This is a genomic window from bacterium (assembly GCA_026708015.1).
GTDB lineage: Bacteria > Actinomycetota > Acidimicrobiia > Acidimicrobiales > Bin134 > Poriferisocius.
Genome location: JAPOVT010000003.1, coordinates 169,111 through 221,227 on the forward strand (window position 1 = coordinate 169,111; position 52,117 = coordinate 221,227).

The following is a 52,117-nucleotide window of genomic DNA, read 5'->3' on the forward strand; positions in this document are numbered from 1 at the left end:
TTGCCGGCCTGATTGAAGACAAGGGTTGGACCGGCAGGGTCCAGCAGGTTGAGGTGGGCGGCTACGACGCCACTTTCGCCGACGCAGTCGACCGCGCTGGCAGCGGCACCCCGTTCATCGCGTACACGTGGAGCCCGAGCTTCTATACGAACCACATCGGGCCTGGTGACCAGGCCATGTGGCTGTCGATAGACGGGGGTGCGCCCACCCTGCTCGGCACCGATGTCTGCACAGATGATCCGTGCAACCTCCTCATCACCGCTGACATCCAGGTGACGGCCAACAACGACTTCCTTGTCGAGAACCCGGCGGCGGCGACGCTGCTGGAGCAGGTGAAGATCAGCGTGGTTGACATCGCACTGCAGAACGCGCGCTACGACACCGGCGGCGAGAACACCACCGCTGATGTCAACCGCCACGCCGCCGAGTGGATCGCCGACAACCGCGACACCGTCGACGCCTGGCTCGCCGCAGCCCGAACCGCTACCGAGTACACACCGCCGCCCCCGCCGCCGCCTCCGGCACCCTTCCGTGTCGCGGTGGTGGCACCTAGCGCTAGCAATGACTTGGCGTTCACTCAGAGCATGTTCGATGCGGTGACCGCCCTTGTTGATTCCGGGGAGATCTCGGAGTTTGCCATCACCGACGGCACCTTCATCGTGGAAGATGCCGCCGCAGCCATTCGGGGCTATGCCGAGGATGGCTACGACCTGGTCATCGCTCACGGTTCCCAGTACGGCGGCCCGCTCCAGGAGATCGCCCCGGACTTCCCGGATGTATCGTTTGCTTGGGGGACCGCGGTCGACACCTTCGGACTTCCCAACGTGAACTCCTACTCGGTGCGCTCCGATCTCGGCGGCTATGTCAACGGCGTAGTGGCCGCTCAACTCACGGAGAGCAACGTGATCGGCGTGGTCGGCCCGATCGAGGTGGGCGACGCCAAGCTCTATGTCGACGGGTTCGCCGCCGGAGCCACGGCGCAGAATCCCGACGTCGAGGTCAACATCGTCTACACCGGTTCGTTCGCCGATGTGGCATTGGCCGCAGAAGCCGCCCAGTCGCACATCTCCGCCGGTGCCGACGTGCTGACTGGTTCGGCCCAGATGGTGGTGGGCGCCACCGGCGTTGCCCAGGAGAACGACGTGTTGTGGTTCGGCACCCAAGCCAACCAGACCGCCCTCGGTGAAGACATCGTGGTTGCCTCACAGGTATATCGCTGGGAGGTCATCCTCTCTGAGGTGGTCGATCAGGTCAAGGGCGGCACCTTGGGTGGCACGACCTTCATCATGACCTTCGATGGTGGAGGACTGGACATTCAGTTCAACGACGCCATGGACATCCCCGCCGATGTGCTTGCCTCAGCCGAGGCGACCATCGCTGGCCTGTCCGACGGGTCAATCTCCACTGGGCAGTAACGCTCAGCCGAATAGCAAAGTATGAATACTGACTCGGCGGCGCCGAGGCCAGCACCGATGCTGGAGATGCGCGGTATTACCAAGCGCTTCCCCGGCGTGGTGGCCAACGAAGACGTTGACTTCACGGTGCTGCCGGGTCAGGTTCATACTCTCTTGGGAGAGAACGGGGCCGGCAAGAGCACCCTGGTGAAGATCCTCTACGGGCTCTACCAGCCCGACGAGGGGTCGATCACCTTCGACGGCACACCGGTGAGCATCGACTCGCCCTCGGTGGCGATTGAGACCGGCATCGGAATGATCCACCAGCACTTCATGCTGGTGGACACCCTGACCGTGGCCGAGAACGTGGCCCTGGGGCTGGGCACACCGCTCAGTCTGACCAACCTCCAGCCGATTCGTGGGCGAATCCGGGAGGTGTCTGAGGAGTTCGGCCTGCACGTCGATCCCGATGCCTATATCTGGCAAATGGCGGTCGGAGAGCGGCAGCGGGCCGAGATCGTCAAGGCGCTGTACCGAAACGTGAGGCTGTTGGTGCTGGACGAGCCCACCGCGGTGCTCACCCCTCCCGAGGTTTCCGACTTGTTCGTCACCCTCCGCCAGCTCAGCTCTGATGGAAGAGGACTGGTGTTCATCTCCCACAAGCTGAACGAGGTGATGGAGATCTCCGACGAGATCACGGTTCTGCGCGACGGCAAAGTCTCGGGGCGCACCACCCCTGCGGAGTCCAGCAGGGAGTCGCTGGCCATGATGATGGTGGGTCGCCCGGTGGAGTTCACCCGCACCCTTGCCGAACAGGAGCCGGGCGATCCCAAACTGGAGGTAAAAAACCTCCGGGTCCGGGGCGACCGGGAGGAACTTGCGGTGCGCGATGTGAACATCGACGTGCGAGCCGGCGAGATCGTCGGGATCGTGGGGGTGTCGGGCAACGGGCAGCGAGAATTGGCCGAGGCTATCGTCGGGTTGCGGGAGATTGAGTCGGGCGAGGTGTTCATCAACGGCCAACCGGTGAAGACCCCGACCCCCAAGCAGGTGCGGTCGATGGGCTTGGCTTACGTGCCCGAGGAGCGCATGAAGTACGGCAGTATCGGCGACTTCACCGTGGCCGAGAACCTTGTTCTGGTGAACTACGACCAGTCGCCCTACGCGCGGAGCGGGTTGCTGAGCCTTCGCACTATCGAGAGCCACAGCGAGCAGCTCGTCAGCGACTACTCCATACGCACGCCGAGCACTGAAACCCTCACCCGCAAGCTGTCGGGAGGCAACATCCAGAAAGTTGTGATTGCCCGTGAGTTCAGCGGCAATGCTGAGATGCTGCTGGTGGCCCAGCCCACCCGGGGAATCGACATCGGCGCAGCCGAGTACATCCACGAGCAGCTGCTCACCCAGCGTACGCAGGGCAGGGCCATCTTGTTGATCAGCGAGGATTTGGACGAGGTAATGGCGTTGTCCGACCGGCTGGTGGTGATGTACGAGGGGTCGGTGATGGGTCGGGTAAGCCGAGAAGAGGCCACCGTCGAGCAGGTGGGCCTATTGATGAGCGGCGTAGGCGAGCCGGAGGGTGCTGCGGTAACGGGGTAGGCAAGCCTGGGCCGCTCAAGTCGAACGGCAGTAGGCTGACCACTTCCTGGGAGGTGTCTGAGTACCTGGTGGGCTCCCCCGCCTTCAAAGCGGGTGGGACGGGCGATCCCCGTCCGGCGGGTTCGATTCCCGTCCACCTCCGCGCGATCAACCGGTGTGCGGCGGGTCTTAGACAGCTAGGAGGTCGCGGGCGCCGGTGTCGCTGCTGGGGTGGCGGAGTTTTGACATGGCCCTAGCTTCGATCTGGCGGATGCGCTCGCGGGTGAGGTTGAAGTGCTCGCCGACTTCTTCGAGGGTGCGGGGCTCGCCGCGGTCAAGGCCGAAGCGGAGCTTGAGGATCTCGCGCTCGCGCTCGTCGAGAGGGCCAAGCAGGCGGGTGATTTCCTCGGGTAAAAGCGCAGTGGCGGCCACTTCGAAAGGCGACTCGGCGGAGCGGTCCTCCACCACATCGCCCAACTCGGCGTCGCCGTCCTCACGCAGTGGCTCGCTCAGCGACAAGGGCTCGGCCGCAAAGCGCAAGGCCTCTGTGACCTTCTCTTCGGAGAGGTCCACCTCGACGGCCAACTCGGCCAAGGTGGCCGGGCGGCCCAGCTTTTTCTCCAGGTTGGCCCGGGCCTTCTGGAGACGGGCCAGGGTGTCGCCGGCGTGAACCGGCAGGCGGATGGTGCGCCCGGTGTTGGCGATGCCCCGGGTAATGGCTTGGCGGATCCACCAGGTGGCATAGGTGGAGAACTTGAATCCCTTTCGCCAATCGAACTTCTCCACCGCGTGCATCAGGCCCAGGTTGCCTTCCTGGATCAGGTCGAGCAGAGGAAGACCGGATGCCTGGTATTTCTTGGCGATGGATACCACCAGGCGGAGGTTGGACTGGACGAAGCGGCGTTCGGCCTGCTCGCCAACTTTTACCTGACGGCGCAGCAGCCTTCGACGGGCAGGCGAGAGCCGCTCTGTGCTGCCGGGATCGCTCTCTTTGTCCTGATCAAGGAGGGCTTGCGCTTCGTTGCCCTCCTCGATTTTCTGGGCTAGCTCAACCTCGTCGTCTTTGGTGAGCAGCGGGTATTGGCCGATATCGGTCAGATAGAGGCGAACGAGATCCTCGTCGTCTCGCTCAACACGCTCTTTCGGCACAGCCACCCCTTCCCGATAGTCCTTGGGCCCGATAATCCGTGGAGACACCGGTGCCGCTGTCGAACCGGTCGACGCTGACCGAGCAGAGACACGGACAATGCTTAGCCGATAAGGATACCCGCTTCATCGCGGAAGCGTCACCAGCGGAGGCCATCTTTTTTCGCGATAGTCGTTGGCAAAGGCGGTCGCCAGCTCCTCTAGACCTTCATCAGAGGGGCTACTGGGGGGATTCCACACTTCCTTCGAGTCATACCGCTCCTCGGCCAAATCAGCGGCCACTATGCGGGCTGTGCGGATGACTGCTCCATCGCTCACCGGCGACAGTTCTTGGCCCAAGTGCTCGATCACCAAGGCCAACTGGGGCAGAGCCACCTCGTAGATCGCGGCAACGGCCGCGGTGGGCGCCGCCCCCTCCATATGGGCCAGCAGGCTCTCCCAGGCGTCAGTGGGGGGACGAATCCGCTCGGCCCCGCCCAAGGCTGGTGAATCGGGCAGTGCGGCTCGCCACCACTGGGCGTGTTGTCCATGGCGGCGGCTGGATCGGGCCAATAGAAGCCGCGCTCGGTCGTCGAGCGGTTCTCCGTGGTCCAGATCGGTCGCCAAGCGACCCTTGACTTCGAAGAGCCGCTCAGAGATCCAGGCCAGGCCGCCACAAGCGTCCGCCGACTGCTCGATGTCCATGCTCAGTCGCCGCCTCGATAGCGAATAGCGATGTCCATGCTCAGTCGCCGCCTCGATAGCGGTTGGTTATGGGCAGGCGGCGGTCTCGACCGAAGGCCTTGGCGGTGATGCGCACGCCGGGTGGGTTCTGGCGCCGCTTGTACTCGGCACGGTCCACCAGACCGGTGATTCGGCTGACCAACTCGGGATCGTAACCCTGCCCGCACAGGTCGGCGGGGGTGAGGTCGCCCTCCACATAGGCTTCCAGCAGGGGATCGAGTTCGTCGTAGGGGGGCAGGCTCTGGTCGTCCCGCTGGTCGGGGCGAAGCTCGGCCGAAGGAGGTTTGACCAGCACGTTTTCGGGGATCAGGTCGCAGCCGGCGCGCTGGTTGCGGTGGGAGGCGAAGGCGTACACCTGAAGTTTCCAGAGATCTTTGATCACCGCGTAGGCCCCGGCGGTATCTCCGTACAAGGTGGAGTAGCCCACCGCGCTCTCACTCTTGTTGCCGGTGGTCAGGATCAGCCATCCGAACTTGTTGGACAATGCCATCAGCAGCGTTCCCCGAATGCGGGACTGCACATTCTCCTCGGCCAAATCTGGGCTCATCCCATCGAATGACGGGGCCAGCATGTCGAGAAAGGCCTGATGGCCGGGCTCCACCGGGATGACCCGGTGGCCGATACCCAGGTTCTGGCAGAGGGCCTCGGCGTCGGCCAGCGAATGATCACTGGAATACCGAGAAGGCATCAACACGCCGTGGACATGATCGGCGCCCAGAGCATCGGCGGCAATAACCGCCACCAGCGAGGAATCGATCCCCCCAGATAACCCGATGCCCACATCGGTGAAGCCGTTCTTGTGTACATAGTCCCGGGTGGCCAACACAAGGGCTTCGTATTGCTCATCCACCTCGTTCATCCCCGGATCAACTCGGTTGATCCCTTGAGGGATGGGCGGCGGGTTCGGAAATTCGGGTCGATCGGCCACCTCGATCTCGGCAATGAGCAGATGCTCTTGGAACGCAGGGGCTTGGGCAATGACGCGGCCGTCGGGATCGAGCACCAGCGAAGCGCCGTCGAACACCAACTCGTCTTGACCTCCCACCAGATTGACATAGACGATGGAGCACCCGGTCTCAGAGACCCGTTGGCGGAGCACACCCAACCGCTGGTCCAGCTTGCCGACGTGATAGGGCGAGGCGTTCAGGTTGAAGATGACCTCGGCTCCGGCCGCGGCCATCTGGTTCATCGGGCCGCCCGGAATCCAGGCGTCCTCGCAGACGGAGACGCCAAAGGCCACTCCGGCTACGTGGTGTAGAACCGTTTTGCTCGTACCGGGTTGGAAGTAGCGGCGCTCATCGAACACTCCATAATTGGGCAATTCCCGCTTGTGGTAGACCCCCGCCAGCCGGCCATGGGCCGCGACCCCCGCGGCGTTCCAGCAGCCCTCAGCATCGTCCACAAACCCCACTACCGCAGTACACGATCCCGACCGGGCGGCGATCTCCTCCATCGCTTGGCGGCTGTCCTGCACAAATCTCCGCTTGAGCACCAGATCCTCCGGGGGATACCCGGTGACGGCCAGCTCAGGGAAAACTGCGGCATGGCACCCGGCCTCTTCCGCGGCCGCCAGAGCGGTGAGAATCCGCTTGGTGTTGGCGCCGATGTCGCCCACCACCGAGTTGATCTGGCCCAGGGCTACCCGAAGCTTGGCCACGAATACAGGCTAGAGGGGTTGTGTGCCCCCGACACTGCCGGGGGTTTCTAGGGCGCCGTCTTAGACGGAGTAGTACATCTCGTACTCGAGGGGATGGGGCCGCAAGTTGACCGCGTCCACCTCCTCTTGCTTGACCTCGAGATACGACTCGATCAGCGAGGTGTTGAACACATCGCCGGCCAACAGGAAGTCGTGATCGGCCTCGAGGGCACTCAGTGCCTCGGCCAGAGAGCCGGGCACCGTCTCGATGCCGGCGGCCTCTTCGGGCGGCAGGTCGTAGATATTCTTGTCCAGCGGCTCGCCCGGATCCATCTGGTTCTGAATGCCGTCGATGCCGGCCATCAGCATGGCGGCGAACGCCAAGTAGGGATTGGCGCTGGGGTCGGGGCAGCGGAACTCCAGGCGCTTTGCCTTGGGGTTGTCGGAGATCAGCGGGATGCGGATGGCAGCCGAGCGGTTCCGCTGGGAGTAGGCCAGGTTCACCGGAGCCTCGTAGCCGGGCACCAGACGCTTGTAGGAGTTGGTGGTGGGGGCGGCAAAGGCCAGGATCGCCGGGGCGTGGGTCAGCAGGCCGCCGATGTACCAACGGGAGATGTCGGACAGGCTGGCATAGCCACGCTCGTCGTACATAAGCGTGTCGCCGTCCTTCCACAGCGACTGGTGGGTGTGCATCCCCGAGCCGTTGTCGCCGTAGATCGGCTTGGGCATGAACGTGACGGTGCGACCGTGCTCGCGGGCCACGTTCTTCACCACGTACTTGTAGAGCTGGACCTTGTCGGCCATGGCCAGCATCTCGTCGAACACCATGTCGATCTCGGCCTGGCCGGCAGTGCCCACCTCGTGGTGCTGGACCTCGATGGGAATCCCCACCGACTCCAGTGCCACCACCATCTCCGAGCGCAAGTCTTGGAATGTGTCCAAGGGCGACAGCGGGAAGTATCCCCCCTTGTAGGGGATGCGGTGGCCGGGGCTGGGAGCGCCGTTCACCGATGGTCGGCCACTCTCGAAGATGCCTTCGGCCGAGCGGACCTGGTAGCCGGCCACATCGGGCTGATTCTGGTAGGCCACGCTGTCGAAAATGAAGAACTCGGCTTCCGGGCCGAAGTAAGCGGAATCGGCAATGCCGGTGCTGGCCAGATAGGAGAGGGAGCGGCGCACCACGCCACGGGGATCTTTGCCGTACATCTCGCCAGTGACGGGATCCTTGACATCGCACAGCAGCACCAGGGTCTTGCGCTTCATGAACGGATCGAAGATCGCGGTGTCGGGATCGGGGATGAGGAGCATGTCCGAAGCGTCGATGGTCTGAAAGCCGCTCACCGACGAGCCGTCGAATCCGAGGCCCTCCTCGAATACCGCTTCGGTCAGCTCGCGGATAGGAAGTGAGAAGTGGTGCTGCACACCGGGGACATCGGTGAAGCGCATATCCACGAATTCGGCACCCTCGGATGCCGCCAGCGCAATGACTTCTTGGGGAGTTGACACAGTGAGTTCCTCCTTTTTCGGCCCTTACTCTCCCACAGGGGGAGCGGGCGCGGCGCATTGTGCCTCTGTGGATTTGCCGCCTGCTGGCAAGCGGAATGCTCATCCTTGCATGGGTGCGTTTCCAGAGATTTTCCCGATTGCGAAGGCTCTGTGAACGCTGCCAATGGGCTGGCGTAGGCGACTCCTGGCAGGGCACTCTGGTGGTCTCCTATGGAACCGCAAAAGGACTACGTGCTTCGCACTGTGGAGGAGCGGGGGGTGCGCCTCATCCGGCTCTGGTTCACCGATGTGCTGGGCCAGCTCAAGTCGGTGGCCATCTCTCCGGCGGAGTTAGCCGACGCCTTCGATGAGGGACTGCAGTTCGACGGCTCGGCCATCGATGGCTTCTCCCGTGTGCAGGAGAGCGATGTGCTGGCCGTACCCGACGCGTCCACATTCGAGTTGCTGCCGTGGGCCGACCCCGAAGAGCCCTCCGGACGTGTGTTCTGCGACATCCGCAATCCCGACGGCACCCCGTTCGAGGGCGATCCCCGCTGGGTGATGCGCCGCAGCCTGGCCAAGGCGGCCGAGATGGGCTACACGTTCTACACCGCTCCCGAAGTGGAGTTCTTCTATTTCCGGCACGGCGATCCCGACCAGCCGCTGACGCCGCTGGACAACGCCTCCTACTTCGATTTGACCACCGCGGATGTGGCCAGCCCGTTGCGCAAACGCACCATCACCATGTTGGAGGCCATGGGCATCCCGGTGGAGTACTCCTTCCACGAGGACAGCCCCAGCCAGCATGAGATCGACCTGCGCTACACCGAAGCGCTGAGCATGGCCGACAACGTGATGACGTTGAGACTGGTGGTGCGCAAGCTGGCCCTCGACCGGGATCTGCACGCCACGTTCATGCCCAAGCCGCTCAACGGCGTACAGGGATCGGGCATGCACACCCACATGTCGCTGTTCGAGAACGACGTCAACGCCTTCCACGACGCCGGAGACGACTACGGCCTGTCGAAAACGGCCAAGGCCTTTATCGCCGGCCTGCTGCACCACGCCCGGGAGATCACCGCGGTCACCAACCAGCTGGTGAACAGCTACAAGCGGCTGGTGGCCGGCGATGAGGCGCCCACCTTCGTGTCGTGGGCCCGCAACAACCGCTCGGCGCTGGTGCGGGTGCCGGTGGTGAAGCCGGGCAAGGAATCGTCCACTCGAATCGAATACCGGGCGCTCGACTCGGCGGCTAACCCCTATTTGGCGTTCTCCGCGGTGTTGGCCGCCGGCTTGAAGGGAGTGCAGGAGGGCTATGAGCTGCCGCCTGAGGCAGCCGCCGACCTCTACACCATGACCAGGGGCCAAGCTCGGTCCAAGGGTTTCGAGGAGCTGCCCATGTCGCTGTCAGAGGCCCTGGACGTGCTGGAGGAATCGCCGCTGATGGTTGACGTGTTGGGCGAGCACATCCACGAGTGGTTCTTGCGCAACAAGCGGGCCGAGTTCGCCGAGTACCGCCGGGAGGTCACGCCCTTCGAGCTCCGCCGTTACTTGAACACCTGGTAGTTGCTGTGACTGAGCCGCTGCTCGTTTTTCCCGATCCGCCGCCGCCGGAACTGGTGCGCACGCTGGACTTGGGGGGCTACAGCTGGAAGGCGGTGGGCAGCGCCCAAGAGCCGGAGGGCCGGTGGCTGGGCGCGGTGGTGGCGGTGGATGAGAACCCCGAAGACGCGTTCGGATTCTGTCGTTCACTGAACCGAAGGGGCTTGGACATCCCGGTGCTGCTGCTTATCTCCGGTGCTCGTCTAGACGAACTGGAGATGCGCGACGACCTCTATACCGACTTCTGCCTCACCCCATTCCACCAGCGGGAATTGGAAGCCCGGCTGGCCCACCTGGTGTGGCGATCGGGCACCGCGCTGCGCCCGGAGCTCATCGAATACGGACCGCTGGTGCTGAACGTGGAGACCTATCAGGCCACCATCACCGGCCGGCCGCTCGACCTCACCTACATGGAGTACGAATTGCTGAAGTTCTTGGCCAGTTCGCCCGGCAAAGTGTTCACCCGAGAGACGCTGCTCAGCCGGGTGTGGGGCTACGACTACTTCGGCGGCGCCCGCACCGTGGACGTCCACGTCCGCCGTCTGCGGGCCAAGCTGGGCGAAGAGCACGCCAGCCTCATCACCACCGTCCGCTCCGTTGGCTACCGCTTCGGCCTCTCCCGCTGGGAGCGGTAACCGCTCAGCCGGAGTAGGCCCAGAGTTCGATTTCTACCGCTGGGGGGACCACCAAGTTGCCCCAGGGCATTATCTGGGTTACCTAACGGGAAATGGTGCGGTAGTCGCCGTTCAGGTCGGTCAGGGCAGACCGAATGTTCGGACCGTCGTCTCCCGTCCAAACACAGAGGGGTCCATCAAGATGTTCAGCGGCAGCTACCGCCTCAGCACCGAGGACGGAGAGCCGAAATGCGTCTGCTAATTCGGCGATCCGAAAGGCGAGGGTGCGAAGGGGTACGACCTCAATGTCATCGGGAAGAGAGACAAGCTGTCGTCCCAGTGCTTGGCGTGCCTTAGTCGGCCATGATCCGGTTAGCTTTCCCCCAGCAGATGACACCACACTTCGGCAAAGTCGCAATAGATACAGATTGGTGGTGGCTGGTTCGTAATCAGTGAGGACCTGAGCGAGCCCATTGCCTGCTTCGCCAGACAACAGATCGCGAAGCAGGTGGTCATCTAGAACCGCTCTGGTCATGTGGTGGCGAGATCGGGGTCACCTGCCAGTGAATCCACAAATGCTGCATGTTCGTCGCGGCTGAGAAGGTCGCTAAGCAGACTTCGCCCTTCTCCCCGGGGCACCGTAAGCACCCCGAACCCCAGGTCGAGAACGTCGACTGGGCCGCCATCGCCAAGGTTCCAGCGATGCCTAGCCTGAGCAGGCAGCGACATCTGCCCCGATGACGACACGAGAAACTCCAGCACTGTAGCCATGGTGGACATCTTATTTGGTAAAAGAGTGCTTATCACCAAGTGATTGTCGGCCTCATCACCACCGTAAGAACCGTCGGCTACCGCTTCGGCCTCTCCCACTGGGACCGGTAACCGCTCAGCCGGAGTAGGCCCAGAGTTCGATTTCTACTAGGGCGCCCAGGGGTAGGGCGGCGACGCCGACGGCGGAGCGGGCAGGGCGATTGTCGCCGAAACACTCGATGTAGGCCTGGTTCATGGTGCCGAAATCATCCATGTGCAACAGGAAGACGGTGGCCTTCACCACGTCGTCCAGAGTGGCCCCCTCGGTGGCCAGCGCCGACTCGGCGTTGGCCACTGCTCGGCGGAACTGGGCGATGAGCCCGCCGGGCACCAGCGAGCCGTCGACGATCCCGATTTGACCCGAGCAGATGAGGAGGTTTCCCGCCCGGACGATGGGAGAATAGGGTCCAACCGGAGTACTCATATTTGAGGATCATATGGAAGCCAGCAGCCAGGGTCACCAAAACCAGGACATCGAGTCTCTGATTGCCACCAGTCCATGGCCGGAGGACGCCCGTTCCCTCATCGACGCTCTCGGTATCACCGACGAGCGCCGGGCCCGGGCGGCGGCCATGCTGGCCGGAGCTTCTCGCAGCATGAGCAAGGCGGTGCGGCGCGATCCCAGTCTGCTCGGAGTGCTCGACCCGCCCGCCGACTTTGCCACCGAGAAAATCTCGCTGACCGCCCCCGACGACGATGATGCCCTCGACGGCCTGCGGCGGTGGAAGCGGCGCCAGCTTCTGCGTATCGCGCTGCGCGATCTGCTGGGCGAGGCCGACCTGGCCACCGTGGGCCGGGAACTGTCGCTGTTGGCCGACGCTTGTTTCGTCCGCGCCTTGGAGATCGCCGACGAAGGACCGCCGTTGGCCATCATCGGGATGGGCAAGCTGGGCGGCAACGAGCTGAACTACGCCAGCGATGTCGACATCGTCTTCGCCCACGAGGGCGACTCCACCGCAGCCGCCCGTCGAGCCCGGAAAGTGCTGGACATCCTCACCGCGTTCACCCCCGAGGGGCAGGTGTACCGGGTGGACATCGAGTTGCGGCCCGAAGGAGGCGCTGGAGCGCTGAGCCGCACTCCGGAAGCGTTCGGAACCTACTTCGATCGCTGGGCGGTGTCCTGGGAGCGCCAAGCCTACATAAAAACCCGGTTGTCAGCCGGTGACCCCGAGTTGGGCAACGCCTTCTTTGATGCCATCAAGCCCGGGGTTTGGGGTGAGAACTTGGAAGCCGACACCGTGCCCCACCTTCGCGCCCTGAAGCTGCGGGTGGAGGAGTCGGCCAAGCTGAAGGGCGACCGGGAGCTCAAGAAGGGCCCCGGTGGGCTCCGGGACATCGAGTTCACCGTGCAGCTCTTGCAGCTGGTCCACGGCCGCACCGACCCCACCATCCGCTCCCCCAACACCCTCACTGCTCTCCGCCAGCTCAGCTGGGGGGAGTACATCGACCATGCCGATGCGGTTCATTTCACCACCGCCTACATTCACCTGCGCACCGTGGAGCACCGGGTGCAGCTCCGCGACGAGCGCCAGACCCACGAGCTGCCCACCGCCGACGCCGACCGGGAGTGGGCGGCCCGAGCATCCGGCTTCGAAAGCCTGGACGCATTCCAGGAATCCCACACCCGCCATCAGACCTCGGTCCGGGAGATCCACCAGCGGATCTTCTACCGTCAAACCCTCGACCGGATGCACGAGACCGGACTGGTGAGCGAGCTGCTTCCCGATCACCTCGGACAATTGGGCTTCGCCGATCCCGATCGGGCCGCCGCCACCATCGAGCGCCTCACCGAGAACCTCGGCCGTCGGGCCAACGTGATGCAGCAGGTTCTGGTCATCATGGTGGAGGCCCTGGCCACCACCCCCGATCCCGACCTGGGGTTGGTCCGCCTGGCATGGCTTTTGGACGGCTCCTTCCGGGTCGGCACCATCCTCCCGGTGCTGCGCGACTCCCCCATTGCCATCAGCGACATCGCCCGGCTGTTGGGATCGAGCCGAGTGGCCGCGGGATGGATGCGCAACCACCCGGAGTTCGCCCGCTCGCTGATGAACCCCGAGGAGCTGGCCCATGCCCGCACTGCGGAAGCCCTGGTTGCCGAGGCCACCGAGGCCATGCAGTCAGCCGCTGGCGATCACGACCTCCAGATGGCCGAGCTGCGGCGGTTCGTGCGGCGCGAGCAGCTTCGGGTGGCGGCCCGAGACATCCTGGGGCTGGCCTCGATCATCGAGATTCCCCAGGAGCTGACCCTTATCGCCGACGCCGCGGTGGCGGCCGCCGTCGACTCGCTGGCCCCAGAGGTGCCCTTCGCCGTGATCGGAATGGGGCGCTATGGGGGCCTCGACCTTTCCTATGCCTCTGATCTGGATGTGATCTTCGTGTACGAGGGGGCAGGCTCTGATGACGCCAGGGCGGCAAACCGCGCCGCCCGGGGCCTGCTCAAAGAGATCGGGGCTCAAACCGCCGAAGGCCGAGCCTGGGAGATTGACGCGCGGTTGCGCCCTGAAGGCGAGAACGGACAGCTCGCCCGATCGCTGGAGGGGTACCAACGGTATTACGAGGAACGGGGTCAGCTATGGGAGCGCCAGTCTCTGCTCAAACGCCGCTTCGTGGCGGGAGACGACGATCTGGGAAACCGATTTCTCCAGTTGGCCGACAAGTGGTGCTACCAGCCCGACTTCAGCGATACCGAGGCTGATGAGATCCGCGCCATGAAGCGCCGCATCGAAGCTGAGCGGCTGGGCACCGGCAGCAAGGCCCGGGACGTGAAGCTCGGCGCGGGCGGGCTCAGCGACATCGAGTTCACCGTGCAGCTCATGCAGCTTCAGCACGGATTCGGAAGGACTTCGATCCGCGACAACCGCACGCTGCCCGCGCTGGCCGGTCTGTCGGAGCACAACCTGCTGGACATCGGCGACCGGGCCACCCTGGATGTGGGCTATCGCTTCTGCCAGCGGTTCCGCAACGCCCGCTACCACCTCTCAGGACTCTCTTCAGACGTGTTCCCCGATGACGACCATGAAGAACTGTTGCTGGCCCGACGACTCGGCTATCCCAGCAACCGGGACTTAGAAGCCGACTACCAGGAGATCACCGACGCCGTTCGAGAAGTAACCGACCGGCTGCTCTACGGAGAGTCTGACTGAGCATCCAGCCGACCTGTTGGCCAGTCGGGGGGATGGCCGGCGGCCTGCCAGGTGGCTGCGGCCACGGCGGCGAACACGGCGTCGGAGCAGTTGACGGGCGGGCCGTCGGACGGCTCGATCTCCACCTCGACCGGGGGCATCCGAGATGCGGGCACGACGCCGAAAGAGCGGATAGTGAGGTCGTGGACCTCGCCGTCGGGGCCGACGGTGAGCGCCTCGGAGGCCACCCAGCTATAGGCCATATGCGCGGCGCCGATGCAATAGGAGCGCAACACGATCTCATCCAGCGGTTCGCCGCCGTACGCCTGAATCCGCAGGCTGCCTCCATTCCACTCGGCTCGGGCCGAGCCCCCGCCCGGAGAGGTGATCGGCTGAAAGCCATCGCCCAACGCGCTCAGCGCTACGGCGGCCTCAACCCATCCTGCACCCCGAATGGCGACCGAGGTGGGAGGTCCGGCGATGTCTGCTTCTTCTACCGTCAGGGCAGAGGAAACCGACGCGACGGCATCGGCCACCCCCGGCGTGCGCACTACCCGAACCACCCCTTGGCCATCGGCGTTGATCCCAATGGCCACCGGCGGGCGTTTGGGACCGTGCCGAACACAGTCCTCACGCGACCACAGCACCCGAACCGGACGGCCGTGCTCATCGGCCAGCTGGCGGGCGATTGCCGGAAGCGGTGACACCACCTTGGCCCCGAACGCACCGCCGTTGGCCAGGGGACTGGCTGGCTCACCGCCGGGTGCGCACCACGAGGCGTCGGTCTCCAGATAGGCGGGCTCCACCCAGGAGGTGCGAAGTCGAACCGCCCAGTCACCGTCGGGGAATTCCAGGGGCATGGGCCGATCATCGGGGGTGCGGCGGCCTTGCACTTTGCCGGCCACCGCTCGGGCCTCGGCCACCGTCTCCCCCAGTGCCCAACCACCCTTGCCGTCGGACAACGCCACCAGCGCCCCCTCGGGCACGGTGTCGTCGGCAAAGCCGCCTTCCCCCAACGACACAGCAGTCCCAACCTCCTGAGGCACTCCGCCCTCCAATTCGGCTCGTTGGGCAGCGGCGGCCCAATCCCGATCGGAAACGGCCATGCCAAAGCCTTCCCAGGCTTCCAGGATGGTCTGCCAACCGGTGCAGCGGCACAGATGGGCGGCCAACGCCGTGGCCGCGGATGAGCGGAGGCGTTCCGGGTCGGCGCGGGCATCCAGGCCGGCCAGACGCATGACGATGCCGGGGGTGCAAAAGCCGCACTGGCTGGCCCCGGCGGCGCAGAAGGCCTCGCCCCAGCAGGCCCGAGTCTCTTCCGGCAGGCCGGCCAAGGTGGTGATCGCCCGTCCCGCCACCCGGCGAGCGGGCGTAACACACGACACCCGGGGCTTCCCGTTCACCCAGACCGTGCAGCAGCCGCATTGCCCTTGGGGGCTGCATCCGTCTTTCACCGAGCTGATGCCGAGTCGATCGCGCAACACCTCCATGAGCGAGGCGCCATCGTCGGGAACCTCCACAGGGTGGCCGTCTACGGTGAACTCCAATGCGGCCGCCATTCGCGGCGTTGAATTAGCTGAAGCTCTGGCCGCAGCCGCAGGTGCGCTGAGCGTTGGGGTTGGTGATGGAAAACCCCGCGTCGGTCAGACCGTCTTTGTAGTCGAGAACCGCGCCTTCCAGCAGGGCCGCGCTGGAGGAGTCGACCACTACCTTGACATCGCCGAACAGAACTTCGTTGTCTTCGGCGCCGATATCAGCGTCGAAGTACATCTCGTAGTTGAAGCCTGAGCAACCGCCAGGGCGAACCGCCACCCGCAGGGCCAGCTCTTCATCGTCGGTCTGCTCCTGGCGGACCAGGTCTCCGACTTTGCTGGTTGCTGCGTTTGTGAGTGTGATCACACGCTTCTCCCTATCCGGTTCTGCGAACGAGTGTAAGTCTACCCGCAGGCTTGGCCCGTATACATACCCGATAGCATGACCACCGTGAGCGTTGGAACCGCCGCGGACTTGCCGACGGTTGACGATGTGATGGCCGTGCTACGCGGGGTGATCGACCCCGAGCTGGGCACCGACATCGTTGATTTGGGCATGGCCCGGCGCGCGGTGGTCAATCCCGACGGCTTGGTCGAGGTAACGGTGGCCCTCACCACCTCGGGATGTCCGCTGCGGGCCCAGATCCAGCGAGACGTTCGCAGCCGGGTGGGCGGGCTACCCGGTGTGGAGAAGGTAAAGATCCACTGGAGAGAGTTGACCCAAGATGAGAAGGCGGCGGCCATGGCCAAGGCCCGGTTCAACGTCTCCCAGAACGCTCCTGTCACCGCAGTGCCCCCGACTGCCAAGGTCGTGATGGTGGCGTCGGGCAAAGGCGGGGTGGGCAAGTCGACCATCACGGTGAACCTGGCCGCCGAATTGGCCCGCCGGGGCATGCGGGTCGGGGTGATGGACGCCGACATCTGGGGCTATTCGGTACCCCGGATGCTGGGGGTTGAAGGCCGTCTGTCCGGCGCCGAAGACGAGAAGAAGATCGTCCCCAACGAGAAGCAGGTGGGCGAGGGTGTACTCGAAGTGGTGTCGATGGGGTTCCTGGTCGATCGGGAGGAGACCGCGCTGATGTGGCGAGGGCTCATTTTGAACCGGGCCGTCCAGCACTTTCTTGAAGATGTGCGCTGGGGACCGGTGGATTACCTGCTGATCGACATGCCCCCGGGCACCGGCGACGTGCAGATGGGCATCGCCAAGATGCTCCCCCAAGCTGAGATGATGGTGGTGACCACTCCGGCTCGCAGTGCCCAGAAAGTGGCCACTCGTGTGGCCTCGATGGGGCGGTCCAACTATCTCCGGATCGTCGGGGTGATTGAGAACATGAGCGCGTTCGTGGCCCCCGACGGGGAGTGTTACGAGATATTCGGCCAGGGAGGCGGTCAAGAGTTGGCTGATGAGCTGGGTGTGCCGCTGCTGGGCCAGGTGCCCATCGACGGCTCGGTGGCCTCCGGTGGCGACGACGGGGCCCCCGTTGTGCTGGAGGAAATCCCCGGTGCGGCCGGTAATGCATTGCGAGCGGTGGCCGACCGCCTGCTGGAAGAGGTCCCTCCGGTGGACATGGCCAGCTGCACGGCGCGGATTTTTGAAGCCGCCGAGCAGGCTCTAGCCAATCTCGACATCGTCTCTTCATAGGATTCCACCGTGCTGGTATGGCTGGTCCTACTGTTCATCGCGGTGCCGCTGGTCGAGCTGTACGTGATTGTGGAGACGGCCAGAAGCATCGGGACGCTGGAAACCATCGGCTTGTTAATCTTGGTCAGCGTTGTCGGCGCGTGGATGGTGAAGGCTCAGGGGCTGGCGGTGCTCTGGCGGGTCCGGAGCAAGCTGGCTGAGGGCCTGATGCCGGGCCGGGAATTGGTGGATGGGGCCTTGGTGCTGCTGGCCGGGGCGCTCATGCTCACGCCCGGGTTCGTGACCGACGCCATCGGATTGTTGCTGTTGTTCCCGCCCACTCGGATGGCAATCCGCCCGTTCATCATTCGCCGCTTCCGCCACCGCGTCACCTACTACGGTCCCGGAGACAGCGGTCCGGGCACCATTCACGACACCGATCTGGCCGACGGCGATTAATCGGCTACAGATGACGGCCGATTAGCAGAGCCATACGCTGAGGGCCGTGAAACCTCCCCCGGTGGATGTGGGGGCCTTGCCCTCGCTCACGATCCAGGAGACCATACGCTGAAGCCCGTGAGACCTCCCTCGGTGGACGCTTTGGCCCGGTCGTTGGCAGACACCGGGCTGCCCCACCCCCTGTTGGTGGACGCTGCCCGGGCGGCAATCGCCGACGGCGACCCTGAAGGGGTGGAGGAGCGAGCCCGGCGCCACGCCCAGGCCGCGGCACGGGCATTGCTTCAGCCGGTGGTGAACGCCACCGGGGTTTTGCTGCACACCAACCTGGGGAGGGCGCCGCTGGCGGTGGCGGTCGAAGCGGCGTATGCCAATCTCGAATTGGATCTGTCCTCGGGGCGGCGAGGTTCTCGTCACGCCCATGCCGCCGCCTTGCTGGCCCGACTGTGCGAAGCAGAGGACGCCATCGTCGTGAACAACGGGGCGTCGGCCGTGCTGTTGGTATTGGCTGCCTTGTCCACTGGCCGGGGCGCGGCAGTGTCTCGGGGCGAGCTGGTGGAGATCGGCGGAGGATTCCGAGTGCCGGACGTCATGGAGCAGTCCGGAGCCCGGCTGGTTGAGGTGGGCACCACCAACCGCACTCGACTGGCTGATTTTGCATCGGCAGTGGAAAACCCGGCCAACGACACCGCCCTCGCCCTGAAGGTACACCAATCCAACTACCGCATCGTGGGGTTCACCGAACACGTAACCGTGGCCGAGATGTCCACCCTCAACGTCCCGGTGGTGGCCGATATCGGGTCGGGGCTGGTGGATGCCGCTTGCCCTTGGTTAGACGACGGCCCGCCGTCGTGGCTAGCGGGCGAGCCCGCGGCCCGGCAGACTTTGGGCGACGGGGCGGCGCTGGTCACGTTCTCGGGCGACAAGCTGTTCGGAGGTCCCCAGGCCGGGATCATCGCCGGGCGAGCCGACTTGGTGAGGCGATGCGCCCAGCACCCCCTGGCTCGGGCGCTGAGACCGGGCAGCCTGGTGTTGAGTGCCCTCCAACAGGTGGCCTTGGCCTATTTGCGGCGAGATGGGCAGGCCATCGACTTCTGGCGGATGGCGTCGCTAGCCACCGCCGACCTGAAAATCCGGGTTCAAGCGGTGGTGTCGGAGTCAGGCGCCGGGGAGGCAGCACAGATGGCGTCGGTGCCCGGTGGCGGCACGCTTCCCGGGACAGAGATCGACTCGTGCGGCGTGGTGCTGGACGGCGATTGCACGGCTCCCTTGCGCGCCGGATCGCCCCCGATCATCGCCCGAGTGAGCGACGACCGAACGTGGCTCGACCTGCGGACGGTGGCCCCCGATGATGACCGCTACGTGATCGCCGCCCTGAAGGCTCTTGGGTGAGCATCACCATTTCCACCGCCGGCCATGTGGATCACGGAAAGTCCACGCTGGTGGAGGCGCTCACCGGAGTTGATCCCGACCGGTTTGCCGAGGAGAAGGCCCGAGGCCTGACCATCGACTTGGGCTTCGGTTCTGCGCCATTGCCCTCGGGGCGGTCGGTGTCGATCATCGATGTGCCCGGGCACGAGCGGTTCATTCGCAACATGCTGGCCGGGGTCGGCGCGGTAGATGCCTGCCTATTCGTGGTGGCGGCCAACGAGGGGTGGATGCCCCAATCCGAGGAGCACCTTCGCATACTGGAATTGCTGGGGGTGTCCCACGGGCTGATCGCGTTGACCAAAGTGGGACTGTGCGACGCCGACATCTCGGAGTTGGCCCGCCTGGAGGTGGAGGAGCGAGTAGAGGACACGTTCTTGGCCGGTGCGCCGGTGGTGGAGACCGACGTAGTGGACGACCTGGGCATTGACGATTTGCGAGCCGGGTTGGACGATTTGGTGGACCGGACTCCCGCGGCCGCCGACCTGCGAAGGCCAAGGCTGTGGGTTGACCGGGCATTCGCGGCCCGGGGCGCGGGCACGGTGGTGACTGGCACGCTCACCGGAGGGCAAATCCGAGTAGACGACGAGCTGGTGCTCAGGCCCCGGGGTGCTGCGGTGAGAGTGAGGGCCTTGCAGAGTCACCACAGCCAGCGAACCAAGATCGGACCGGGCAACCGGGTGGCGGTCAACCTGTCAGGAGTCGGCCATCAAGAGGTGGTCCGCGGCGATGTTCTGGTGAGAGCCGGGCAGTGGCATCTGACCAACCGGTTCGACGCCTCCCTAACCGTACTGAGCACGCTGGATCACGAGGTTTCCCGCCGGGGGGCACATGCCATCTACGTCGGGGCGTGTGAATTGCCGGCCCGCATGCGCATCCTCGGGTTGGAGGCGCTGTCACCGGGCGAGGCCGGGCTTGTTCGGCTTCATCTCCCCCAGCGGCTGCCACTGCTGCCCGGAGACCGATTCGTATTGCGGGAAAGCGGCCGGGCCGAGACCATTGGGGGTGGAACCGTTCTCGATATCGACCCGGTGCTGGCGGCTTCAAGGGCCAGGCCCGACCTGTCGGTCGACCGGGTAGTGGCCGAGCGGGGTTGGGTGGAAGCCGAGCGGTTGGCCCTGTTGACCGGACAGCGGCGCGAACCCGATGTCGGTCGCTGGGTGGTGAGTCTGACCGTGCTTGATGAGGCCAAGGCTCGGCTTCGCGCCGCGGTGGATGATGCCGGTCCCCTGGGCCTGGACATCGCCGGCTTGGACGAGAAAGACCGGGCAGTGCTGAGCCTCATGGAGGAAATGGCCACCGAAGGCGGTCGAGTTCGCCCTATCGGTCAATCGGATCCGTTTGAAAACCACCGGTACACCGCTGCGCTGGAGGCAGCTCCCTTCACCCCGCCCGATCCCGAAGCTGTGGGCGTGGACCGGAGTGAAGTGCGGGAGCTGGTGAAGCGGGGAGTGATTGTAGAGCAGGATGGGGTGTTCTTCGCGGCCTCAACGCTGGTGGCAGCCCGATCAGCGGTGGCCGAGATGCTGGCCGATCAGCCCGACGGGGTAACGGTGGCAGAAGTGCGGGAGCGCTTGGCGACCACGCGCAAGTACGCCTTGCCGTTGCTGGCTTGGCTCGACGGGCAGGGAGCAACTCGCCGAAGAGGTGATGTGAGAATCGCCGGGCCTCGCCTTTGACGAGGCAGAGATCAATTCCGACGTCGGCTGAGGATCTCCCGGCGCTCCAACTCGTTGAGCCCACCCCAGATACCGTGCTGTTCCCGGATTTTCAGGGCATATTCACGGCACTCTTCAATCACACTGCATTCCTCGCAAATGGCCTTGGCCCGGCCTTCCCGCTCGAGCTTCTCTTCCTTGCGCTCAAACGACGGAGGCGGGAAGAACACAGCCGCGTGCGGCCCACGACAGGCTGCCTTTACTTGCCAGGCCCTTTCGTTGGTGACGGCGCTCACTCTTGACTACCCCCTTTTGGCGGACCTTATAGGCGAAGTTCGCCGCGCACAAGATGAGGGCAATGCAAGTGAGAACCGATCTTGACGATTTTTCTCGACTCTGAGACGACCGTGGCTCTAACGACGGCGCTCTCGGTAGTCGCGAGCTGCCCCTTCAAGGGGCTCCACTTCTAGCCACAAGCCGTCGATTTCAATCACCCTGACCTGGTCGCCAGCAGTGACCGGCGTGGCCCGATTGCATCGAGCCCGCCACAGCGCACCCCGAATTCGCACCACTCCGTCGGGAGAGACGTCCTCGACCACTTCACCCAACTCGCCGACCATCCAGTCCCGGCCAATGGTGGGCGTGGAGAAGCGAGTGCGCACCATCGACGGCATCCCTGAAAACATGGCCACCGCCACCGCCCCGGTCATCACCACCATGGGAATCCACGACATGGACACGCCGTCGTAGAGCCACCAGGTTCCCGCGGCGAACATGACCATTCCGGCACTGGTCCAAAAGCGGGGCACCGACGTTTGGATGTCGATGCCGAACGCCACCATCGAGGCGACCAGGAGCGCCAACGCCCAGGTGTTGTGGGGCAGCACCGACAGCCCGTAGCCGGCCAAGATGAACAACACCGCGCCCAAGACCCCGGCCACCCCGATACCCGCGGTGAAAAACTCGAACAGCATGAGTCCCATGCCGATGGTCAGCAGCAGATAGGCGACCGGCGGGCTGGCCACGGTGTGGAACAGTTGGTGGGCCAGCGACAAGCCTCGGAATTGAACCTGGGTGACTGGTTCCAGACGAGGCTGGCCGTCCACGTTGACCAAGTTGGAGGCAAAGCCGAGGTGGTCGAGGTCGACCAAGAAGTCGCCAATGAGCGGGGCCACGCACTGCTCAACTTCGGGGGGGACTCGCACGGTTTGGGGGTCGAAGGGGATGCCAGCCTCGTTGTACCGGTCGCGAAGATCGTCGATGGTACGCGGTTCGCAGGCGATCACCCCTTCGGAGATGAGTTCTCTCCAGCCGAGCCTGTGGTCTCTGATCAGATCTTGTTTGGCCCAGGCCACGGGATATTCGGCCAGCATCGGGAGCGGAATGCCGAGATCGCCCACGTTGGTGCCGGGGGCGATGCCCACTTCATCGGCAATGGCAAAGAGCTGAGCCACCTTGCCTTCCAAAGAAGAGCCGTTCGGACCGACCCAAACCGCGATGGGCACCGGTGAGGCGGCGATGGATTCGGCCAGCTCGCCCAAGCGCTGGTCGGACACCACAGAGCGATTGCTGTCAACCCTGAAGACAAGGAGGGTGGCGTCCGCGTCGGCCACATCATTTACCGAGTCCTCGATGAGTTCGGCCATCACCGGATCCAGCAAGCCGGTGACCTCCACCACCACGGCCAAACCGGCATCGGTTGCTCCGTTGGACTGCGCGGCCGCCGATCCCACTCCGGCCAGGCCGACAGCAGTCAGGATGCCGCCTCCCACGAGGCAGGCAGCAGCCAACTTCAATCGCGGTGATCGCACTGTTGTCTTACAACGCCTCGGGGGAGTCGGTGTCCAGCAGCGATGTCAGCGCTTCCTCTGGGGTTTCGGCCACCGGAACGATTCGGTCGAACCCGGTGGTATGCAGCAGTCGAGCCAGTGCACCCTCTCCACAGGCCACGACGACCTCGCCGTCAGAATCTCGGATCCGCCGAATGCCACCGATCAGTGCACCCAAGCCAGCCGAATCCATAAACGGAACCGATCCCAGGTCGATGAGTAGTCGGGGCTCAAGGGCTAGGTCGCCGATCCGTTCCCGGAATTGGGCCACGGTGTAGGCGTCGATCTCGCCTTGGGGACGAAGCACCGTGTGGGTGTCCAGATTTTCGACTTCGATCTCGAGCACAGTGCCTCCCCTTGACCGCCCCCGATGCTAACGCGGGACAGCCCAAATGCCATCGGCCAGCCACATATCCAAGGAGGTCCGTCAGCACGCTGTGTTGACATCGATTTGGATACCATCGGAGCGTGACGCATGTGCTCTTGGCCACCGACAGCGATTCTGTGTTCAACACGGTAGATGCTGCTTTGGGCAGCGATACATCCGAAATCAGCAGGGTTCGAGCTGGTGTGGAGGTGCTGGACGCGGTGCGGGAGCAAGAACCTGATGTGGTGATATGCGATCTTCAGATCGGCAACATGGGGGGGATGGCCACTTGCCTGGATCTTCGCATGGAGGCGGAGATGGGGCGGGTGCCGGAGACTCGGGTCTTGATGCTGTTGGATCGGGAGGCTGATGTGTATCTGGCGAAGCAGGCTCGGTCTGATGGGTGGATTGTGAAGCCTTTGGATGCGGTGAGTGTGCAGCGGGCGGTTGCTGCGGTTTTGGACTGAACCGATATATTTGAGCGGACGGGCAGTGGCGCAGCTTGGTAGCGCGCTTCGTTCGGGACGAAGAGGTCGTGGGTTCAAATCCCGCCTGCCCGACCCAGCTTTTGGCCTTTTTGGCTAGTGTTCGCTTAGGGAGGCCGACATGAGCGAGCGCTATTTGGTGATTTCTTCGGACTGCCATGCGGGGCTGCCGAATCTGGAGTACCGGGACTACTTGGAATCGAAGTACCACGATGCTTTCGATGACTTCATGGTTCAGCGGGCCGCGATCCGCACCCAGGGCAACATCATGGGGAATACCGAGTTCGAAGAGGAGTGGTTTGGCGAGAATGAGGAGGGGCTGCGAGGGGCTTGGAACGCGGCTCGGCGGGATGCGGAACTGGACGGCGACGGCGTCGCCGGCGAGGTGATCTTCCCCGATGCCGATGCGGTCACCGGGGGTGCTTCGGCGCCGTTCGGCGCCGGGCTGGGCATGTCGTTCGCCGAAGACCCCGAGTTGCTGTTGGCCGGGGCTCGGGCCCACAACCGTTGGTTAGCCGACCTGTGCAACGACAGTCCCGAGCGGCGGGCCGGAGTGGCGGTGGTGCCGATCATCGCCGACGTGGACGCCGCGGTGGCCGAGATTGCCCGAGCCCGGGAATCGGGGCTGCGGGGCGGAATCCTTATCGCCTCGATGTGGAACGAGGGCCCTGGCTATCACGAGCGCCGCTACGACCCGATCTGGGCCGCCTGTCAAGACCTGGAGATGCCGGTTCACACCCACTCGGGAGCGGCTCCTCGCAGCGATTACGGCACCGGCCCCGGATTCATCGGCATGTACGTGGCCGAAGTGCGGTGGTGGACCACCCGTCCGCTGTGGTTCTTGCTGTATTCCGGGGTGTTCGAGCGGTACCCGGGGCTGCGCTATGCGATTACGGAGTGCGGCTGTTTTTGGGCCGCCGACCTGCTGTGGACCATGGACGCCACTTATTCCCGGGAGCAAGGCGGGGCGCAAAAGTTGGCCGCCGACGCCTATAGCCATCTGAGTTTGCGGCCCAGCGATTATTTCGACCGCAACTGTGCCATCGGTGCGGCGAGCACCAAGCGCCGGGAACTGGCCCGGCGATTCGAGATCGGCGTGGGCAACATCATGTGGGGCAATGACTTTCCCCATCCCGAGGGAACGTGGCCCCACACCCGCAAGGCCCTGGCCGAGGCATTCTGGGACATTCCCGCTGACGACACTGCGGCCATCCTGGGTCTGAACGCCGCCGAGTTCTACGGCTTCGACACTGAGGCACTGGCTCCGCTGGTCGACAGAATCGGTCCGACCCCCGAGGAGTTGGGGCAAACCGACCCGGCAGAGACCTCCCAAAAGTGGGAAGCGCTCGCCGCGGCGGGACGGCCGTGGATCACTGGGGTTGAGGCGGTTCCTTTGGCGATGGATTAGGGGACTCGAATGCCGGCATCACCGTTTCGCGCATGTGGTGGTTGGTTGATGTGGGGACGGTGTAGTTGGTTAGATCCATGACCTGACCCCAGTGGTCGCGGTAGGACTCAGGGGTGGGATCGAGATCGGTGTGGCCTTGGGTGGCGACCCAAGCGAGGCGGGCCATTCGAGGACCATCCACGGTGAAGCTCTCGCCGTTAGCGGGGCAGTCTTCGTGGGCCAGCCAGATCACGGCGGGGGCGACGTTTTCGGGGTGCATGTGGGTGTCGATAACGGGGCCGAACTCGTCGCCTGAGCGATCGGGACTTGGAGCGGTCACGGCCCAGGGCAGCACGCAATTGACCTGCACACCGTGGTATCCACCTTCCCGGCCCAATGTGCGGGTCAACCTCATGATTCCGGCCTTGCAGGCAGCATAAGCGGACTGGCCCCGCAGGCCCCACACCGCCCCGGACGCAACGTTCACCACCCGGCCATAACCCTGCTCCACCATTGCGGGCCACAGCGGCCACAGCACATGGCAGGACCCGAGCAGGTGGATGGCGATCATCTCATCGAACAGCTCTGGGCCGCTCTCCGGGGTCATGTCCACAAATTCGGCGGCTCGATTGACTCCGGCGTTGTTGATCACGATGTGTACCGGGCCGAACGCATCTCGAGCCCGTTCGGCGAGGCCAACCCCACCGTCAGGGTTGGTCACGCTGTGGTGGTCGGCGATGGCAGCGCCCCCGAATGCGCTGATCTCGTCAACCACCTGGTCGGCGGCTTCGGGAACAATGTCGTTCACCACCACTTGCGCTCCCCGCTCGGCCAGCAGCTTGGCGTAGGCCCGGCCCAATCCCTGTCCCGCGCCGGTGACTATTGCGGTGCGCCCGTCGAAGCGAAGCGGGGGCTGAGCCATCAGCCGATGACGCCGTCGGCTCTGAGCTCAGCCAGCGCTGCCTCGTCCAAGCCGAGTTCGGCAGCCAGCACCTCGTCGGTGTGCTCGCCCAACCACGGTGGGCGAAAGTCGGGACCCTCGCTGACTGCCGACATCTTGACCGGATTCCCCGGGGTGAGCACCGGCGCGTCGGAATCGGGGCGGGGGATCTCCACCATCATGTGGCGGGCTGCGACATGGGGATCGTCGATCACGTCGGGAGCCTCGAACACCGGAGCGGCGGCCAGTCCGGCCGCAGCTAAGTCGTTGGCCGCTTCGACGGTCGTGCGGTCACCGGCCCAGGTCCGAACCGCGGCCCGGATCTCATCTAGATTCTCCCGCCATCCGTCGCGCGTTGAAAACCGCTCGTCTTCCAGCCATTCGGGTCGGCCGATGAGATGGCAGAGGCGCTCAAACTGATGCTCCCGGCCAATCTGCATCACCAGTTCCCCAGAGTCGATGGGGAAGCCGTCGTTGATGATTGGAGTGGGAACCCGGGGATCGGCCCCTAGCGACCAGTAGTTGGGCACCATGTCGCCAAAGGCCACCATGGCATCGAACATGGCAATGTCCACATGCTGGCCATGACCGTGCCGCTCCCGCTGCCGTAGGGCCATGAGAACTCCGATGACGCCATAGAGACCCGTGCCGGTGTCGCCCAGCGCTCCTACCGGGGACACCTTCACGTTCTCGCCGTCGGCCCGGTTGATGGCGTAGAGGCCGCCCATGGCCTCGGCAATGGGAGCGTAGGCCGGCCAGTGCCCGTAGGGAGACTCGCCCAGGTTCCCGAACCCCGACACTGACAGATAGATCAGGCCGGGATGCACCTGAGATAGGTCGTTGTAGCCCAAGCCGCTCTTGTCCAGCGTTCCGGGCTTGAGGTTCTCGGCTAGCACATCGAAGTTGGGGATCATTTGGCGGATGAGGTCGATGGCCTTGGAGTTCTTCAAATCCATGCCCACCGAGCGCTTGCTGAGGTTGTTGCGCAGATAGGTTCCGCCCACCGGCCGACCCTCGGGATCGGCGATGGTCGGGGTCGAGCCCCGGCCCAGGTCGCCTCGCACCGGGTGCTCGATCTTGACCACCTCCGCACCCATGCGAGCCATGAGCTGGGTGGCGTAGGGGAGCGACTGCATCTGCTCGATGGCGAGGATGCGGATGCCGTCGAGCGGCTTTCCGTTGCTGTCGAGCTGGGGAGCGGTGATGTCGCCGACTCTCACGGGCTCAGTTCCTGCCCATAGATGCGCAAGGCATTGCCGGCCAAGATGGCGTGGCGTTCGTCGTCAGGAACCCCATCGAAGTGCTTGTCGATGGTGGTGAGAGAGTCGGGCCAGTCGGAACCGCCGTGAGGGAAGTCGCTGGACCACATCATCTGGGTCACCCCGATGTGGTGGCGATTGAGAATGCCGTAATGGTCGGTGATGAATGTTGAGGCGATGTTGGTATCGAAGTAATCGCCGGGCGATCGCTGGATGGGCGCTCGGGTGGCCGGGTTGGCCCGGCGGAAGCGGTCGTCCATCTGTTCCCGCAGGTAGGGGAACCAAGAACTGTCGGTTTCCACCGCCAAGAACTGGAGTTCGGGATAGCGGTCGAACACGCCGCCCTCGATGAGCTGGGTGATGCGCACTGGCATGTCGAAGAAGCGCATCGACCCGGTGAGCTTCATCTTGGCCACATCGCCTTGGGCGTGGGTGGCAAAGCCCACATGTATAGAAAGAGGCAATCCGGCTTCGGTGGCCGCCGCGAACACCGCGTCGTCATCGGCCGTGAGCACCTCGTCGCCATTGGGCCAGCGCCCGAGCATCACCCCCCTGATGCCCGGAAAAGCAGCCACTCGATGCATCTCAGAAACCGCGGTTTCTGCTCCAACATTGGGAAGAATGGCCACCCCCCACAGGCGGTCCGGGTTGTAGGCGCAGAATTCAGCCAGCCAATCGTTGTAGGCCCGGATGCAGGCAATATGGAAGTCGGCGTCGTCGCGGTGCCACACCAGCTGGTTTCCGATCCGGGGGGTGGGGTAGAGGACTTCCAGGTCTACGCCGTCCTGGTCTTGCTCCCCGATTCGGGCAGCCGGGTCATGGCCACCGACTCTCACGTCTTCCCAGCGGACCCATCCCGAGCGCTGGTCGGCGGGCAGGCCGGCGGAGCAGTTGCCACCGAAGTTGATGGGATCGTGGGCCCCTTCCAGAACCCAGGCATCGCCCTGGTCGAAGTTCTCCATTCGAGGGGCCCGGTCCTTGTAGCGGGCCGGCACCCGGTCGGCCCACAGTCCGGGCGGCTCGTTCACATGGGAGTCGGCTGACACCAGCTGGTACTCCATCACGCCGACACCGTACCGCCGGGGATGTTGCGGATCACTTTGGTGAGGCAACCGTGAGCGAGCGGCGGGGTAGGGACAGGGCGACGAAAACACCCAGAGCCGACAGCACCACCAGCACGGCTCAACCGTACGCGCCCTGGATTGTCAGCTAGCGACGAAACGCTGAGTCAGCCGTCCCGTGTGAACGGCCGGGTGAGGGCTGCTGGTTGGCCGATGCGCCGACTCACCACCACCAGCACGATCACCGTCAAGACCGCCGGTGCCATGTTGGCGATGGATGCCACCGATCCGGAGATGACGTCTTGGACCTGGAGTTGGAGCACGGTGGAAGACACGATGCCGAACAGCAGGGAACCGGCCATCACTCCGACTGGCCGCCACGCCCCGAAGTACACCAAAGCGATGGCGATGAATCCGCGGCCAGCAGTGAGGTTCTGCTGGAAGATCCCGATCTCCAAGGCCAGAGCCGCCCCGGCCAGCCCGGCCATGGTGTTGCCGATGACGATGGCCGCGGTGCGAATGCCGTTCACGCTCACGCCCAAGGTGTCGGCCGCTTGCGGGTTTTCCCCCACGGCTCGCACGTTGAGGCCGAAGGTGGTCTTGGTGATGAGCCAATAGAAAACCGGCACCAGCAAGAAGGCCACATAGGTGAGCACTGTGTGGCTGAACAGCAGCTCGCCGGCGCGCCCGGTGTCATCGGCCAGCCAGTCGAAGGGCTTGGTTTGCAGTCCGCTGATGGGCTTCGGGGTGCCAACCTGTTTTTGGAACAGCAGATCGGTGAAGCCCAAGCCGAAGAGATATATCCCGATTCCGCTGATGCCTTGTTCGGCGTGCATCACCACGGTGATGAATGCGTAGATGAGGCCCATCACCATTCCCGTCACGAGTCCCATCAGCAGCCCGAAGGCGGCGCTGCCCGTCTCCAGTGCGGTGTAGTAGGCGGCGAACGCGCCGATGAGCATGACGCCTTCCACACCCAGGTTGAGCACTCCAGCCCGTTGGCCGACGGCCTCGCCCAGCGCGGCGAGCAGGAAGGGCACTGCCAGCCGGATGCCCGATGCCAGGGTGGCGGTGATGATGGCGACGGTGAAGAAATCGTTCATGCCCGATCCTCCATCTGGATGTCGCCTTCAGCCCATCGCTGTACTCGGGTACGCAATTTGAGGCTACCCACCACGAATACCACCACCACGCCGTTGAGTGCGATCACCAGGGCTTGGGGAACCTGCACCGCTCGTTGCAGGGAGATGCCTCCGGCCAGCATTCCGCCGAACAGATAGGACGACAGCACCGTGAACAGCGGGTGAAGCCCTCCGAACAACGCGGTCACGATGCCGTTGAACCCCGCACTCTGGGTGAATGCCAACGGGCCGCCCTCGCCGATCAGCCGGTGCGATTCGCTTCCGAATACCAACACTGCACCGGCGATGCCAGCGCAGGCCCCGCTGAAGGCCAATGCCTGGGTGATACTCATCTCGACTTTCATGCCTGAAGCGCGCGAGGCGTGGGGGTTGTGGCCAACCGCCCGCAGGCGCATGCCCAGGCTGCTGCGGAACAACAGCAGGTACGCGAGAATGGCCACGACCAGGGCCACCACAATGCCCAGGTGCAGTCGCGTCCCCCCCGGCAATATGGGCAGATCGGCATTCTGAGTCAAGCGCTTGGTTTGCTGGATCCTGATGGCGCCAGGCTCGATGAGCCAATCCTCTAGCAAAAAGCTCATGAAGAACCCGGCGATGATGTTCATCATGATGGTGCTGAGAATCTCGTTGACCCCGCTGTAGGCCTTCAGGGCACCGGGGATCGCCCCCCAGACTCCTCCGCCGACTCCTCCAGCGATCATGACCAGCGGCACCAGGATCGGACGGGGGACATCGGGCAGGGCCAGTGCCACCAGCGTGGCCAGAATGGCGCCCATGATGATCTGGCCTTCGCCACCGATGTTGATGACACCGGTGCGGAAGGCGATACAAATGCCAACGCCGACCAGCATGAGGGGGATGGACTTCAGGGCGGTGGCAGCCAGTTCATCAGGACCCCCAAACGCTCCGGTGAACAGCTCCCGATAGCCGGTGAGCGGGTTGGCGCCGAACACCCCGAGGAGGATGGCGCCCACCACTAGGGCTGCAATCACCGCCCCCGCAGGCACCGCTAGTCCGGCAAAGGGACGCAAGAGGCGGCCAATGTCGAACCCAGAGATAAATCTCTGTTGATTGTCAGTCATTTTCAACATAGATTGCTCTGAGTTCCCCTCTGTTCACCGAAGCGATCAACTCGTGGAGGTTTCCATGCTGGTGACCTGTTGGTCAACCAAGGGGGGTTCTGGCACAACGGTGATTGCGGCCCTCGTCAGCCTACACGCCACCCAAGATCGAGACCGGCCTGTTCTGCTTGTCGACCTCAGCGGCGACCTGCCGGCGGTGTTCGGCTGTGCCGAGACGTCATCTGGATTGGCCGGGTGGCTCCGCAGCGACCTCGCCCCCTGTTCGCTTGAGAGGGTGCTCGAGGAGCTGACTCCCAACCTGTCGCTGCTTCCTCGAGGTCGAGGCCCATTGAGTGCCCGGCGGGCCGATGAGCTTGTGGATTGGCTGGCCTCTGACGGCATCGTGGTGGTGGACGCAGGGGTGCTGAGGGCCAAGGACGAATCCTCCGACCCCGGCTCGGATGACGAGCTTCGCTGGCGGCTGGTCGCCGAAGCCGACCGTTCGATGCTGGTAACCCGGGCGTGCTATTTAGCGCTGCGTCGAACGGTTTCGCTTCCGGTACGGCCCAGCGGGGTGGTGTTAGTTGCCGAGTCCGGCCGGGCCCTGACCCGGTCAGACTGCGAACGGGCCATCGGCGCACAGGTGTTGGCCACCGTCGCGGTTGATCCCGAAATCGCCCGAGCGGTGGATGCCGGGATGCTGCGCACCCGGGTGCCCAAGGGTGCGATCAAGGCTCTCAGTCGGCTGACCGAGGAGCTTTGAGCGGTGGCTTGGAGTCGTATCGGGGGAGGCAAGGAGGCCCTCAACCCATTCCTCTGTGATCCGTCAGTGTCGGAAATCATGGTGAACGGTCCCGGACCGGTGTGGGTAGAGCGCCGCGGGCGCTTGGAGGCCACCAACACCATCTTGGATACCGAAACAATCGAGCTGCTCATCGAGCAGACAGTGGCCCCTTTGGGCCGTCGCATCGACCGCAGCTCCCCGATGGTGGATGCCCGACTAAATGACGGATCCCGCCTCAATGCGGTTGTGCCGCCGGTGGCGGTGGACGGCCCCTACGTGACCATCCGCCGTTTCTCTGTTCACCCCGTTCCTCTTGAGGAATTCGCTTCTCCCGGCGTTGTGTCTGCCCTGCGATGGGCAGTGTCCGCCCGCTGCAACCTGGTGGTGTCGGGGGGCACTGGAGCGGGCAAGACAACCCTTCTGAATGCCCTGGCTGGCTCCATTGACCCCGGCGAACGGGTGGTGACAGTGGAGGACGCCGCCGAGCTGGCCCTCGCCAGCGACCACGTTGTGCGCCTTGAAGCCCGGCCGGTGGACGCCGATGGAGTATCCCCGGTCACCATCCGGCAGCTTGTGCGTAACGCCCTGCGCATGAGGCCCGACCGGATCATCGTGGGCGAAGTCCGAGGAGCGGAGACCCTCGACATGCTCCAGGCGATGAACACCGGCCATGAGGGTTCGCTGTCCACCTGCCATGCCAACAGCCCGGCCGACGCCCTCAGCCGACTAGAGACCATGGTGCTCCTCGATGGCGGTGCCGTTCCTCTGGCCGCAGTGAGGGATCAGATCGCCGCCGCATTGGATTTGGTGGTCCATGTCGCCCGCCGTCCACAGGGACAGCGGCGCATCGTCTCGCTGGCGGTGATCGACCGCTCAGATGAACGCGACGACGGAAGTCGGCCTCGGCTCCGCCAGATAGCCGACGAGCTTCGATTGCACAGCCTGCCGTCGGTCAAACCTCGGAAATCGAACGCCGGCGATCCCGATCCACGATGGCTTCGCCAATGACGGTGATCAAAGAGGCGCTTGGGGCGGCTGCCGAGCGGGTCCAGGCCATGGCCGCCCGGGCCGGGTTGAATGCGACGATAGCCCAAGTCCACAAAGGACTGGGAGCGGTGGCATTGTTCGGCGGGAGCTTCGGCGCTCTCCAAGCGGGAGTGATCGGTGCAATCGTCGGCACGGTGGTGTCAGTTGTCGGTGCCCTGATGTTGCTGAGAGCCAATCGTCATCGCCGCGACCAAGTTATGGAGGCGCAACTCCCCGGCTTCTTGGAGGCCATCGCCCGCGGCTTGCGAACCGGCCTGCAACTCGGTCCTGCGACGGTGGAGGCTGCTTCCAGCACACCACCTCCGCTGCACCATGAGGTATTGCCGTTGGCCGAGGAGCTTCGTCGAGGGCTGCGCAGCGCCGATGTGTTCGACCGCTGGGCCCGTCGCCGTCCCGGCAGCGGTTCCGGTCTGGCCGCGGCCGCAATGGCCTTTGCCGCTTCCGCCGGCGGCGCCCAGGCGCGGGCCATCGACGGGGTGGCGGCCACCTTGAGGGATCGGGCGGCCCTCGAACTGGAGGTGCGCTCGCTCACCTCTCAGGCCCGGGTCTCGGCGATGATGATCGCGGCCCTGCCCGTGGGCTTCATGCTCCTGTCAGCTGGCGTGGGCGACCATGCGGTCAGCTTCATGTTCACCACTCGACTCGGCTTGGCCTTTCTCGCCTGCGGCCTGGGCCTCGATGCGATCGGCGCGTGGTGGATGCGTCGGATTGTCAACTCCCGAGACTGACATGGTCCTTCCCATCGTCTTGGGTTTGCTGTGGGCAGCCGTGGTGCTCCTCTGGGGGTGGCAGGCACGTCCCCGCCAGATCCGATCTCCCTCACCGAGCCCGACACGGTCCCGCTCGTCGAAGACCGCTCCCGTTGTCGGTATGGCATTGGCAGCGGTGATTGCATTGGCAATTCATCCTGTGCTCGGAGTGGGGGTGGGTTTGTTCATGTGGATCGTTCCCCACCGCCGCCGGGCGCAGTTGCAGCACCGCAAGCAAGCTGAAGTCATCGAAGAACTGCCTGAAGTGGTCGATCTGCTCCGGTTGGCTGTTTCGTCGGGGCTCAATGTTCATCTAGCGGTGGCCGCAGTAGGGGAGCGTCTCGGCGGTCCCGTGGGCCTTGGCTTGGCGGGTGCCGTTCAGCGGGCTCAGGACGGGATGCGCCTGGCCGATGCGCTAGAACCGCTGCCCGATTCCGTCGGCGAGCCGGTGCGTCCCCTCGTCAGAGTGTTGATCGATGGCGATCGCTACGGCACCGAATTGGAGCCCGCTCTGGCTCAGCTGGCCGCCGACAGCCGACTGTTGCGCCGCCACCGTGCTGAAGAGCAGGCTCGCCGTCTGCCGTTGCGCCTATTGCTGCCCTTGGTGGTTTGCATTCTGCCCGCTTTCATCCTCCTCACCCTGGCCCCGGTCTTGGCCGAAACGCTTACCATTCTGCGCCAATGACCAAATCCGCATCTTCCCCCGCCACTTCATTTCCACACAGGTACACAGCATGTTCTTGCTTCGATGGCTCATTGCTCTTCACTCATGGACGGCCCGAATTCGATCCGACCGGGGTCAGGCGACCGCCGAATATGCCCTCATTCTCTTGGGGGCTGCCGCGATAGCCATGCTCCTCGTGACCTGGGTCACCAGGACCAACCGAATCTCCAACCTTCTCGACGCTGTATTCCGCCACATCACCGGCCTTGTCGGCTAGCGGCCCGGCTGCGGGCCCCGCAGCCCGAGACCGAGGACAGGCTGCGGTAGAGACTGCTCTGGTGCTTCCGCTGATCATGGCGGTGGCGTTGGCGCTGGTTCAGGTGGGGCTGTTGGTGCGCGACCACGTTTTGGTCGTACATGCGGCCCGAGAGGCAGCCCGCGCCGCGGCGGTCGACCCCACCACCGAGGCGGCTACCGTCGCCGCGCTTGCTGCCACCAGTCTGGACCCGGACAGATTGCTGGTGGAAACGCAGGGAAGCCGGACGACCGGCGGCCTCCTCCGAGTCACCGTGCGCTTTCGGCCCGAGCCCGCGGTGCCCTTGGTGGGCGGCCTGTTCCCCTCCGTGACCATCCAAGAGGCGTTGACCGTTCGCGTAGAATAGCTGCTCTGGACCGAAACGAATTGGAACCACCACTAGTCTGATATGTCGTGGAATTCAGCGTCACCGTTGCCTCCCATAAGGGATGGGAGGTTCTGACGGTTACCGGTGAGATCGACATGGCCACCGCGCCCCGATTCCGCCAGCGGCTGCTCGCCTTGATCAGTGGCGGGGTTCAAAACGTGGTCATCGATCTATCCGGGGTGGATTACATAGACTCCACCGGACTCGGCGTGCTCATGGGCGGGGCCAAGCGAGTGCGAAGCGCCGGAGGAGACATCCGGCTCGTCACGACGGGATCCCGCCTCGCTGATCTGATCGAGCTCACTCGACTCGACCGTGTCCTTGATGTGTTCGACTCGGTTTCGGCGGCCACCGAAGGTTCTGGCTCGTGACAACCGACCCCACCCAATTCGACTTTGAGATTCCCGCTCGCCCCGAATACCTCTCGCTGGTTCGCTCCTTGGTGGTCGAAGCCGCCGAAATGGATGAATCCCTGAGTCGAGAGCGAATCGAGGACTTCAAGGTGGCTGTCTCCGAGGCCACCACCAATGCCATTGAGGCCCATGCCCGAGCCTGTCGCGACGATTCCATCCGGATACGCTGCACCCTCTTCGACGACCGCCTTGAATTCCACATCACCGATCGGGGCTACGGCTTCTATCCCGATCAGATTCAAGTACTCCCCGAGCCCGATGATCCCAGCCGGTTGAATTTCGAGCGGGGTTTGGGCATCTATCTAATGCGAGTCCTCTCCGACAAGGTTGAGATCCAAAGCGGGCCCGATGGAACCGAGGTCTCATTGGCCATCGACCTTCCTGCCAACAACTCGAATTCCTGAGCTGATAGCAAGGGAATAGCCGAATGCCCGCTGTGACTGAGTAAGCCATGCCAAAAGCGGCTACTTTCAGCGCCGGTGGCTGACAAAAATCTCCTCAGCGATCTGACGTTCCTGGGTGGTCCCAGCCGCTTGGCCCGATTCATCGGCCGCCCGATTCACCATTTCGCAGCCATCGAGGCCGCAGGCGGTGTTCTCATGCTGGTCGCCACAGTGGCCGCCCTGGTCTGGGTCAACTCTCCATGGCAGAGCTCTTATGAGGACTTTTGGCACACCTACGTATCGTTCTCAGTGGGCGACTATCGCTTCAAGCACGATCTCGCTCACATCGTTCAAGACGGCCTCATGGCCGTGTTCTTCTTCGTGGTCGGCCTGGAGATCAAACGGGAATTGGTGACCGGCCAGCTCCGGGATCCCCGCTTTGCCGCGCTACCCGCGGTGGCCGCCCTCGGCGGCATGGTGGTGCCCGCCCTCGTCTACTTCGCATTCAATGCCGGCGGGCCTGGTCAAGACGGCTGGGGTATCCCCATGGCCACCGACATCGCCTTCGCCATAGGGGTCCTTTCGCTTCTCGGCAATCGCATTTCTTCTCAGATGAAGGTGTTCCTGCTGACCCTGGCCATCGTCGATGACATCGGCGCCATCCTGGTGATCGCAATCTTCTACACCAGCGATCTCTCCGGCAATTGGCTGCTCACCGCCGCCATTCTGCTGGCTGGCATTCTGGTGCTCCGCCGGCTCAACGTTTGGTATCTGCCTATATACCTTGTCATTGGGGTGGCCTTCTGGCTGGCCGTGCTGGAATCCGGAGTCCACGCCACAATTGCCGGGGTGATCCTCGGTCTGATCACCCCGGCCAAGCCCCTCCAGTCAGAAGAGGAAGCCCGCCGCTGGGCCAGTTGGCTCCAGATGCAAGACGTTGTCCACCTCGACGACGTGCGCCGAGTTGGATTCCACCTTCGAGAGTCCCAGCCCGTCAGTCTGCGGATTGAAGAGATGCTCCACCCCATAGCCGGCTACGTCATCATCCCCCTCTTCGCCCTGTCGGCCGCGGGGGTTGAGCTCTCCGGCGATGTTCTGTCCGATGCGGTCACCTCGCCGGTGACGCTGGGGGTAGCGGTCGGATTGGTAGTGGGCAAGACCGCGGGTATCTCGCTGTTCTCTTGGATCGCCCACCGATTGGGCTGGGTCACCATTCCAAAATCACTGGCCGGCCTCCACATGGTGGGGTTGGCCATGGTGGCCGGAATCGGCTTCACCGTGTCGCTCTTCATCTCCCGACTGGCCTTCGGTGACCCATCCGTGGCCGATGAGTCCAAGATCGGAATCCTGGTGGGATCGCTGATCGCCGCGGTCGTTGGTCTGGCGATTTTGTCCCGTACCGAGCCTCGTCCAAAGTACGCAGACAAGGCCTAATCCACGAGTCTTGCGCTCAGCGCGTTTAGGTTCTGCTTGACAGCCCCTCTACCTCAACCCCTAGCTTCTCCCCGTGCCCAACGCCCTCGTTATCGTCGAGTCTCCGGCCAAGGCCAAGACAATCGCGGGCTATTTGGGAAGCGGGTACGTGGTGGAATCCTCCATCGGGCACATCCGAGACCTGCCCAGCAACGCCAGCGAGGTACCCGAGGCGTTTCGAGGCGAGTCGTGGTCTCGGTTGGGAATCGACGTCGACAACGACTTCAAACCGCTGTATGTGGTGCCCTCCGACAAGAAGGCCCAGATTCGCAAGCTGAAGCAACTGCTCAAAGAGTCCGACGAGCTGTACCTCGCCACTGACGAAGACCGCGAGGGAGAGGCCATCGCCTGGCACCTGCTCGAAGTCCTGTCCCCGAAGGCCGATGTCAACGTAAAGCGGATGGTGTTCCACGAGATCACCCCGTCGGCCATTCGGTCTGCTATTGAATCGCCCCGGGATCTGGACCGCCGCTTGGTAGACGCCCAAGAGGCCCGCCGGCTGCTGGACCGGCTGTATGGCTATGAGGTGTCACCCGTGCTTTGGAAGAAGGTGCTGCCCCGTCTTTCGGCCGGACGGGTGCAGAGCGTGGCCACCCGCATCGTGGTCGAGCGCGAGCGCGAGCGCATGGCCTTCACCGCGGCCGGCTATTGGAGTTTGAGCGCGGTGTTCCGGGTATTGGGCGACCTCAGTCCCGGCGACCCCTCCACCTTCACTGCCTCGCTAACCGCAGTGGACGGGGCCAAAGTGGCGGTGGGCAAGGACTTCGCCAGCAATGGACAACTCCGCAGCCCCGACGCGGTTCACCTCGACGAGGAAGCGGCCCAAACTCTGGCCCGCGGGTTGACCGAGGCCGAGATCAGCGTCCGAGGGGTCGAGGTGAAGCCCTACCGCCGTCGGCCCGCGGCCCCCTTCATGACTTCAACTCTCCAGCAAGAGGCCGGTCGCAAGCTGCGCCTGTCGGCCGCCATGGCCATGAGAGCGGCCCAGTCCCTGTACGAGAAGGGCTACATCACCTACATGCGCACCGACAGCACCACCTTGTCGGACGCAGCCTTGCGGGCGGCTCGCGCCGCGGTCTCCGAGCGCTTCGGGGCCTCCTACCTGCCCGACGAGCCCCGCCGATACGCCAAGAAGGTAAAGAACGCCCAAGAAGCCCACGAAGCCATCCGACCTTCGGGCGACCAATTCCGCACCCCGGAGGAGGTAAGGGCCGAAGTGCCCCAGATGGAGGCTCAGGTCTACGAGCTGATCTGGCAGCGAACAGTGGCTTCGCAGATGACCGACACAGTGGGTGAGACCGTCCATGTCGATCTCGGCGGGACAACCGCCGATGGGCGCGACGCCGCGTTCTCGGCGGCGGGAACGGTGATCACCCATGAGGGCTTCCGCCGGGTGTACACCGAGGGTACCGACGAGGAGTCCGACCAGGAGGAGGCCGAGCGGCGCATGCCATCGCTGGCGGCCGGCGACCCGCTGGCCATCGACGAGCTGTCTCCCTCGGGGCACACCACCCAGCCTCCGGCCCGCTATACCGAGGCATCGCTGGTGCGGAGGCTGGAGGAACTCGGCGTCGGCCGCCCGTCAACCTATGCCGCCATCATGAACACCATTGTCGATCGGGGCTATGTGTGGAAGAAGGGGGCGGCGTTGGTCCCATCGTTCACGGCATTTTCGGTGGTCACCCTGTTGGAGCAGCACTTCCCCAACTTGGTGGACTATGCCTTCACCGCTCGCATGGAGGACGACCTCGACGGCATTGCCTCAGGCGACCGAGAGGCCATCCCGTGGTTGAGCCGCTTCTATTTCGGCCCGGCCGACAACGAGCCCGACGACGACTCCGCTCACGGCGTTGCCAAGTACGGGCTTCGCACCGCGGTGTCTGATCGCTTGGGCGACATCGACGCCCGGGCGGTGAACTCCATTCCCATCGGCGCCGACGAGAACGGAGAACCGGTGGTGGTCAGGGTCGGGCGCTATGGGCCCTATGTGCAGCGCGGCGAAGACCGGGCCAGCCTTCCCGACGACCTGCCCCCCGATGAGCTGACCCTGGATCGGGCACTGTCGTTCATCTCGGCCCCCTCCGACGACCGCACCTTGGGCGATGACCCCGAGACCGGTTTGGCGGTGGTGGTGCGCTCTGGCCGGTTCGGCCCCTATGTCCAGATCGGAGAGGAGGCCGACGACGGCGGGGAGAAGCCCAAGCGGGCATCTCTGCTAGCTGGCATGCAGCCGGAGACGATCACGCTCGACGACGCCCTCAAAGTGCTGTCGTTGCCCCGGGTGGTGGGCACCGATCCGTCCGACGGCACCGAGGTCGTGGTTCAAAATGGGCGCTATGGCCCCTACGTCACCAAGGGCAAGGAGAACCGGAGCCTCGACTCCGAAGATCAGCTTTTCACCATAACCCTGGAGCAATGCCTGGAGCTGTTGGCCCAACCCCGGCGCCGTCGGGGTCAAACGGCCAAGCCACCCCTTCGGGATCTGGGCTTGGATCCGGCCACCGAGAAGCCAATGCTGGTCAAGGACGGCCGCTACGGCCCCTACGTGACCGACGGCGAGGTGAACGCCTCACTGGGCAAAGCCGACTCGGTGGAGACCCTGACTGTGGAACGGGCATCGGAGCTGCTCCAGAGGCGGCGCGACAGAATCGCCGCCGGCGGTGGCAAACCCCCGGCCCGCCGCAAGTCCACGGCCAAGAAGAAGGCTTCGGCGAAACCAGGGGCGGCAAAGAAAAAGCCGCCGCCTCGGTCGGGATCGTAAGCCAGTAGCTACCCTGAGCGGGTGGAGGCGGCCCGGCATGGCTTTTGACGAGTCCTCTGCGGTGCCCGGGCCCGCTCCTGTCCCTAATTCCTCTGCGGTGGCTTCTGCTCGGATTGACCGGATTTTCGGAAGCGCCCAGTACTTTCGGCTGTGGATTGCCCAGATCTTCTCCTCCGGGGGCGACTGGTTGGCCCTGTTCGCCATCCTCATCACCGCCGACCGCGTGGGCGGCGGCACCCCGGAGGCGTCGGTGGCCTACGTGATGATCGCCCGCTTCCTTCCCGGACTCATTTTCGGATCGGCCGCCGGGGTGCTGGTGGACCGCTGGGACCGAAAGCGGACGATGGTGGTATGCGATATCGGGCGGGCCGCCACCATTCTGTGGCTGCCGTTCGTGGACTTCGTCTGGCAGCTTGTGCTGGCCTCGCTCATTCTGGAGGGCTTTGCCCTGCTGTGGGCCCCGGCTAAGGAATCCTCGGTGCCCAATCTGGTTCCCCGGGAGAAGCTGACCGCGGTCAACTCGCTTTCCTTGGTAGCCGCCTACGGCACATTCCCACTGGCTGCGGCCGTGTCCATCGGTCTGGCCAGTTTGGCCACGGTGATCCAGCGCGTCAGTGCCGTCGACTTTCTGCGCATCGACGCCGAGTCGATGGCGTTCTATATAGATGCGGCAACCTTCATTGCCTCCGCGGCGATCATTTCCCGGCTTGCCCTGCCCCGGGGACCGCAGACCACCAGTGAGCAGGACGAGGGCTCGACCCGGGTATGGGCGCCGGAGCAGGTATTTCGGGACTTGCGCGACGGGTGGAGCTACATCTTCTTGAACCCCACCGTGCGGACGGTGAATGTTGCCCTGGCCGTCGGGCTGATCGGCGGGGGGATGATCGTTCCGCTGGGACCGGTGTTTGCCGAAGATGTGCTGCACGTTGATGGCGGTGACGGATTCCGCGCTTTCATGGTGGCTCTGGGTATCGGCGTGGCCATCGGCATCGCCGGGCTGACCCTTCGGCAAAACCGCCTGCACAAGGAGCAGGTCTTTCTGGCTGCCGTTTTCGGGGCCGGTGCGTGCCTGTTTGTGGCCACTTCTATGTGGACCCTGGTGGGGTCGGCGTTGCTCGTCGGCGGGCTCGGAGTGTGCGCGGGTACGGTCTACGTGTTGGGGATCACCTTGCTCCAGGAGAGTGCCACCGAAGAGCTGCGAGCCCGGGTATTCGCCGGTCTCTTCACGCTGGTGCGGTCGTCGGTGATGCTCGCTCTGTTGCTCGGACCGGCGTTGGCCCTGTTCCTCAACGGGCTGTCGGACAAGTTCTTCGACAAGGAGGTGAATATTCTTGGATTTGACGTGATCATCCCCGGAGTTCGCCTCACGCTGTGGCTGGCCGCTCTCATCATGGTGGCCGCTGGTTTCTTGACCCTGGCCACCCGAAGCAGGGCCGGGGGACGGACTGCCAGCCCATGACCGGTCGCCTAATTGCGTTCGAGGGCGGCGAGGCTGCTGGCAAGAGCACGCAAGCCAAGCTCCTTGCTGAGCGATTGGGGGCGGTGCTGACCTTCGAGCCGGGCGCCACCGATTCGGGGGCCCGGATTCGCTCGCTGGTGTTGGATTCGCCCGATCTGGCGCTGTCTCCCCACGCCGAGGCCCTGTTGATGGCCGCCGACCGGGCCCAGCACGTTGCCGAGGTGATCCGACCCGCCTTGGAGTCGGGGATTCACGTGGTCACCGATCGGTTTATCGGGTCGTCCCTGGCCTATCAGGGCTTCGGACGCCACTTGGGGGTTGACGATGTTCTGGCCCTGTCGCTGTTTGCCACCGGTGGTCTACAAAGCGACCTGAATGTTTTGTTGGAGGTGTCCGAGGAGGTGGCCCGGTCTCGCCAGTCATCGCCCGGCGACCGAATCGAAGCTGAGAACGCCGACTTCCATCAGCGGGTGCTCAACGGATTCCGAACCCTGGCCCAGCAGGACCCTGAGCGGTGGGTGGTGCTTGACGGAGGCCGATCGGTTGGAGAAGTGGCCGAGGCGGTGTACGCCGCGGTTCGGGATCGACTCGGTGTCTGACTCGTTGAACCTGGATGTGCGGCCACCCGATTCGCTGGGCGACTCGCTGCCCGGCATCGACGATGCCGTCGACGATGTCTGGGCTCGGTTGGAGGGTCAGCCCCGGGCAGCCGAGATCCTGGCCTCGGCGGCGGCCCAGCCGGTTCACGCCTATCTGTTCTGCGGCCCGAGGGGCACCGGCAAGCGCACCGCCGCTTTGGCTTTTGCCGCATCGCTGATCGGAACCGACTCTCGCAGTCGCCGCTTGGCATTGTCGGGTCGCCATCCTGATCTGTCCGTCCACGAACCCGAGGGTCGGACGCTTCGGGTGGCCGAGGCCGACGAGATCATCTTTGAAGCGTCTCGCAGCCCGGTGGAAGGGCGACACAAGGTGATCGTCTGCGACCGGTTCCACACCGCTGAGCCCGAGGCAGTGGCCAGCCTGCTCAAGACCATCGAAGAGCCGCCTCCCACCGTGGTCATCGTGCTGTTGAGCGAAGAGATCCCTCCCGACCACACCACCGTGGCCTCCCGCTGCGTCATCGTCGAGTTCGACCCGGTGCCCGACGAGGATGTGCGCCGCATCCTCGAGCGCGAGGGGGTGAGCTCTGAGGGGCTAGGCGACATCGTGGCCGCCGCCGCGGGAGACGTGAGCCGGGCTCGCCTGCTGGCCACCGACGCCAGCCTCAGCGCTCGGCGTCAAGCGTGGGCTGGCGCGCCGGCCCGACTGGACGGCACCGGGAACACGGTGTCGGCGCTGGTCGACGAGCTGCGGGCGCTAATCGACGAGGCTCAGGAGCCGCTGACGGCTCGCCAGCGGACCGAGTCCGACGAGTTGGCCCGCGTAGAGGCCGACGTGGGCCCCCAAGGCCGTCTCCGCCGAGAGATGGACGCCCGCCACCGCCGCGAGCAGCGCCTTCTGCGGGTTGACGAGCTGCGATTCGGACTGGCCACCCTGGCCGCCTTCTACCGCCAGCAAATTGCTGACGACCACCACCCCCAGGAAGCGGTGGTCGCTATCACCCGCATCCGCGACGCCCACGCCGGCCTGGTCCGAAACCCCAACGAGCCCCTCCTGCTCCAAGCCCTTTTCCTGTCTTTACCCCGGGTGCATCACTGGTAGCCTGACGCCCGCGCCCGAGTAGCTCAGTCGGCAGAGCAATTCATTCGTAATGAATAGGTCAGGAGTTCGATTCTCCTCTCGGGCTCTGCGGGGAGCTTCGCAATAGCCGCACAGGACATAGAACCACGCCGTCTCCGCATACCCGGCCCGCTCCCAACAAGTTTCAACTGGAGTCAATGATCCGTCGCCCGAATCCCCAATGAACGCTGGGTTTTTGGTTCTGCTCTAAACTACTCTAAATATTTTAGAGTAAGGTGGGCATGCGGAACACGATGTCAGGAGCTCGCCGATGACAGCCAAAACCTCGGACCTTGCCTTGGCCGCCGACGTGCAGGAACGCGGAGCGCTCCTGCACGGGCTGTCGGAGGATCAATGGTTCGACCGGAAGGGTCCACGGCTGGGGGCGCGACAGCTCGGGGAGGTGCTCGTGGGGTTCGCCAATGCCGACGGCGGCACCATCGTCATCGGACTCAGCGATGGGCGAGTGGAGGGAATCAACGCCGCCGGCGCTGAATCGCTGTCGGGCTGGCAACAAGCCGCCATGGACTTCACCATGCCGACCGTGCCGTGCGAGACCCGGCTCGTGGAATGCATCAATCACCGCGGCGACGCCGACCGCCTGCTCGTGCTGCGGGTGGAGGCGTCAGGCGTCGTGCATGCCACCACCGACGATACGGCTTACCTGCGAGTGGGCGACGAGACGCGCAAGCTGCGTTTTGACCAGCGCCGCGAACTGCTCGCCGACAAGGGGCAGGCGGCATACGAGGCAGCCACGCTGCCGGAGGTGAGCGTCGCTGATCTCAATGCCGGTCTGCTGAGCGAGTACGCACGGGCGGCCGGCTCCAGTGACCCCAGGCGGCTGCTGGCGGCCCGGGGACTCGTGACCGCCGGCGACGAGGTCACGGTGGCGGCAGCGCTGTTGTTTGCCCCGACGCCGCAGAGGTGGCTCCCTCAGGCTGATGTGCGCGTCGTGCGCTATCGCGGCCGCGAGCGGCGCTCCGGACGCCACCAGCAGATCGACTCTGACGTGCGCTTCGATGGCCCCCTGCCGCACCAGCTCACCGCGGCGCGAGAGGCGATCATGAGCTTGATCCCGAGTCGACGGGTTTTGGGACGCCACGGTCGATTCGAGGACATGCCGATCGTCCCCGCAGACGCATGGCTCGAAGGCTTGGTCAATGCCGTGGTGCATCGCTCCTATAGCTATTCGGGGGATCACATACGGATCGAGATCTTCGACGACCGGATCGAGGTTCACAGCCCTGGCCGATTTCCCGGTCTGTCCGACCCGGCCGACCCGCGTGAGGTGATGCGATTCGCCCGCAATCCTCGCATAGCCCGCGTGTGCGCCGAATTGCGCTTTGGGCAGGAACTCGGCGAAGGCATCCGGCGCATGTTTGACGAGATGCGCAGCGCCGGTCTCGCTGACCCCGCCTATACCCAGACATCGACATCGGTGCAGCTCACGCTGTCGAGCTTCACGGTGAACGTGGCTCTCGAACAGCAGCTCATGCCGCGGCAGAAACAGATTCTGAGCCTGCTGCGTGCTCATGACGGTCTGTCTACTGGCGATGCCGTGGACGCCAGCGGATGGTCTCGCCCTGTTGTGCTCAAAGACCTCGGGCGACTTCGCGAGCTGGGGCTCATCGAGTGGCGAGGGCGGTCGCGCAACGACCCGTGGGCCTATTGGCAGGTGCGCGAGCAGGCTCGTTGAGGGCGTTTACTCTCAACAAGGCTCAACTGGAATTAAAGACTCATCGGCCGAAACCCCCCTGTACGCTGGGTTTTCGGCTCTACTCGTATCTACTCTAAATATTTTAGAGCAGATACGACCCAGCTGGACCCGGCGAAGGATTCACCCGGAACCAGTGGCTGGTACTGACGCCTGGATATCCCGTCGGCGAGGCAGTGGTGGCCATCGACCGCATCTGCTAGGCCCACGCGTGCCTGGTCGGCAGTCCAAACGGATGCTTCCTCCAACCTGATACCTGCCTGTCGAATGACTGGCTGAGCTTGACGCCGCTGCGCCCGTCGGGTTGGCCTCGGTACACCCGTATCCCCGTTAGCCTGCGTCCTGGGTCTATTGCGTGCCCGAGGCGGCACAGGAGTTCGCCCAGTCGGAGAGGATCAACGCTTCCCAGCCAAGGAGCAGCCCTACCGGATGGGAAGAACAGGTCGCGGGCACAGTGGTAGACGTTCTGATAGTCGATGAATACTGCGACTCTGGTATCGGGCATGGAACCACATGACTTTGGGCAAAAAATAGCCCCGCCATGCCCTGCAAAGCAGACCAGGCGGGGAAGATTGATCAGAGGCTATCGGTGGTGGTGTGGAAGCACAACCAATTTCGCCGGTTCACACATCAGCCGGCTCCGGGATGCCCACGCCGGCCTGGTCAGAGACTCCAGCGGGCTCCGGAGCCTGCCCAGCGAGGTCTGACAAGGCTATGGTGCCCTGATGAGACTTCCCAACGCCGAAACTGTCGAGGCGCTGCACCAGGCCGAGACCGGTACCGATCTTGTGGAGTACCTGACGCTTGAGGATCTCAAGGCCAAGGCGTAGACGCTAAGGATAGGGTTCAGTTACGAGCCGTCCACCAATCGCATGGGGAGCATGGTGAGGGAGGAGATGCTGCCGTCGACGGCGGAGGTGGTGTAGCCGGTCAGGGTTGCCCAATCGCCGGAGGCGGGGCGCTGGTCGAACGGTAGCGAGGTTTCGAACGGGAGGTTCTGACCGAGGGCTCCACCCTGGGCCAAGGCCAAGCCCAGCAGGCCGTCCTGGTCCTCAATTTGGAACACGATCGTGCCCTCGAAACCGTTGCCTTCGCCCCGCACCAACGTGCCGCCGGCCAGCAGTTCGCCGATTGCCGGGGACTCCACCACGATGTCCTCAGATTGAGCGCTGATCACCACCCAGGCCAGGGCGCCGTCGTCGAGTTGAACCTGCTGCATAAGGATGGTGGTGGCCAACCCGAACGGCGAGCCGTCCTCGGCCAGCCTGGGCAGCTCGGCGGTGGCCGTCATTTCGGATTGGACGGCCGGTCGAGGCACGGCGGCCCTTTCTCCGCGGGCCACCTGCTGGGCGAAGCCTGCCGCCGCCTCATCAGGGGTGCTCGGCCACACCTCGGGCTCGAATCTGGGCCACACCAGGAGTTCCGGGAAGGGGATGGAGGCGGGTCTAGGGATTGCGGTTGGGGTTGGCGTTGGGGTCGGCGTCGGGACGACTACCGTCGGAATCTCGTCCAGGTTCACAGTCTCTTCGGCGGCTACCTCATCGGCGGGCACCTCCGGCTCCTCTGTGTCGTTGCCACAGCCAGCCACCACAAGGACCAGCGCCAGCAATAGAGCCCACATCCGGCGAATCACACTCGAACACTATCCTGGGGCCTCCATGCTCCCGGCCGCCGGCTGTTCAAGATTTAGGGTTCTTGTCCTTCCCGAAACCGAACCGCTCCATTGACTTCTCAAACTCGTGCTGGGTGGAGTACACCGCCACCCGGTCGAACTGCCGCTGGATGTTCCGGTCGGTCACGTCGGCGTAAACGTCCACCGCCATCTTGGCCAGTCCCAGCGCCTCAATGGGCAGCGACATCAGGTGGCGGCAAAACGCGTACACCTCGTCCATCAGCGATTCCGCCGGGAACACCTCATGCATCAGCCCGATCGACTTGGCCTGCTCCGCGTCGACCTCCATGGTGGCCATCGCCATCCACTTGGCCCAACTGGGCCCGATAAGCCGGGTCAGCCTGCTGGTGCCCCCGCTTCCGGCGATGCTCCCCAAATTCACCTCCGGCAACAGGAACGATGCCTCTGGGGTGCAGAAACGGAAGTCCACCGATCCGGCCATCTCCACCCCCGCCCCCAGGCAGCGTCCCTGGATGGCCATGATCACCGGCTTCTCCACCGCCTCCATCTCGTCGTAAAGCAGGTGGTGGCTGCGGTAGTCCCGGCGGAAATTCCACCCCGGGTGCTGGTCCATGGTCTCGGGGTCGCCGGGCCGGTTCCCCGCTGGGCTGGAGATGTCCTGACCCGCGGTGAAATAGCGGCCCTTGGCGGTGATCACCATGCAGCGAAGATCGTCGCGGTCGCCCAGCGCCAGAACCGCATCCCACAGCGCCGCGGTCATCTCATGGCTGATGGCGTTCAGCTTGTCGGGGCGGTCGAGGGTGACCGTAATGATGCCCTCGTCGATGTCGATGACCGCGTTGGGGTGGCCGGCCGGGTCGTCAGCCATGGTTCAGACCCTAGTTGTCTGTCTAGGCGGCGGCCTCGCGCAGGCGAGTTGTGCGGTGTACCGGGTCGGTGTCGATCTTGGGTATCACGTGCTTGCCCAGCAGTTCGATGGTCTTGAGGTCGTCGGCCCGCTCGCTGGAGCCCATGCCGAACACCAGTTGGTCGGCCCCGGCGTCAGCCCACTGCTGACAGCCCTTGAGGGCCTGGTCGGGGTCGCCCATCACGCTGCCCGGCTGGCCGACGCTCTGCCACAGCTCATCAGCGGTCGGCATGGGGATGGTCTGGGGCCATGGCGGCACCCATTCGGGGCGGGGGAAAGTGTCGTGGTAGCGGAACACGTTGGACTGGAGATAGGTCATCGACGACCGCAGCGCGTGGTCCACGGCCCCCTGATCGGTTTCGGCCACGAACGCCCCGGTGGTCACCATGAGGTTGTCGTTGACGAACGCCCCCACCGGCTCGGCGTTGACGATGTCGTGTTTGTAGGCCTCCAGCACCGGGGCCAGCTCATCGAGGGCGCCCACCGAGAAACCGAGCACACCGAGGCCTTTGCGGGCGGCCATGGCGTAGCTGGTCACGTTGCCCGCCGCGTACCACATGGCCGGATGCCCCTTGCCCCACGGCTTGGGCAGCACCTTGCGGGGCGGGAGCGACCAGAATTTGCCCTCGTAGCCCTCGTAGGTGTCCTGGGTCCACATCTTGGCGAACTCGCCGATCACGTCTTCCCAGATCTCTTTGGTATGCGACGTGTCGGTGATGCCCTCCCGGTGCAGAAAGCCCAGGATCTCGTGGCTGCCGGCGCCTCGGCCGGTGCCGAACTCGAACCGGCCGCCGGTGAGGTGGTCGAGCATGGCCACCCGCTCGGCCACTTTGGCCGGGTGGTTCACCTGGGGCAGCGGGTTGAAGATGCCCGAGCCGATGTGGATGCGCTCGGTGGCGTGGGCCAGGTACCCGGCGATGGCGTCGTTGGCCGACATGTGGGAGTACTCGTCGAGGAAGTGGTGCTCGGGCAGCCACACGTACTTGAACCCGGCCTTGTCGGCCGCGATAACCAGCTCCAACTCCTCCATGAATGCAGTGTGCTCGGCATCGGGGTCGACGTCCCGGCGATGCTGGGGCACGTATCCCTGGATGAACAGTCCAAACTCCATGTCGGCCTCTCTGTGGATTTTCGGCTGATATTTCCTAGCATCCCGCCCGCCTCCGGGCCTAAGTGCGCAAGCGAATAGGCTTCCGGGCCGTGCTTCCCATCCGACCCGACCAGCCCCCCACTCCGCCCGCCGATGCCTTCGCCATCCACCGGGCCCCGGTCGATGGCGACCTGTCGCTGGCCTACATCCGCGAGGGAGAGGGCGGATACCCCCTGGTGTTGGTCCACGGCTATCCCGAGACCAAGCGCATCTGGTGGCGCAACATCATCCCGCTGGCCGAGGCCGGCTACGAGGTGATCGTGCCCGACCTGCGGGGCTACGGCGACTCCGACCTATCTGACAACGACCAGTACGACTTGGTCCTGTACTCCCGCGACATCCACACCCTGGTTCACGACGTGCTCGGCCACGAGCGGGTCGGACTGCTGGGCGGCGACGTGGGCGGCGCGGTGATCGTGGACATGGCCAACCGCTGGCCCGAGTTCGCCGAGCGGATGGTGTTCTTCAACACCGTGGCCCCCTTCATCGTCGACCAGGTGGACTGGTACACCGAGCGGGGCCTGTCGTTGAACCCGCTGCCCCACGGCCCCACCGGCGACTACCGCATCCGCCAGGGCCGCGACCCCGACCAGCTCCGGGCCGACCTCGACACCCCCGAGCGCCGCCGCCGCTATGTGCGCGACTGCTATGAGCATCGGCTGTGGGCCTCCCAGCATTCCTTCGAGGAGGACGACATCGATTTCATGACCGAGCCGTTCGCCGATCTGGAGCGGCTGGCCGCGGGCTGGTCGGTGTACCAACTGGAATACGGTCGACCCATGACCGAGCCGCCCATGATGGGCACCCAGGTCCAGGCCCCCACGCTCATTTTGTACGGCCCCGACGACCAGGTGGTGCCCAAGGACTTCCCCAAGCGCTGCGAGATCGCCTTCGCCAATCGGGTGGGGCCCGTGGTGATCCCCGAATGCGGCCATTTCCTCCAGTGGGAGCGGGCCGATGTGTTCAACGAGCTGGTGAAGTATTTCTACGCTGACCTGAAGGAGGGAAGCGGCTGATGCACCTCAACGAGTTCGCCTCCACGGCTGAACCCCTGGACATGACGGTCACCGCCGAGTTCGAGAGCCTGTGTACCAGCGCGGCCGACCTCGGCATCCCCCACGGTTCTGACATCACCTATGCGTCGCGCAACATCGTGGCCCGCCATCACCGCTTCCACTTCTCCGAGTGGGGCAGCTCTGACGCTTCCACCGTGCTGCTGCTTCACGGCGGCAACCAGTCGTGCCACTCCTGGGACCTGGTCAGCCTGGCGCTGGCCGACCGCTACCACGTTTTGGCCCTCGACCAGCGGGGCCACGGTGACAGCGAATGGGCCCGCGACGCCGACTACTCCTCGGGCGCCATGGCCGCCGACGCCGCCGCCTTCTGTGAGGCGCTCGGGGTGGCCGACCCCATCGTGATGGGCCACTCCATGGGGGGCATGAACACCATGCGCCTCACCCTCGACCACCCCGACCTGGCCAAGGCCATCGTGCTGGTGGACATCGGCCCTGAGATCTCCGAGGTGGGCACCCAGGTGATTCGCACCTTCGTCACCGAGAACCGGGAGTTCCAAGACTTGGATGACTTTGTGGCCGCGGTGCAGAAGTACGACCCCTATCGCAGCCGCGAGCACATCGAGCGAACGGTCAAGTACAACCTTTTCCAGCGGGTCGACGGCACCTACATCTCCAAGGTGGACCACGGACCCCGGCTGGCCCACGGGGCCGAACACCGCCGGGCTGGCGACCGCTTCACCCTGGAGGACGCCGAGTTCATCGCTCAGCCGGTGCTGCTGGTGCGAGGCGCCGACTCCTGGGTGCTCACCGCTGAGGCCGCTGAGCGGTTCGCCGATGCTCTTCCCAGCGGGCAGTTGGTGACCGTGCCTGATTGCAGCCACAACGTCCACGGCCAGAACACCCCCGGTTTTCTGGCCGCGGTGGAGCCGTTCTTGGCAAGGTTTGCGTAGTGAACGACATCGGCACTGCGGTCGAGGCCTGGGATGAGTGGTGCGATCTGCTCAAGCAGATGGGCCGCGAAGTGGTGGCCCCGCCCTATCCCACCGGCGACGGCGCCGACTTGGAAATGCTGGAGCATTTGGCCGACAACGTGGTGGCGTTTCTGGGCTGGGAAGTGCTCCATGCCGACCCTGCCCGCCCGGAGTTCAGCCGCCAGAACGATCTGATCACCCAGTGGGGCGGCCCCAACGCCGACAACGTGTACCGCCACGCCCGCATCGAGCCCGGTTGCCGGTACCGCATCACCGGCAACATGCACGGTTGCGACGATTTCATCATCGCCCTGCGGGCCGGGTTCATGCACAACGACATCTGGGGCACCAAGGCCACCATCACCGCCCACGACCTGGGCCTCGCCCGTCACGACGACTTCGAGATTTTGCTCGGGGGCGAAGAGCCCGGCGCAGTGGCCATTCCCGACGGGGTGCTGTCGGCGTCGATACGGGAGTACTACTTCGACTGGACGCCCGACGAGCCGGCCTTCTTCACCATCGAGTGCCTCGACCCCGAGCCCGCTCCCGTGCTCGACGGACCGGCTCTCGCCACCCGGGTGCGTCGGGCCATGATGCAGATTACCGACTCCATCGAGCGGTGGAACGCCTACATGGTGATGAATCGAGCCGAGCGCATCGACAACACCTTCACCAACCGCACCCTGGAGGTGTCCAAGGGCTTGTCCATGGCCCGCTACGAGTTCTGCTTCTGGGATCTAGAGCCCGACCAGGCCCTGATCGTGACCGCCGAAGTGCCCGAGGCCCACTATTGGGGTGCCCAGCTCTACATGATGGGCACGTTCGAGCTGGTTGACACCTACGCCCACATCTCCTGTCGCAACCAGACCCAGACCACGATCTCCTCTGACGGCAAAGTGCGCTATGTGGTATGCGGCACCGACCCCGGCGTCGCCAACTGGCTCGACAACGCCAACCGCCGCAACGGCTTGTGTACCCTGCGCTGGTTCTGGCCCACCGGCGACCATGCCATGGCCCCCACCACCGAAGTGGTGGCCCTCGCCGATGTGGCTTATGCTCTGCCCGCCGACCACCCCACCGTCACCCCCCAAGAGCACGCTGCCGACCTGGCCACCCGCCAATCCCACCTAAGACATCGATTTAGGACGTGATGTGATCCATCTGTGGCTGCCGACCTCGCCACCAGAGTGACGAGGGTGCTTCCTCGACTGCTGGGCCTCGACCCTTGATTGACGTTGGCGAGGCCAAGGCCCTGGCCCGCAACGGTTTGGCCTTGTTGGCGAACTACGCCGTGTAGATACTGATGCGCCGTTGGGTGCTATGGGACCAACGGCAGGATCAAGCGGTTCTCTGAGGCTGTCAAATGCGAAGCCTTTATTGCTGTGACATGGGTGGTGTGGTGCAGATGTCCAGGATTGGCCGCGTCTTTGATTTGACTTCTGGGTGGGCCCGCGGTATTTCAATGTCCCATGAAGCGCTTTTTTATCGTGATTGCCAGGTGCGTGCCCGCATTCATTTCCAATTTTGGCCGTGGGCTTCTTCTGAGTGGAAAACCCGACCTTCCGAAGGGGGCCACCACAACGGGCGAGCGCAAGAAAGGCGACGGGGCGAGCGGGGGGAGGTTCCGCTGGCTGGCGGTTCTGCTGCCGGTGGTGCTGCTGGCTACCGGCCTGGTGCTCGCGCTGCCCGACGACACGCCAACCGCCGACGCCCACCCACCTCGGCAGGAGACCTACACCTATAAAGTCCCGGTTCAAAAGACCCGCACGGTTCCCGCCTACAACTACAAGACGGTGTGCATCTATCTGGGCTGCTGGCAGGTGAGGGTGGCCCCGTACACCAGAACCGTGACCTACACGGTCATGGAAACCAGAACCGGAACCCGCACGGTCCACGACCCCCACCCCACGCCCACGCCCGCCCCCAAGCCATGCACCGGGCTTTTCTGCGGCATGACCCAGGCACAAATCTGTGCAGCAGCGGGACTCCCGGTCAACTCCAGCGGAACAGGATGCGGACCCAAGCCCACCCCGACGCCCAAGCCGACGCCAGCGCCGAACTACCCGAACCCCAACCTGCCGTGCGGCGGTTCCACACCATGCCCCACCCCGACGCCCAACCCAACGCCCAACCCAACGCCCGACCCGACGCCCCAGCCCACCCCCGATCCCACGCCCAACCCGACGCCCGACCTGACGCCCCAGCCCACCCCCGATCCCACGCCCACAACAAACGGGAACGGCGGCGGCAACACG

At 64.5% G+C, this 52,117-nt stretch carries 47 protein-coding genes, 3 tRNA genes and 1 pseudogene (1 of these 51 cut by a window edge); 32 read left to right on the forward strand and 19 right to left on the reverse strand.

Features of this window, described 5'->3' with window-relative positions:
- The 3 genes from OXG30_01330 to OXG30_01340 all read left to right on the forward strand — a co-directional run.
- Positions 1-1,415, forward strand: the 3' portion of a protein-coding gene (locus tag OXG30_01330; protein MCY4133545.1) for a BMP family ABC transporter substrate-binding protein. Its footprint begins 442 nt before the window's first position; 1,415 of the gene's 1,857 nt are visible here — the last part of the coding sequence; the start codon falls outside the window, past its left edge; it ends in the stop codon at positions 1,413-1,415.
- Between the two features lie 21 nt (positions 1,416-1,436).
- Positions 1,437-2,993 carry an ABC transporter ATP-binding protein gene (locus OXG30_01335; GenBank protein ID MCY4133546.1) on the forward strand — a complete coding sequence of 519 codons (1,557 nt, stop codon included), beginning with the start codon at positions 1,437-1,439 and terminating at the stop codon, positions 2,991-2,993.
- Between the two features lie 49 nt (positions 2,994-3,042).
- Positions 3,043-3,136: transfer RNA gene (locus tag OXG30_01340), tRNA-Sec, on the forward strand.
- 25 nt (positions 3,137-3,161) lie between these two features.
- Here the strand turns inward: OXG30_01340 and OXG30_01345 are convergent.
- The 4 genes from OXG30_01345 to glnA all read right to left on the reverse strand — a co-directional run bounded on the left by OXG30_01345 (position 3,162) and on the right by glnA (position 7,983).
- Positions 3,162-4,121 carry a sigma-70 family RNA polymerase sigma factor gene (locus OXG30_01345; protein ID MCY4133547.1) on the reverse strand — a complete coding sequence of 320 codons (960 nt, stop codon included), beginning with the start codon at positions 4,119-4,121 and terminating at the stop codon, positions 3,162-3,164.
- 123 nt (positions 4,122-4,244) lie between these two features.
- Positions 4,245-4,802: a hypothetical protein gene (locus OXG30_01350; protein ID MCY4133548.1), complete on the reverse strand. Its 558-nt coding sequence runs from the start codon at positions 4,800-4,802 to the stop codon at positions 4,245-4,247.
- A gap of 40 nt (positions 4,803-4,842) precedes the next feature.
- On the reverse strand, positions 4,843-6,498 hold the full coding sequence (locus OXG30_01355; GenBank protein MCY4133549.1) for an NAD+ synthase: 1,656 nt from the start codon (positions 6,496-6,498) through the stop codon (positions 4,843-4,845).
- 60 nt (positions 6,499-6,558) lie between these two features.
- Positions 6,559-7,983 carry a type I glutamate--ammonia ligase gene (gene glnA, locus OXG30_01360; GenBank protein MCY4133550.1) on the reverse strand — a complete coding sequence of 475 codons (1,425 nt, stop codon included), beginning with the start codon at positions 7,981-7,983 and terminating at the stop codon, positions 6,559-6,561.
- Between the two features lie 210 nt (positions 7,984-8,193).
- Here glnA and OXG30_01365 point away from each other — a divergent pair, with 210 nt between their 5' ends.
- Both OXG30_01365 and OXG30_01370 read left to right on the forward strand, forming a co-directional pair.
- On the forward strand, positions 8,194-9,528 hold the full coding sequence (locus tag OXG30_01365; protein MCY4133551.1) for a glutamine synthetase family protein: 1,335 nt from the start codon (positions 8,194-8,196) through the stop codon (positions 9,526-9,528).
- A gap of 377 nt (positions 9,529-9,905) precedes the next feature.
- Positions 9,906-10,199 (forward strand): annotated as a pseudogene (locus OXG30_01370) (winged helix-turn-helix domain-containing protein).
- A gap of 510 nt (positions 10,200-10,709) precedes the next feature.
- Here OXG30_01370 and OXG30_01375 read toward each other — a convergent pair.
- Both OXG30_01375 and OXG30_01380 read right to left on the reverse strand, forming a co-directional pair.
- Complete coding sequence (locus tag OXG30_01375; protein ID MCY4133552.1) at positions 10,710-10,949, reverse strand: hypothetical protein; 240 nt, start codon at positions 10,947-10,949, stop codon at positions 10,710-10,712.
- A gap of 115 nt (positions 10,950-11,064) precedes the next feature.
- A complete protein-coding gene (locus OXG30_01380) occupies positions 11,065-11,412 on the reverse strand; it encodes a RidA family protein (GenBank protein ID MCY4133553.1) in 348 nt (115 codons plus the stop codon).
- Between the two features lie 13 nt (positions 11,413-11,425).
- Between OXG30_01380 and OXG30_01385 the strand changes: the two genes are divergently transcribed.
- Positions 11,426-14,131 (forward strand): bifunctional [glutamine synthetase] adenylyltransferase/[glutamine synthetase]-adenylyl-L-tyrosine phosphorylase, encoded by a 2,706-nt coding sequence (locus OXG30_01385; GenBank protein MCY4133554.1) that lies wholly within the window; start codon positions 11,426-11,428, stop codon positions 14,129-14,131.
- Here OXG30_01385 and OXG30_01390 read toward each other — a convergent pair.
- Together OXG30_01390 and OXG30_01395 are read right to left on the reverse strand one after the other, a co-directional pair.
- A complete protein-coding gene (locus tag OXG30_01390) occupies positions 14,113-15,669 on the reverse strand; it encodes a 2Fe-2S iron-sulfur cluster-binding protein (protein MCY4133555.1) in 1,557 nt (518 codons plus the stop codon). The genes OXG30_01385 and OXG30_01390 overlap by 19 nt on opposite strands.
- A 13-nt stretch (positions 15,670-15,682) precedes the next feature.
- Positions 15,683-16,009 carry an iron-sulfur cluster assembly accessory protein gene (locus OXG30_01395; GenBank protein ID MCY4133556.1) on the reverse strand — a complete coding sequence of 109 codons (327 nt, stop codon included), beginning with the start codon at positions 16,007-16,009 and terminating at the stop codon, positions 15,683-15,685.
- A gap of 84 nt (positions 16,010-16,093) precedes the next feature.
- Between OXG30_01395 and OXG30_01400 the strand changes: the two genes are divergently transcribed.
- The 4 genes from OXG30_01400 (at position 16,094) to selB (ending at position 20,826) form a co-directional block, all read left to right on the forward strand.
- A complete protein-coding gene (locus tag OXG30_01400) occupies positions 16,094-17,284 on the forward strand; it encodes an Mrp/NBP35 family ATP-binding protein (GenBank protein MCY4133557.1) in 1,191 nt (396 codons plus the stop codon).
- A 9-nt stretch (positions 17,285-17,293) separates the two neighbouring features.
- A complete protein-coding gene (locus tag OXG30_01405; GenBank protein ID MCY4133558.1) occupies positions 17,294-17,722 on the forward strand; it encodes an FxsA family protein in 429 nt (142 codons plus the stop codon).
- 117 nt (positions 17,723-17,839) lie between these two features.
- Positions 17,840-19,111, forward strand: a complete 1,272-nt coding sequence (gene selA / locus OXG30_01410; protein MCY4133559.1) for an L-seryl-tRNA(Sec) selenium transferase — start codon at positions 17,840-17,842, stop codon at positions 19,109-19,111.
- Positions 19,108-20,826, forward strand: a complete 1,719-nt coding sequence (gene selB, locus OXG30_01415) for a selenocysteine-specific translation elongation factor (protein ID MCY4133560.1) — start codon at positions 19,108-19,110, stop codon at positions 20,824-20,826. Before selA ends, selB begins: the two co-directional genes overlap by 4 nt.
- An 11-nt stretch (positions 20,827-20,837) precedes the next feature.
- Here selB and OXG30_01420 read toward each other — a convergent pair whose 3' ends face one another.
- The 3 genes from OXG30_01420 to OXG30_01430 all read right to left on the reverse strand — a co-directional run bounded on the left by OXG30_01420 (position 20,838) and on the right by OXG30_01430 (position 22,980).
- The gene (locus tag OXG30_01420; GenBank protein MCY4133561.1) at positions 20,838-21,101 is read right to left on the reverse strand and encodes a WhiB family transcriptional regulator; all 264 of its coding nucleotides are present in this window, start codon (positions 21,099-21,101) and stop codon (positions 20,838-20,840) included.
- A gap of 117 nt (positions 21,102-21,218) precedes the next feature.
- The gene (locus OXG30_01425; GenBank protein MCY4133562.1) at positions 21,219-22,601 is read right to left on the reverse strand and encodes a hypothetical protein; all 1,383 of its coding nucleotides are present in this window, start codon (positions 22,599-22,601) and stop codon (positions 21,219-21,221) included.
- A gap of 22 nt (positions 22,602-22,623) precedes the next feature.
- A complete protein-coding gene (locus OXG30_01430; protein ID MCY4133563.1) occupies positions 22,624-22,980 on the reverse strand; it encodes an anti-sigma factor antagonist in 357 nt (118 codons plus the stop codon).
- 122 nt (positions 22,981-23,102) lie between these two features.
- Between OXG30_01430 and OXG30_01435 the strand changes: the two genes are divergently transcribed.
- The 3 genes from OXG30_01435 (at position 23,103) to OXG30_01445 (ending at position 24,894) form a co-directional block, all read left to right on the forward strand.
- The gene (locus OXG30_01435) at positions 23,103-23,468 is read left to right on the forward strand and encodes a response regulator (GenBank protein MCY4133564.1); all 366 of its coding nucleotides are present in this window, start codon (positions 23,103-23,105) and stop codon (positions 23,466-23,468) included.
- Positions 23,469-23,487: 19 nt separating this feature from the next.
- A tRNA-Pro gene (locus tag OXG30_01440) sits at positions 23,488-23,561 on the forward strand.
- 46 nt (positions 23,562-23,607) lie between these two features.
- Positions 23,608-24,894: an amidohydrolase family protein gene (locus tag OXG30_01445; GenBank protein MCY4133565.1), complete on the forward strand. Its 1,287-nt coding sequence runs from the start codon at positions 23,608-23,610 to the stop codon at positions 24,892-24,894.
- Here the strand turns inward: OXG30_01445 and OXG30_01450 are convergent.
- The 5 genes from OXG30_01450 to OXG30_01470 form a co-directional block, all read right to left on the reverse strand.
- Positions 24,857-25,795: an SDR family NAD(P)-dependent oxidoreductase gene (locus OXG30_01450; GenBank protein MCY4133566.1), complete on the reverse strand. Its 939-nt coding sequence runs from the start codon at positions 25,793-25,795 to the stop codon at positions 24,857-24,859. The two genes, OXG30_01445 and OXG30_01450, sit on opposite strands and share 38 nt — an antisense overlap.
- Positions 25,795-27,033 (reverse strand): CaiB/BaiF CoA-transferase family protein, encoded by a 1,239-nt coding sequence (locus OXG30_01455; GenBank protein MCY4133567.1) that lies wholly within the window; start codon positions 27,031-27,033, stop codon positions 25,795-25,797. The genes OXG30_01450 and OXG30_01455 overlap by 1 nt, the downstream gene beginning before the upstream one ends.
- On the reverse strand, positions 27,030-28,133 hold the full coding sequence (locus tag OXG30_01460; protein MCY4133568.1) for an amidohydrolase family protein: 1,104 nt from the start codon (positions 28,131-28,133) through the stop codon (positions 27,030-27,032). The genes OXG30_01455 and OXG30_01460 overlap by 4 nt, the downstream gene beginning before the upstream one ends.
- 167 nt (positions 28,134-28,300) lie before the next feature.
- A complete protein-coding gene (locus OXG30_01465; GenBank protein ID MCY4133569.1) occupies positions 28,301-29,236 on the reverse strand; it encodes an ABC transporter permease in 936 nt (311 codons plus the stop codon).
- Complete coding sequence (locus tag OXG30_01470; protein MCY4133570.1) at positions 29,233-30,357, reverse strand: ABC transporter permease; 1,125 nt, start codon at positions 30,355-30,357, stop codon at positions 29,233-29,235. The genes OXG30_01465 and OXG30_01470 overlap by 4 nt, the downstream gene beginning before the upstream one ends.
- Before the next feature lie 70 nt (positions 30,358-30,427).
- Between OXG30_01470 and OXG30_01475 the strand changes: the two genes are divergently transcribed.
- The 15 genes from OXG30_01475 (at position 30,428) to OXG30_01545 (ending at position 44,167) form a co-directional block, all read left to right on the forward strand.
- Positions 30,428-31,099, forward strand: a complete 672-nt coding sequence (locus OXG30_01475; GenBank protein ID MCY4133571.1) for a hypothetical protein — start codon at positions 30,428-30,430, stop codon at positions 31,097-31,099.
- 3 nt (positions 31,100-31,102) lie between these two features.
- Entirely contained in the window at positions 31,103-32,128 is a 1,026-nt protein-coding gene (locus tag OXG30_01480) for a CpaF family protein (GenBank protein MCY4133572.1), read from the forward strand.
- A complete protein-coding gene (locus OXG30_01485) occupies positions 32,113-32,895 on the forward strand; it encodes a type II secretion system F family protein (protein MCY4133573.1) in 783 nt (260 codons plus the stop codon). The genes OXG30_01480 and OXG30_01485 overlap by 16 nt, the downstream gene beginning before the upstream one ends.
- Positions 32,896-33,037: 142 nt before the next feature.
- Positions 33,038-33,601, forward strand: coding sequence for a type II secretion system F family protein (locus tag OXG30_01490; protein MCY4133574.1), 564 nt, complete (start codon positions 33,038-33,040; stop codon positions 33,599-33,601).
- Between the two features lie 49 nt (positions 33,602-33,650).
- A complete protein-coding gene (locus tag OXG30_01495; protein ID MCY4133575.1) occupies positions 33,651-33,857 on the forward strand; it encodes a DUF4244 domain-containing protein in 207 nt (68 codons plus the stop codon).
- Entirely contained in the window at positions 33,847-34,242 is a 396-nt protein-coding gene (locus tag OXG30_01500; GenBank protein MCY4133576.1) for a pilus assembly protein, read from the forward strand. Before OXG30_01495 ends, OXG30_01500 begins: the two co-directional genes overlap by 11 nt.
- Before the next feature lie 47 nt (positions 34,243-34,289).
- Positions 34,290-34,634, forward strand: coding sequence for an STAS domain-containing protein (locus tag OXG30_01505; protein ID MCY4133577.1), 345 nt, complete (start codon positions 34,290-34,292; stop codon positions 34,632-34,634).
- Positions 34,631-35,080: an ATP-binding protein gene (locus OXG30_01510; GenBank protein MCY4133578.1), complete on the forward strand. Its 450-nt coding sequence runs from the start codon at positions 34,631-34,633 to the stop codon at positions 35,078-35,080. The genes OXG30_01505 and OXG30_01510 overlap by 4 nt, the downstream gene beginning before the upstream one ends.
- 75 nt (positions 35,081-35,155) lie before the next feature.
- The gene (gene nhaA / locus OXG30_01515; GenBank protein MCY4133579.1) at positions 35,156-36,493 is read left to right on the forward strand and encodes a Na+/H+ antiporter NhaA; all 1,338 of its coding nucleotides are present in this window, start codon (positions 35,156-35,158) and stop codon (positions 36,491-36,493) included.
- A gap of 73 nt (positions 36,494-36,566) precedes the next feature.
- Entirely contained in the window at positions 36,567-39,293 is a 2,727-nt protein-coding gene (topA, locus tag OXG30_01520; protein ID MCY4133580.1) for a type I DNA topoisomerase, read from the forward strand.
- Between the two features lie 37 nt (positions 39,294-39,330).
- On the forward strand, positions 39,331-40,752 hold the full coding sequence (locus OXG30_01525; GenBank protein MCY4133581.1) for an MFS transporter: 1,422 nt from the start codon (positions 39,331-39,333) through the stop codon (positions 40,750-40,752).
- Positions 40,749-41,351: a dTMP kinase gene (gene tmk, locus OXG30_01530; protein ID MCY4133582.1), complete on the forward strand. Its 603-nt coding sequence runs from the start codon at positions 40,749-40,751 to the stop codon at positions 41,349-41,351. Before OXG30_01525 ends, tmk begins: the two co-directional genes overlap by 4 nt.
- The gene (locus OXG30_01535; GenBank protein MCY4133583.1) at positions 41,344-42,453 is read left to right on the forward strand and encodes a hypothetical protein; all 1,110 of its coding nucleotides are present in this window, start codon (positions 41,344-41,346) and stop codon (positions 42,451-42,453) included. The genes tmk and OXG30_01535 overlap by 8 nt, the downstream gene beginning before the upstream one ends.
- 12 nt (positions 42,454-42,465) lie before the next feature.
- Positions 42,466-42,538 (forward strand) — tRNA-Thr (locus OXG30_01540).
- Positions 42,539-42,742: 204 nt separating this feature from the next.
- Positions 42,743-44,167 (forward strand): putative DNA binding domain-containing protein, encoded by a 1,425-nt coding sequence (locus OXG30_01545; GenBank protein MCY4133584.1) that lies wholly within the window; start codon positions 42,743-42,745, stop codon positions 44,165-44,167.
- 868 nt (positions 44,168-45,035) lie between these two features.
- On the opposite strand, the gene OXG30_01550 is transcribed toward OXG30_01545, so the two are convergent.
- The 3 genes from OXG30_01550 to OXG30_01560 are packed head-to-tail and all read right to left on the reverse strand — an operon-like array spanning position 45,036 to position 47,836.
- The gene (locus tag OXG30_01550; GenBank protein MCY4133585.1) at positions 45,036-45,818 is read right to left on the reverse strand and encodes a hypothetical protein; all 783 of its coding nucleotides are present in this window, start codon (positions 45,816-45,818) and stop codon (positions 45,036-45,038) included.
- A gap of 46 nt (positions 45,819-45,864) precedes the next feature.
- Positions 45,865-46,686, reverse strand: a complete 822-nt coding sequence (locus tag OXG30_01555; protein MCY4133586.1) for an enoyl-CoA hydratase/isomerase family protein — start codon at positions 46,684-46,686, stop codon at positions 45,865-45,867.
- A gap of 22 nt (positions 46,687-46,708) precedes the next feature.
- Complete coding sequence (locus OXG30_01560) at positions 46,709-47,836, reverse strand: LLM class flavin-dependent oxidoreductase (protein MCY4133587.1); 1,128 nt, start codon at positions 47,834-47,836, stop codon at positions 46,709-46,711.
- Positions 47,837-47,925: 89 nt separating this feature from the next.
- Between OXG30_01560 and OXG30_01565 the strand changes: the two genes are divergently transcribed.
- The 4 genes from OXG30_01565 to OXG30_01580 all read left to right on the forward strand — a co-directional run.
- The gene (locus OXG30_01565; protein MCY4133588.1) at positions 47,926-48,891 is read left to right on the forward strand and encodes an alpha/beta hydrolase; all 966 of its coding nucleotides are present in this window, start codon (positions 47,926-47,928) and stop codon (positions 48,889-48,891) included.
- Positions 48,891-49,841, forward strand: a complete 951-nt coding sequence (locus OXG30_01570; GenBank protein ID MCY4133589.1) for an alpha/beta hydrolase — start codon at positions 48,891-48,893, stop codon at positions 49,839-49,841. The genes OXG30_01565 and OXG30_01570 overlap by 1 nt, the downstream gene beginning before the upstream one ends.
- Positions 49,841-51,013 carry a hypothetical protein gene (locus OXG30_01575; GenBank protein MCY4133590.1) on the forward strand — a complete coding sequence of 391 codons (1,173 nt, stop codon included), beginning with the start codon at positions 49,841-49,843 and terminating at the stop codon, positions 51,011-51,013. The genes OXG30_01570 and OXG30_01575 overlap by 1 nt, the downstream gene beginning before the upstream one ends.
- A gap of 501 nt (positions 51,014-51,514) precedes the next feature.
- The coding region (locus OXG30_01580; GenBank protein MCY4133591.1) for a hypothetical protein at positions 51,515-52,117 on the forward strand (603 nt) is incomplete at its 3' end.

What these genes read in the sequence shown, in the direction of transcription:
- OXG30_01335 (MCY4133546.1), top strand. Translation starts at nt 1,437, where the DNA reads ATGAATACTGACTCGGCGGCGCCGAGGCCAGCACCGATGCTGGAGATG.
- OXG30_01350 (MCY4133548.1), bottom strand. Translation starts at nt 4,802, where the DNA reads ATGGACATCGAGCAGTCGGCGGACGCTTGTGGCGGCCTGGCCTGGATC.
- OXG30_01365 (MCY4133551.1), top strand. Translation starts at nt 8,194, where the DNA reads ATGGAACCGCAAAAGGACTACGTGCTTCGCACTGTGGAGGAGCGGGGG.
- OXG30_01375 (MCY4133552.1), bottom strand. Translation starts at nt 10,949, where the DNA reads ATGGCTACAGTGCTGGAGTTTCTCGTGTCGTCATCGGGGCAGATGTCG.
- OXG30_01380 (MCY4133553.1), bottom strand. Translation starts at nt 11,412, where the DNA reads ATGAGTACTCCGGTTGGACCCTATTCTCCCATCGTCCGGGCGGGAAAC.
- OXG30_01385 (MCY4133554.1), top strand. Translation starts at nt 11,426, where the DNA reads ATGGAAGCCAGCAGCCAGGGTCACCAAAACCAGGACATCGAGTCTCTG.
- OXG30_01390 (MCY4133555.1), bottom strand. Translation starts at nt 15,669, where the DNA reads ATGGCGGCCGCATTGGAGTTCACCGTAGACGGCCACCCTGTGGAGGTT.
- OXG30_01445 (MCY4133565.1), top strand. Translation starts at nt 23,608, where the DNA reads ATGAGCGAGCGCTATTTGGTGATTTCTTCGGACTGCCATGCGGGGCTG.
- OXG30_01450 (MCY4133566.1), bottom strand. Translation starts at nt 25,795, where the DNA reads ATGGCTCAGCCCCCGCTTCGCTTCGACGGGCGCACCGCAATAGTCACC.
- OXG30_01460 (MCY4133568.1), bottom strand. Translation starts at nt 28,133, where the DNA reads ATGGAGTACCAGCTGGTGTCAGCCGACTCCCATGTGAACGAGCCGCCC.
- OXG30_01465 (MCY4133569.1), bottom strand. Translation starts at nt 29,236, where the DNA reads ATGAACGATTTCTTCACCGTCGCCATCATCACCGCCACCCTGGCATCG.
- OXG30_01470 (MCY4133570.1), bottom strand. Translation starts at nt 30,357, where the DNA reads ATGACTGACAATCAACAGAGATTTATCTCTGGGTTCGACATTGGCCGC.
- OXG30_01485 (MCY4133573.1), top strand. Translation starts at nt 32,113, where the DNA reads ATGGCTTCGCCAATGACGGTGATCAAAGAGGCGCTTGGGGCGGCTGCC.
- OXG30_01490 (MCY4133574.1), top strand. Translation starts at nt 33,038, where the DNA reads ATGGCATTGGCAGCGGTGATTGCATTGGCAATTCATCCTGTGCTCGGA.
- OXG30_01495 (MCY4133575.1), top strand. Translation starts at nt 33,651, where the DNA reads ATGTTCTTGCTTCGATGGCTCATTGCTCTTCACTCATGGACGGCCCGA.
- OXG30_01525 (MCY4133581.1), top strand. Translation starts at nt 39,331, where the DNA reads ATGGCTTTTGACGAGTCCTCTGCGGTGCCCGGGCCCGCTCCTGTCCCT.
- tmk (MCY4133582.1), top strand. Translation starts at nt 40,749, where the DNA reads ATGACCGGTCGCCTAATTGCGTTCGAGGGCGGCGAGGCTGCTGGCAAG.
- OXG30_01545 (MCY4133584.1), top strand. Translation starts at nt 42,743, where the DNA reads ATGACAGCCAAAACCTCGGACCTTGCCTTGGCCGCCGACGTGCAGGAA.
- OXG30_01555 (MCY4133586.1), bottom strand. Translation starts at nt 46,686, where the DNA reads ATGGCTGACGACCCGGCCGGCCACCCCAACGCGGTCATCGACATCGAC.
- OXG30_01560 (MCY4133587.1), bottom strand. Translation starts at nt 47,836, where the DNA reads ATGGAGTTTGGACTGTTCATCCAGGGATACGTGCCCCAGCATCGCCGG.
- OXG30_01570 (MCY4133589.1), top strand. Translation starts at nt 48,891, where the DNA reads ATGCACCTCAACGAGTTCGCCTCCACGGCTGAACCCCTGGACATGACG.